General features: G+C 41.1%; 35 protein-coding genes (1 of these 35 running past the window's edge). 16 read left to right on the top strand and 19 right to left on the bottom strand.

What is annotated here, in order from left to right:
* The 4 genes in view from R2S57_RS16010 to R2S57_RS15995 are tightly spaced (at most 40 nt apart) and all read right to left on the bottom strand, a layout consistent with a single transcriptional unit that may run on beyond the window.
* A protein-coding gene (locus R2S57_RS16010) for a DUF4998 domain-containing protein (RefSeq protein ID WP_316845967.1) crosses the window boundary here: on the bottom strand, positions 1-92 show its beginning. 1,120 nt of this gene lie to the left of the window's left edge; the window shows 92 of its 1,212 coding nt (coding positions 1-92); it begins with the start codon at positions 90-92; the stop codon falls past the left edge of the window.
* A gap of 22 nt (positions 93-114) precedes the next feature.
* Positions 115-1,341 (bottom strand): DUF4959 domain-containing protein, encoded by a 1,227-nt coding sequence (locus R2S57_RS16005; protein WP_316845966.1) that lies wholly within the window; start codon positions 1,339-1,341, stop codon positions 115-117.
* A gap of 40 nt (positions 1,342-1,381) precedes the next feature.
* Positions 1,382-3,337, bottom strand: a complete 1,956-nt coding sequence (locus R2S57_RS16000; RefSeq protein WP_316845965.1) for a RagB/SusD family nutrient uptake outer membrane protein — start codon at positions 3,335-3,337, stop codon at positions 1,382-1,384.
* Positions 3,337-6,573 carry a TonB-dependent receptor gene (locus tag R2S57_RS15995; RefSeq protein WP_316845964.1) on the bottom strand — a complete coding sequence of 1,079 codons (3,237 nt, stop codon included), beginning with the start codon at positions 6,571-6,573 and terminating at the stop codon, positions 3,337-3,339. The genes R2S57_RS16000 and R2S57_RS15995 overlap by 1 nt, the downstream gene beginning before the upstream one ends.
* A 439-nt stretch (positions 6,574-7,012) precedes the next feature.
* On the opposite strand from R2S57_RS15995, the gene R2S57_RS15990 reads away from it, so the two are divergent.
* Positions 7,013-7,912: an AraC family transcriptional regulator gene (locus R2S57_RS15990; RefSeq protein ID WP_316845963.1), complete on the top strand. Its 900-nt coding sequence runs from the start codon at positions 7,013-7,015 to the stop codon at positions 7,910-7,912.
* Positions 7,913-7,915: 3 nt separating this feature from the next.
* Here R2S57_RS15990 and R2S57_RS15985 read toward each other — a convergent pair whose 3' ends face one another.
* From R2S57_RS15985 to R2S57_RS15975, 3 genes are all read right to left on the bottom strand, one after another.
* Complete coding sequence (locus R2S57_RS15985; protein ID WP_316845962.1) at positions 7,916-10,846, bottom strand: discoidin domain-containing protein; 2,931 nt, start codon at positions 10,844-10,846, stop codon at positions 7,916-7,918.
* A gap of 532 nt (positions 10,847-11,378) precedes the next feature.
* Positions 11,379-12,869, bottom strand: a complete 1,491-nt coding sequence (locus R2S57_RS15980) for a hypothetical protein (RefSeq protein ID WP_316845961.1) — start codon at positions 12,867-12,869, stop codon at positions 11,379-11,381.
* Positions 12,866-13,441 carry a sigma-70 family RNA polymerase sigma factor gene (locus tag R2S57_RS15975; protein WP_316845960.1) on the bottom strand — a complete coding sequence of 192 codons (576 nt, stop codon included), beginning with the start codon at positions 13,439-13,441 and terminating at the stop codon, positions 12,866-12,868. The genes R2S57_RS15980 and R2S57_RS15975 overlap by 4 nt, the downstream gene beginning before the upstream one ends.
* Before the next feature lie 161 nt (positions 13,442-13,602).
* Between R2S57_RS15975 and R2S57_RS15970 the strand changes: the two genes are divergently transcribed.
* Positions 13,603-14,505 carry a class I SAM-dependent methyltransferase gene (locus R2S57_RS15970; protein ID WP_316845959.1) on the top strand — a complete coding sequence of 301 codons (903 nt, stop codon included), beginning with the start codon at positions 13,603-13,605 and terminating at the stop codon, positions 14,503-14,505.
* Positions 14,506-14,538: 33 nt separating this feature from the next.
* A complete protein-coding gene (locus R2S57_RS15965) occupies positions 14,539-14,784 on the top strand; it encodes a hypothetical protein (protein ID WP_316845958.1) in 246 nt (81 codons plus the stop codon).
* Between the two features lie 62 nt (positions 14,785-14,846).
* On the opposite strand, the gene R2S57_RS15960 is transcribed toward R2S57_RS15965, so the two are convergent.
* The 5 genes from R2S57_RS15960 to R2S57_RS15940 all read right to left on the bottom strand — a co-directional run bounded on the left by R2S57_RS15960 (position 14,847) and on the right by R2S57_RS15940 (position 23,436).
* Entirely contained in the window at positions 14,847-15,905 is a 1,059-nt protein-coding gene (locus R2S57_RS15960) for a phosphatidylinositol-specific phospholipase C1-like protein (RefSeq protein WP_316845957.1), read from the bottom strand.
* Between the two features lie 7 nt (positions 15,906-15,912).
* Entirely contained in the window at positions 15,913-17,673 is a 1,761-nt protein-coding gene (locus tag R2S57_RS15955; protein WP_316845956.1) for a RagB/SusD family nutrient uptake outer membrane protein, read from the bottom strand.
* 4 nt (positions 17,674-17,677) lie between these two features.
* Positions 17,678-20,716, bottom strand: coding sequence for a TonB-dependent receptor (locus tag R2S57_RS15950; protein ID WP_316845955.1), 3,039 nt, complete (start codon positions 20,714-20,716; stop codon positions 17,678-17,680).
* A 172-nt stretch (positions 20,717-20,888) separates the two neighbouring features.
* Positions 20,889-21,761, bottom strand: a complete 873-nt coding sequence (locus tag R2S57_RS15945; protein WP_316845954.1) for an inositol oxygenase family protein — start codon at positions 21,759-21,761, stop codon at positions 20,889-20,891.
* Positions 21,762-21,807: 46 nt separating this feature from the next.
* Entirely contained in the window at positions 21,808-23,436 is a 1,629-nt protein-coding gene (locus tag R2S57_RS15940) for a sodium/sugar symporter (protein WP_316845953.1), read from the bottom strand.
* A 213-nt stretch (positions 23,437-23,649) separates the two neighbouring features.
* On the opposite strand from R2S57_RS15940, the gene R2S57_RS15935 reads away from it, so the two are divergent.
* Entirely contained in the window at positions 23,650-24,660 is a 1,011-nt protein-coding gene (locus R2S57_RS15935; protein WP_316845952.1) for a LacI family DNA-binding transcriptional regulator, read from the top strand.
* A 1,248-nt stretch (positions 24,661-25,908) separates the two neighbouring features.
* Here R2S57_RS15935 and R2S57_RS15930 read toward each other — a convergent pair.
* The 5 genes from R2S57_RS15930 to R2S57_RS15910 form a co-directional block, all read right to left on the bottom strand.
* On the bottom strand, positions 25,909-26,046 hold the full coding sequence (locus R2S57_RS15930) for a hypothetical protein (protein ID WP_316845951.1): 138 nt from the start codon (positions 26,044-26,046) through the stop codon (positions 25,909-25,911).
* Between the two features lie 161 nt (positions 26,047-26,207).
* Positions 26,208-27,809 (bottom strand): SusD/RagB family nutrient-binding outer membrane lipoprotein, encoded by a 1,602-nt coding sequence (locus R2S57_RS15925; RefSeq protein WP_316845950.1) that lies wholly within the window; start codon positions 27,807-27,809, stop codon positions 26,208-26,210.
* 1 nt (position 27,810) lies between these two features.
* Positions 27,811-30,912, bottom strand: coding sequence for a SusC/RagA family TonB-linked outer membrane protein (locus R2S57_RS15920; protein ID WP_316845949.1), 3,102 nt, complete (start codon positions 30,910-30,912; stop codon positions 27,811-27,813).
* 32 nt (positions 30,913-30,944) lie between these two features.
* The gene (locus R2S57_RS15915) at positions 30,945-31,949 is read right to left on the bottom strand and encodes a FecR domain-containing protein (protein WP_316845948.1); all 1,005 of its coding nucleotides are present in this window, start codon (positions 31,947-31,949) and stop codon (positions 30,945-30,947) included.
* Positions 31,950-31,996: 47 nt separating this feature from the next.
* Positions 31,997-32,644, bottom strand: a complete 648-nt coding sequence (locus R2S57_RS15910) for an RNA polymerase sigma-70 factor (RefSeq protein WP_316845947.1) — start codon at positions 32,642-32,644, stop codon at positions 31,997-31,999.
* An 84-nt stretch (positions 32,645-32,728) separates the two neighbouring features.
* Here R2S57_RS15910 and R2S57_RS15905 point away from each other — a divergent pair, with 84 nt between their 5' ends.
* Positions 32,729-33,691: an ROK family protein gene (locus R2S57_RS15905; RefSeq protein WP_316845946.1), complete on the top strand. Its 963-nt coding sequence runs from the start codon at positions 32,729-32,731 to the stop codon at positions 33,689-33,691.
* Between the two features lie 473 nt (positions 33,692-34,164).
* On the opposite strand, the gene R2S57_RS15900 is transcribed toward R2S57_RS15905, so the two are convergent.
* Entirely contained in the window at positions 34,165-34,896 is a 732-nt protein-coding gene (locus R2S57_RS15900) for a GntR family transcriptional regulator (protein ID WP_316845945.1), read from the bottom strand.
* A gap of 261 nt (positions 34,897-35,157) precedes the next feature.
* On the opposite strand from R2S57_RS15900, the gene R2S57_RS15895 reads away from it, so the two are divergent.
* The 3 genes from R2S57_RS15895 to R2S57_RS15885 all read left to right on the top strand — a co-directional run bounded on the left by R2S57_RS15895 (position 35,158) and on the right by R2S57_RS15885 (position 41,213).
* Positions 35,158-36,981 carry a hypothetical protein gene (locus R2S57_RS15895; RefSeq protein WP_316845944.1) on the top strand — a complete coding sequence of 608 codons (1,824 nt, stop codon included), beginning with the start codon at positions 35,158-35,160 and terminating at the stop codon, positions 36,979-36,981.
* Between the two features lie 463 nt (positions 36,982-37,444).
* A complete protein-coding gene (locus tag R2S57_RS15890) occupies positions 37,445-38,848 on the top strand; it encodes a sugar porter family MFS transporter (protein ID WP_316845943.1) in 1,404 nt (467 codons plus the stop codon).
* Positions 38,849-38,864: 16 nt separating this feature from the next.
* Positions 38,865-41,213, top strand: a complete 2,349-nt coding sequence (locus R2S57_RS15885) for a GH92 family glycosyl hydrolase (RefSeq protein WP_316845942.1) — start codon at positions 38,865-38,867, stop codon at positions 41,211-41,213.
* Between the two features lie 561 nt (positions 41,214-41,774).
* On the opposite strand, the gene R2S57_RS15880 is transcribed toward R2S57_RS15885, so the two are convergent.
* A complete protein-coding gene (locus R2S57_RS15880) occupies positions 41,775-43,067 on the bottom strand; it encodes a GH36-type glycosyl hydrolase domain-containing protein (protein WP_316845941.1) in 1,293 nt (430 codons plus the stop codon).
* A gap of 410 nt (positions 43,068-43,477) precedes the next feature.
* Between R2S57_RS15880 and R2S57_RS15875 the strand changes: the two genes are divergently transcribed.
* The 8 genes from R2S57_RS15875 to R2S57_RS15840 all read left to right on the top strand — a co-directional run bounded on the left by R2S57_RS15875 (position 43,478) and on the right by R2S57_RS15840 (position 57,529).
* On the top strand, positions 43,478-46,624 hold the full coding sequence (locus R2S57_RS15875) for a GH92 family glycosyl hydrolase (protein WP_316845940.1): 3,147 nt from the start codon (positions 43,478-43,480) through the stop codon (positions 46,622-46,624).
* A 647-nt stretch (positions 46,625-47,271) separates the two neighbouring features.
* On the top strand, positions 47,272-50,385 hold the full coding sequence (locus tag R2S57_RS15870; RefSeq protein ID WP_316845939.1) for a SusC/RagA family TonB-linked outer membrane protein: 3,114 nt from the start codon (positions 47,272-47,274) through the stop codon (positions 50,383-50,385).
* 17 nt (positions 50,386-50,402) lie between these two features.
* A complete protein-coding gene (locus R2S57_RS15865) occupies positions 50,403-52,031 on the top strand; it encodes a SusD/RagB family nutrient-binding outer membrane lipoprotein (protein WP_316845938.1) in 1,629 nt (542 codons plus the stop codon).
* Positions 52,032-52,324: 293 nt separating this feature from the next.
* On the top strand, positions 52,325-53,281 hold the full coding sequence (locus tag R2S57_RS15860; RefSeq protein ID WP_316845937.1) for an endo-beta-N-acetylglucosaminidase H: 957 nt from the start codon (positions 52,325-52,327) through the stop codon (positions 53,279-53,281).
* A 372-nt stretch (positions 53,282-53,653) separates the two neighbouring features.
* Positions 53,654-55,585, top strand: a complete 1,932-nt coding sequence (locus tag R2S57_RS15855; RefSeq protein WP_316845936.1) for an SPOR domain-containing protein — start codon at positions 53,654-53,656, stop codon at positions 55,583-55,585.
* Positions 55,585-56,289, top strand: a complete 705-nt coding sequence (locus tag R2S57_RS15850; protein ID WP_316845935.1) for a MotA/TolQ/ExbB proton channel family protein — start codon at positions 55,585-55,587, stop codon at positions 56,287-56,289. The genes R2S57_RS15855 and R2S57_RS15850 overlap by 1 nt, the downstream gene beginning before the upstream one ends.
* Complete coding sequence (locus tag R2S57_RS15845) at positions 56,289-56,690, top strand: biopolymer transporter ExbD (RefSeq protein ID WP_316845934.1); 402 nt, start codon at positions 56,289-56,291, stop codon at positions 56,688-56,690. The genes R2S57_RS15850 and R2S57_RS15845 overlap by 1 nt, the downstream gene beginning before the upstream one ends.
* Positions 56,690-57,529 carry an energy transducer TonB gene (locus R2S57_RS15840; RefSeq protein ID WP_316845933.1) on the top strand — a complete coding sequence of 280 codons (840 nt, stop codon included), beginning with the start codon at positions 56,690-56,692 and terminating at the stop codon, positions 57,527-57,529. Before R2S57_RS15845 ends, R2S57_RS15840 begins: the two co-directional genes overlap by 1 nt.
* Positions 57,530-57,671: the final 142 nt, after the last annotated feature.

Below are 57,671 nucleotides of genomic sequence, written 5' to 3'. Positions count from 1 at the left end.
AGAAAGGCCTTATAATCATCAGCATACTTTTTACAGCCAAAGAAAACAATGGACATGAAGCAGATGAAAGTAATATTATATATAGTTTTCATGATCTATTTCTTATTTATACTGTTACTGAACACTTCCGTACAGATTGATTTCCAGGGCATGCACATAATCCAAACCGCCCCAGGTTTGCGTAACCTCGTACCTTAGGTATTTAACTGGCTGTGCCGTGCGCGGCATCTTAAAGTTTACCCCTTTAGATACAAACTCCTTATCGGCAGCATTGGCCTGGTTAGGTGCCAAACCCGAAGGTGGATTTGGAAAAACAAAGTTGCCCAGGTTAACCCAGTCGCCTGCTACAGTACCTTCTGCCGAATTGGTTGGCAGTGGCGAATCGGCAGGGTTGTTTACCGTTGAACCCCAGAAAGTAAACTTGCGGGTATTCTGATAACCATAATAATCAGATGGCCGTTGCCAGATTACAAAACGGCTTATTTTTGCCGATACTCCCAAACTCATGGTACCAAAGGTACGTGGAGCGCTTAAGGTATGCCACCCTGGCTCTCCAAGGCTGCCATCAAAGAAATATTTAAAATCCCAGCCCGGATAAATAGGTGCATCACTTGGTAAACGGTAAGTAGCCATTTTCTTCTTATCCAGCAAGGATTCAAATAAAGGCGTAACGGTTTTGATCACCGTATCTGAAGTATTGCCAAAACGGTCTTTAGTGTACACCCCCACTTTGTAGGGTACCGGATTAAGGTTCCTGATCGATACATCGATGGTGTCCGAACTTACATATTCGGGCTCCTGCTCATCAAAGGATTTTGTTTTATCGTTGTACACCAAAAGATGTACGGAAAGTGAGGCCCTGTTTTTGTTCAGTCCGAAGAAACTTGCACCCCCAAAATCAGCTGTAATATTAAAACCCGTATTCACCGCAATGTAATTTGGGGTTTTAGGGTGTACTTTCACCACTATCGGGTCAGACAGCACATTGGCACGGCTTACCGCAAACAAGGTAACGTCGTAATCCTTTTCTCTCGCAAAACCATCTACCATAACCGTATCGGTGTAATAACTCGATTTGGTCTCCCTTACGCGGTTATCGTTTATCGAATAACGTGCTAAAACATATAACAGGTTTTTCGAATTGGGTAAAGTATAGGTAATCCTGGCGGCACCATCAATGTTCTCCACTTTGGCATTGCTCACCGGGCCTGGTTTTGTCATGTCGTCAGAAACGGCTTCGAAACTGTCTTCTGCTGTTTTACAAGAAGCAAAAAACACGGTGACCAAGGCCATTGCCAACATCAAAAACACAAGGCTTTTTCTGTAATTAATCTTTTTCATAATCTATAATTGAATATTCATCTGCAAAAATTGATTTCATCTACCAGAACGGGTTCTGTACTAGATTTTCGTTGATCACCACTTCCGAATTTTTGATCGGCCAGAAATAATCCTTTAAACCAAAAAACGGTACCGCAACAGTCCTTGGGCGATAATAATTTACCGCACTGCCTTCGTTTACATTCCATCCTTGCAATGGTCTGCTCAACACGCCTTGCAACTCTTTCCAACGGCGTAAATCCCAACCACTCTGACCTTCAAAACACAGTTCAATCCTTCTTTCCTGGTGGATAATCTCACGCCGGCCTTCTTTGGTATCTGGCTTCGTTGGATTTTTCGAATAGCTTTGCCAGGAGGTGGCAACACCCTCTAAACCTGCCCTGCTGCGTACTTTATCTACCCAGGATAGGATATCGGCTTTAGATGCCGTGCCTTCTTCGTTTAATGCCTCTGCATAAAGTAAGTACAGGCCCCCAAGACGCACTACTGGTAGATAAAAGGTTTCGAACTGAATACCATTGTTCATGATCGACAGGTATGGCACCAGTTTTTTAGGCCAATATCCGGTAATGTTGGTTGCAAACTGGCTTTTCGGTCCGCCGATGGCAAATGGACCTCTTGCCTGCACATAAAATGCATCACTTTCGTTCCGTTTATCATTTCCAAACCAAATGCCTCCATCGAAACCTAAATCGGCATAAAACCTCGGCTCGCGGTTAAAGTTTGCCTTTGCGGTTTCATAACCCAGTTTGATGTACGATTTGTTCGCATCATCGCCAAACTGCGAAGTATTGCGGTTGGCATAATCGAATGCACTGGTATTATCCTCATTGATAGGCACACCGTTTTTGGTATAAAACAGCTCGGTGGTAGAAAGCGGAACCGACCAGTTAGAAGGTTGCTCGTTACCAAAAGCAACGGCATCAGAAGTGAGTTTCGGAAACACATAACCTTGATAATCAAATCCATATTGCGCCCCCCAGATCAGCTCCGGATTTTGGTCGCGTTTTTCGGCAATTACCATTTGAATGGTGAGTACACGTTTCAATTGATCGGAAACATTTTCTACTTTATTGGTTGGTACCAGGTTGTACAAGGCACCACCCTGCGCTACAAATTCATCGATAGCTGCTTTGCAGGCTTTTGCAGCCAGGCTCCATTTCTGTGGATCAACAGCAGTAGAAAACAAGTTTTTTCCATCTTTATCTTTAAAACTTGCAAAATCGGGATTACCGTTAAACAGGGGACTTGCAGCTGTGGTTAGCGCCTCTGCTTTTAAGGCCAGGCCCATCGATTTGGTGGTACGGCCATACTCTAAAAGCGGATTTACCACAGCCGAAGGCAGGTCAGGAATAGCCTCGTTGAGCAACTGATCTACATAAGCAAATGATTCATCAACGGAGGAACGTTTGGCTTTTGTGTCTTCGATCGACCCATCAATCGGGCGGTTTTCTTTGATCAATACAATCGGGCCATATAACCTGATCAGGTAATAATGATAATAAGCCTTTAAAAATTTAATTTCGGCAATCCATCTTTTCTTTTCATCGTCTTTCAGATCAAAAGGCTTGTCGATGTTTTCGAGCATAATGTTGCATCTTCTCAGGGCTACATAAATGTTTTGGCCACCATTATTACCGGTCCAATGATCGATTACCGGGCTTGATACATTTTGTACCCCTCCCCTGATCAGTTTAAAACCCGGACCCGTAATTTTGTTGAAAGGGTTATCATCGAGATTAGGATATATAATTTCGGAAGAAGTAACAAAACCCACATTGTTTACCACTTCGCGGTTTAAGTTCTGAAAGGTATTGTAACAACCGAAAAGATAATTTTCAGCTTCATTCCTGTTCGAAAAAGCATAATCGAGTGTACCCACATTATTGGGAACAACATCGAGGTACTTTTTACATGATGTGCCCGCGATACAAAGCACAAGCAGACAGATCAGTTTATAATAGAATTTCATATCTTTTATTTTTTCTGTTTTCATTATAAATTCACGTTTACGCCGAAATTGAATACTTTCTGGATCGGATAAGCGAACCCATTGCCCCCCAGTTCAGGATCCCACATTTTAAATTTACTCCAGGTAACCAGGTTAAGGCCATTCAGGTAAAAGCGGCAATTCGAAAGTCTTATGCTTTTTAGGATGTTTTTTGGAAGGGTATAACCGATTTCTACCGATTTTAACCTGATAAAACTTCCATCCCTTAACCACCATGAACTGGGTTGCAGGTTGTTGGCTACAACGGCCGAACTGGTGCCCAAACGTGGATAAGTGGCAAATAAATCCTGGTTTTCTTCTGACCAGTGGCTATCTGCAAAAGTTTGTAATACCTGAGCCCTACCTTCTACATAAGCGACGTTGCGTTCAAGAAAAGGACTTGTTTTTGCTGGATCGATAAAAAACGATACCCTGGCCTGACCTTGAAAAAATGCAGAAAGATCGAATCCTTTATAGCCTGTTGAGAAACCAAAACCATATACAATTTCTGGCGTGCTTGGATAACCCATAAATGCCATATCGAGATCATCTATCCTGCCATCGTTATTTAAATCGCGGTATTTAATATCACCTCCCCTTGGTACAGCGCCGGTAATCACATTACCATAAGCATCACTGGTATTAAATTGCTGGGTGGGAGAGTTTTTTACTTCTGCATCATCTACAAACAAACGTTCGGCAATGTAGCCATAACCCCTGCTGATCGGCTGGCCGATAAAATGTCTCCAGGTTTCAGGATAATTAGGCTCTTCTATGTAAGAATATTTGTTGGTTGAAAACGTATAGTTTCCACGAACTGAAGTCCAAAGACCGTTATCGAAGGTTTTTTTGTAATCGAGCGATAAGTCGATTCCTTTTGAATCTACTTCACCCAGATTGGTTAACACATCGGTTTCGAAACCTTCGGTAGCCGGGATATTACGTTTACGTAAAATATCGTAGCGGTGGTTTTTATAAAACTCAGCAATAATGTTGAAGTTTTTTAACAGGGTAATTTCTCCTGCTAAGTTGGTCTGTCTTGAGGTTTCCCAGGTGATATTAGAGTTTGCATAACTCCTGATGGATACCCCGTTAAGCTGGTTCCCATTGTTGATACCGAACTGCGCAAAATTACCACCGTTCAGGTTTACATCCGAAAGGTAGAAAAAGCGTTGCGAGCCGATGGCATCGTTACCAACCAAACCATGACTAAAACGTATTTTTAAACGATTAACAATATCGTTCTTTGGCCAGAATGCCTCGTTGGTTGGCACCCATGCCCCACCAATAGTCGGAAAAAAACCATATCTATGCTCTGCTGAAAAACGTTCTGATCCGTTAAGGCCGAAGTTAAATTCTACAAAGTAGCGGTCTTTAAATGAATAGGTTGCCCTACCTGCCACCCCCATGTTGCGGAAGGGCAACGAATATGGCAATGTTGTGGTATTGGTTCTTGGGTCTTTCGCACTCGAATACAAAGTCTGTTGTGCGGTACCAATAATGGTTGAGCTTACAGTATGGTTTCCAAATTTACGGTTATAATCTAAAGCACCCTGAAAGTAGAAAAAAGAGTTGGCGTTAGGCTCGCTCCTGTTGTATACCAAATATTCTGTTGGAACATTGCTGCCCACATTATTTTTAGGGTTAAGCCAGCTTAAAGTGTACGTATTGGCTACTTTATCATAACTATCGGCACTGTAAAAATATGGAGAATATGCCAATTGCGAATCGAAATAAGAATACCTGTTGGTATTGAATACTGTTCTAAGCTTAAGTCCTTCGGTGATGAATTTAAAATCCTGGTTAAGTTCCAACTGTGCCGACATACGCGATTCGGAGGAGCTTTTATGCCCTTTTAAAAGCTGCGCATAAGGGTTTCCGTTGGGATAAAGGATACTGTTATTTTTGGTCCCATCGGGCCCGCCTACGTTACCGAACAAAATGTGGTTTGCACCGGCATTCGCTTCATCTGCAGGGTAATAGGCAGGGAACAATACCGGACTTGCATGAGAGGCAATGGCATATAAATCAGAAGCAAATGAACCATCTAAAGTAATCGGGCCATTATAATCACTAAAGGTACCCGAAAGCCTCACAATCAGTTCGGTTGTTTTGCTCAGGTTGATATTGATATTAGAACGCAACTGGTAGTTTTTAAAATTAACATTGTTTTCGTTATTGTTGCGGATATCTGTTTTTAAGATCCCATTATCAATATTATAGGAGCCCGAAATGTAATACTTGGCTACACCACCACCACCACTGATACTTAAATTATTACGTTGCGTGCTGGCCCTATCTTTAAATAACATATCGATCCAGTTTACTGCAGGATATACATATTGATTGCTTCCAGGGGCACCATTTATTGTAGCACGGGTATTGTCTATTTTCGTTTGGTTAAAGGGCAAGGGCAAAGATGGATTACGCGTTAAAGAAGCTTCGTTAAAAAGCTCCATGTACTGGATCGGATCTACCAGATTAAGGGTTTGGGTAGACTGTGATAAGGAATACTCTGAGCGGAAATTAATTTTGGCCTTCCCTTCCCTACCTTCTTTTGTACTAACCAAAATTACGCCATTGGCACCACGTGCGCCATAAAGCGCAGTAGCACTTGCATCTTTTAAGATCGAAAAACTGGCAATATCATCCGTCTGCAAACGCGCAAGATCATTCGGCGTTAACTCCACATTATCAATCAGAATCAATGGATCTTGTTTATACCCAAAGGTAGTTACCCCACGGATAAAGAAAGAGGCATTATCCTGCCCGGGTTGCCCACTACGCTGATAGGCAATAATACCAGCCGCCTGTCCGGCAAGTGCCGCGGTGAGGTTACTGGCAGGAATTTTTAAATCAGCAGGCTTAATGGTGGTTACCGAACCTACAACAGCTTCTTTCCGTTGCTTTTGGCCCATAGCGGTAATTACCACCTCATCGGCCATCATAACCACCGACTCTTTTAACACTACATTGTATACCGTACTTTCGGTTACCACGATGCGTTTTGCAGCGTAACCAACCAAGGCTACGCGGAGCGCGCCACCTTTAGCTACATCGATTACAAATTTACCGTTGTTATCGGTCTGCGTGCCTGTTTTAGTGTTCTCAACGGTTACGGTTACGCCCGGTAAAGCTACACCGGTGGTATCTCTAACCGTTCCGGTAACAGTTGTTTTGGTTTGCGCATTTACCTGCAGACCAATAAAAACAAAGAACAAAAACGGGATGCATTTACACATATTTAGAAAAACATGTTTTCGGCAGAGCCACCTAATGTCTGAATTAGTAAAAAATGACCTCATAAATTATTTGGTTAGGGATTTTTAGATATTATTTCGGGTATAAAGAACTATAGTTTAGCTAAAGGATATGAAACGGATAAAAAGATTTGCAGTTGTTTTCTTTGAGGGATGAAAATCATATGAGTTATATTTGGTTTAGTAAACTTAGGGTAGAAAGCTTCCTTTTAAAATGGATAAACCCAAAAAAAAGATGGACAATACGATCATTTCCAGAAATTTTTACAGGAATAAAAAAAATATCAATTTTTATACAAAAACACATCTATTTTAATCCATAAATACTTATATTGTTATGCCTATAGCATAAATCTGTCTCAGATATTTTTATTGCCATAATTAACCAAATAGCAGACATCCCATTTTTCTTAAAATTTTAATGGAGCAAAAAATCATTGAGCCTAGAAAAAAAATCAAAGAAGGCTTTATTGGCCAGAAACGAATTGTAATCCCGCCAAACATCAGGAAAAAGATTGTACTTAATCCTATTGTTAAAACTTTTTATTTAACGGCTATTGGCCACTACCCAAAAGCGGCCAACCATGATATCGAACGGAAATCGGGCAGTAAGGATTATATCTTCCTCTATTGTACAGAGGGCTTCGGTTATATTAATATTCTTGGCAAAAAATTACTTTTGAGTCCAAATTCTTATTATATCATTCCAAAAAATATCAGCCACCGCTACCAGAGTCACGAAACCAGCCCCTGGAGTATTCTTTGGGCCCATTTTAGTGGAGATATTGCCGAGAGCATTTATAACCGCTTTGCCGAAGGCAACTTAACCCAGATACAAGAAATACCATTTGTTGAAACCCGGATTAAACAGTTTAACTTAATTTACACCTTACTGGAGCAAAGTGTAGATGAAAAAGATATGGAAATCGTCAACATCAAACTGCTGAATTTTATGTCGTCGTTTATTTATTATAAAGAGGTAAACCCTGATATATATAACACCAACTCGATCAGTAAATCTATTCTTTATATGAAGAAAAACCTGAAGGAAAAGTTTACCGTTGAAGATTTAGCCGTTCAGCAAAATCTATCGGCTTCACATTACCTAAGGTCGTTTAAACAGAAAACTGGCAGCTCCCCCATTAATTATTTCAACCAGCTTAAAATACAGGAATCCTGTCAATACCTGTATTTTAGTGATATGAGCATTAAAGAAATCTGTGCCGAGCTGGGTTTTTCCGATCAGTATTATTTCTCCCGTTTATTTAAACTGATTACGGGCACATCGCCATCGCGTTATAAAAAACTGCACAAACGGTAGCCCCTAACGATTATAGGGTACTACCGATAGTTTCGCGGAATCATTTTTGATCAAATCGGACTTAAATTCTACACGGATACTCCTGCTTTCGCCGGGCATCAGTGTGAAATAACTGTCGTTAATTACATGTGGCAATATCTGTTCGCCAGTACTGGCTTTAACCGGCTGTACCCTAATGGCAAAAGCAACGGTTTTTGCCGATTTCGGATTTGTGATTTTTGCTTCAATAAAATGTTTAACACCTACCGTTTTTTCAGTTGAAGTCACTTCGAGTTTCGCTTTGGACAATTGGTTTAGCGCCGTAAAATCCTTACGGTTGTTACCTCTCCAATACAGGTTATCAGAAACCAGTTTTCCATTGGCATCGCTTAGTTTAAGTTTTAAAAAGTGTACGCTGCTTAAATCGGGGCTGGTTACATCGCCCGCAAATACTTCGAAATTCCATAACGAATAGCCCCAGTAAGAACCTCTTTCAACACCCAGTATCCGCACGTAACGCGCTTCTTTTTCTTCTGAGAAAATAATTTCCTGTAGCCCTTCTTTTCCGCTTACCTGCGCCATGGCATCGCTCCAGGTTTTGGCATCATCAGAAAGCTGGATTTTAAAAAGCTTTGCATAGGCCTGTTCCCAGTTTAACTTTACACCACTGATCAGCTCTTTTTTACCCAGATCTACATAAATCCACTCGTTATCGGTCGAATTACTCGCCCATCTGGTATCGTCTTTCCCATCGTTAACCGGCGATGTTTCGCCAGATGAAGCCAGCGTTGGTTTATTTAAGGCCAAATTAACCCGATCGCCACGGAATGGAAGTTTAAAAGCGGTAACCGCAGCATTCGACAATGAATTTATTTTAGCCGTCTGATTATATTTTACCACCTGCTTGCCATCCATATTATAGATGCTGGCTTCGGCCGTTAAACCATTTAAATCACCAGATGAGGTATTGATTACCTTGATTTCGTTGTTAACCGGATTCCATTGGATATGCACCGGTTCGCAACCTTTTTTCACCCCCCAATAAGCTCCGTTTAAATCATAAAAATAGTCGTAGGTCTGCCAGATGAAAGTGGGGTTAGAAGCATTACTTGTCCAGGTCATAATGCCCGAAGCATCTTCCCAAAGATGGTCTAACCAGCCTTCGTACATGGCTTTATTGGTCTCTATATTCAGCAATTGTGCTTTTCTACAAAAATCTTCAATTCCAACCGCTTTGCCATATCGGGTATTAATGCTTTGCTCATATTGATCGGCCCCGGCATTAAAGGCCCAGGTACCGAAAAAATGTTTGTCCCACATATCGTTCCTTGGCCACCAGTTTTCTTTAGGGATCATTTTTTTAAAACTTTCTACATTGGTGAACACCGCTGAACCCAATTCTGTACGAAAGCCCCAGCCATCGTTACCACCTAAACCGGTAGGGTATTGCGTAAAATAATAGCGGGGATCTTTATTCATCCACGGTCCACTTCCCGAAAGGTTGTCGGCATGCGAGTTCACCTGATAATAACGGTCGTTGCCATCAAAAGTGGAGATATCTTCTTTCAACCAGTTGTTTAAGGGTGCTTCAGGCCAGCCTTCGTTATCGCCACACCAAACAGCTATAGATGGGTGGTTTCTAAACCTTTTTATTTTCTCGATTACATTTGCATTGAAGTTATTAACATCGCGCGGAAGATTGGGATTCGAATTCAACCAAAAATCATCCCACACCATGATACCGTATTTATCGCAGGCTTCGTAAAATTCATCATCAGTGGTCGATCCGATCCAGTTACGTATCATATTGAAATTCATTTCCTGATGCAGTTTAACCTTGGTGTCGTATTCGTCGCCACGGCAACGCAACATATATTCAGACATCGCCCAGTTTCCTCCTTTTACGAAAATCTTTTTCCCGTTGATGGCAAGATGAAAAACAGCACCAATGGTATCGTAAGTGTACGACTTGATCCCGAAGTTAACCGTTTTTTCATCCGAAACCTGGTTATTCAGACTCACACTTAATTTGCAGCTATAAAGATTGGGCTCTCCATATCCGTTTGGCCACCAAAGTTTTGGATTATATACCGCTAACTGTTCAAATTCTCTTTTATCGAATAAAAACGAAGTTTCATCATTGGCCTCAAGTCTTACTTTTTTTGAAAATTCGATATTTCCCGGCATAATTACCCCTGTGATATAAGCAGTCTGCTCTTTATTTTCGGTATTCTTTATGGCTAAGGCAATACTCAGATCCGCACGCGCATTGGTGGGCAGTTTGCTCCGCACCCAGGGATCCTGAATGGTTAAACTACCCGAATTGGATAAAAACACCTTATCGGTAATACCGGAATTTAAACCGGGCACATAGGGCATCCAATCCCAACCACCACTAGAGATATAACTGGGGCTGGAAGCATTGGCCATTGGTCGCTGGGGAATATCGACCAAAACTGCCAGGATATTTTTTTTGCCTGTATGTATCAATGCTCCGATATCATATTTACCCCTTTCCATAAAGCCGTTCAAAGCACCAAGTTTTATTCCGTTTAAATACACATCAGCCTTGCGGTTTACGCCATTAAAGTTTAACCATATCTTTTCCTTGGTAAAGGATTTTGGCACTTCGAAACTGGTGATATACCAAAAGCTTTGATCAAATTTCGCTTTATCGGCCGTCCAGATGTGGTCGGCAAAGTTTGGATCTTTTTCCAGTCCGGCTTCTACATAAGCGGTATAAACCGTTCCGGGCACCACTGCTTTAACCCAATCTTGAGCTTTAAAATCAGCTTTCCAAAATGTAGCAATATCATTGACTTCTTTTTTGGGCTTAATACTCCACACTTGTGTAGCTGAACTGTTTAAAGAAACAAAATCCTGAGCGTGCAGGCCAGAGGTGAACAATAAGAAAAGCAGGAATAAGTTAATCGTTTTACTAAAATGATAAGGCATAAAGATGGGATCGTTCTAAAAATTATTTGGTTATATAGGAATGGCGAATATAGTAAAGGCTAATGCAATACAGGTATTTTAATGATTGCTTAGCATTTTAAAATTGGCATTTAATCTTATAGATAAAAATGGAGAATCAATAAAAAAAGATGGATAATACTATCTGTTCAAAGACAATAAAGCAGATGACTTATTACAATTGTTTTATTTACTATTTTATCTATAGCTTGTTTAACCACAGATGAAGATGATGAACACAGATTATATCTGCACATTTGCTTTCCCTGTGGCAGGGATAACAAATCTTCGACTCCGCTTTCATTGGCAGATTTCAAAATCGATTTTAAGCGTTTTTAACCACAGATGGACACCTTTTTATCTGTGGTTAATGATGTTTGCCTGTTACCAGGGCTTAACTAAACCATATTGGGTGATGCACCGACCAATAGAAAGGGGCTTTTTGAGCCGACAGCCGGTTCGAAAAACTGGGGATTCCTCGGTGTGCAATGGCAACCTTTCGTCAAGTTTGTGCCTATTTAAACCTATACCCTATCCCAATTCTAAACACCTGATTGCTTTGTTTAAAAGTGCCCAAACTGTTGCTTACCTTATATGGCGCTAACCATTGATAACTACCATTAATATCAAATTGTTTAATATGAATGCTGATGCCGCCTGTGAACCCGATGTGTACCTTATTGTTTACGGTATTCACTATTGTCGAGTCGATAGTCTTGCTGTGGTATAACGTATCGCGCGGATCGGCTATCGGGTTTAATTTGGTTATCATTTCAGACTGCTTGCCCACAAAACTAATTACCGGCCCCGCTTTAACACTGATGTGTTTTGAAAGTTTATAGGCGGCGGTTAACGGGATGTCCATGGTAATCACTTTTCGTGTTGCCGCAATGGTAAAGGGTGGCACCGAATCGGGACGATAATAACTCGGATGCGTAAATTCAGCAATAATTTTTTGATAACTATTGATATTCACACCTACAGCAAGCTGCCATTTATTACTTAAGGCGTAGGCACCAAAGATACCCCCATAAAAACTACTATTGCCTTTTTGTACATTCACTCCAGTTGTTATGCCATAAGTGAAGGTTGGATCGGCATGGTCTTGTTTAATTCTGGCCGTTTTAAATTTGGGCAACCTGATGTTCTTTACCTTCTGGTTTTTATCAAGTGTAATGCGACCTGCTCTTTTATTGTTTTGGTTACTCCTACTGTTACCCTTTACTGATGATGCGTAATGTAAGTCCTTATCCGTATACATCTGCAAAACTGCTTTTTGATCAAAAATAACAATAGCCGAAGGAAGAGCATCCGAGAATCCATTTCCTTGTTGAAATCCATTTGGCATCAACAATAAACTGTTAATGTTTGCAAATGAGCTATCGGTTTTTTGATCTGCATATCCATAAACATCGACTCCTGAGCCAGGTTTTGATGATCTTATACCTACATTTCCCGAAGCACTAACTGCATAAGACCTTTCTGTACCGGTCTGTTTGTTCCCTATTGATGGTGCCGCATGTGGAGGCTTGTTTGATGAAACGTTTATCGCATTTTCATTCGCTACTTGTACTCCATTGAGCGAATCTCTACCATGCTCTGCAGCATTATTTATTGCATTTTCATGCATACCCATACTATCCCTACTTAGGGTTGTATCAGCAATTTCATTGTAATTTAATACCTTGCTGCTATCAACAGGGATCGAATCTGAACGCACAGGCTTCACATTCTTGATGTTTTCTTTATGTTTATTTTTTGATTTCTGCACTGCAAAGTAGCCTACAGTCGAAACCGTAGCGGCTACAGATAAGGTATAACCAATCACTTTAAACAGTTTGGCTCCTGTAGATAAATTGGGGCCATGGCCACTGATCGGACTTACCGGCATCTGCTCATTGAGCAGTTTGTGCATGCCTGTCCATGAGGCATCCGAAATATCCTTAACTGGAAGACTATCGAATTTATTGCGCCAGAGTTTATGATACCATGCTGAATTTCTCATCTTCTTTTTATGTTTTCAGTAGGTCTATCAATTGCCGGGGAAGCTAACATTTTCCTCAACTGTTTTTTTGCTTCTGCAAGGTGCCACCTTGAGGTACTCTCGCTAATATTCAGATGTTCTCCGATTTCCTTATGTGAATAACCGTCTATAACCGATAGGTTAAAAACCAACTGTGTAGCTGTTGGCAACAGACGAATCAATTTCAGGAGATCTTCTACAAAAAGTTTGTCCAATACCGACGGCTGAATAAAAACTTCTTCTATTTCATCCTGACTGATGGTTTCGTTAAACTTCGCCTCTCTCCGGCCAATATCAATACACGACCTCACCATTACCGTTCTAATCCAGGCACCAAACTCTCCTTTTTTAGCATCGAAGGTTTGGATATGCTGAAAAATTTTCAAAAAACCAACGCTCAGCGCATCGTGCGCCAGGTCGTCTGATTTTAAATAACGAAAACATATACGCAGCATATCGGCATAGTAAAGTTTATAGAGACCTTCCTGCGCTTGCCGCTCATTGGCTTTGCAGCCTTTGATTAGTTTAGTATCCTGCTTAAAAAAAAGGTTCATCCATTTGGTTCGGTAAGCGGTTTTTCATCGTGTTGTAATAAGGTTACGCAACGGATAGGAAAAACGCTGGGTTAAAATTAATTTATTTTTTAACGATACATTTTATTTTTTCGACCAAGCGTTTTAAACACTGGGTTCGTAAGCAATATAAACCCTAGCCTATGCGCCATAACGAAAGCTATAACCGACACAATAAGTGGTATAATGAACATTTCCCATCCGAAAGTGCTAAAAGCGATCTTTATGAAAAGGCAAGGGCAACAGGGAAGAACAATGTTGCACACTGGCTTCAACAATTATTTTTCAGCTGTTTGGATCCACTTCTGGATAAAAAAGACAGGAACTGGCTTACTGTAGGAGATGCTTATGGATTTGACGCACAATACATCCTGAATTCAGGTAACCGTGCATTGGCAACCGATCTGAATACCGATTTTTTAAACATTGCACAAAAAGAAGGGATTATTAATGCTTGTGCGGCAGAGAATGCAGAAAAACTCACACAAGCAGACAATAGTTTCGATTTTGTGCTTTGCAAAGAGTCTTACCACCATTTCCCAAGGCCATATGCCGCCATGTACGAGATGATCAGGGTAGCCAGATCGGGTGTGGTAGTTATGGAACCGCAAGACCCCGTTTCTAAGATGCCACTCTTGCTGATGTTAAGCAATGTTTTTGCGCGGAACGGACGTTTTTTTAACAAACTATGGAAAAACCGATTTTCATTCGAACCCGTTGGGAATTTTGTATACAAGGTTTCGGAACGTGAATTCGAAAAAATGGCGGCAGGTTTGGGCCTGCCAATGGTTGGTTTTAAAAAGATTAATCCAAACTACTGGTTTAAAGGGGCAGATTCGATATCAACCGATCAGCACAACAGGCAGTTTTTCTTTATTAAAATGAAAAAATTGCTCCTTGATGCCCTCGTTAAGTTAAAAGCCATGCCTTCGCAGGTATTAACTACAGTTATTTTTAAACAGCTACCCGACGAGTACACCATTAACCTATTGAAGAAAAACGGTTACCATTTGGTTTATATCCCCGAAAACCCTTATCTAAATTAAACTTCATACTTATCCCCATCACATTAAACAATTATGAAAACCAACACCACACCCGGAACCCTTTATTTTTTTTCTGTCTTAACATTGCTTGGCTCTTTGATATTGACTTACATTTTTTATCCCCGTGTAAACTGGAATGAGTTTTTTGCCGCAGCAGGTATATTCCTGCCTATTATTATTGGCGTGGCCATTGCCGCCATTCTTTTATTTTTGGGCATATACCTGTTGATTAAAGCCATTAACCATGGAAAAGAGAAAAAACACGTCAGGTATTTATAGCTAAATTAAAAATGCCCCAAAAAGCATTAACTTTTTGAGGCATTATAGTAGGTTTTTTATCGTCAATTAAACAGTGGATTTTTCCGGAAATAAGTTGTTCCTTCAAAACTTACGGAGTAATCACTTTTAAAGTGTGTACTTTTTTGATAATAATCTGTGGTAATAATTTGTGCTCCAGATGCACACGCGGCTTCAAAATAAGACCTGTCGTTGGCTCTCGCCTGACGTGTATCCATATCCGCACGGGTTCTAATCATATATCCCTGTTTTACCAGAAGTGGAATATTCGGATCTTTTGCATCGTTTCTGAACATGATGGCAGCCTCCGGATTTCCAGGATCGACGTTTGCGAACAAAACACGTCCTTTTAAACTTGGGTGACCCTTGATGTACGTTGATCGCTTTTCACCCTGGGCATCAAGAATAAAGACAAACTTGCCCCTTGCTGATTTTAAAGTTGGCCAATTCCCCTTTAATACCGCTTCTTCGAGGGTTTTGTATTTACCTCTAACCTGATCCGGAACAATTAAATGTTTTGATCCCAGGCTATTGTTTATCGTTTTGTCCAGTTCGTCGAAAGTTTCGTTTACAAACTTTTCCGGTTGTGTAAAACCAGCACGTTTTATCGAATCATCTTTTGCTTCGAGGGTGATAAATACAGGTGTATGATCAGGGTGTGCCTCCGACCATTTCCTCAGTTCGAGCAATACCTCTTTAAGTGTAAAAGCGTTGCTGCGAAAATCAAGATCTGGTACATGGAGTATTTTAAAACCAGGTGCGTTCATTTTACCCTCAACGTCATAAGGTTTCTGGCCTTTTGCCCATTCCAAACCTTTTGGATGGCTGTATCTTCCACCCTTATTATCAGCATACACATCGATCTCCAGATTACGCAAACCTAAAGCAAGCTGCGCTGTATAAGCCGGATGTTCATAATCCAGTTTACTGGCAGATACCGAATCCTGCTGTTGAAATACTTTATACAGTAACGGATCAATAGCCTGTTTAAAACTATTGTGAGAACCGATCACCTGGATTTTGTTTATTGGCAATTCGTCTTCATTGGTCTTCACCAAAAACAAGAGCATCAGCAATAAAGTGGTGCAAAAAATACTTTTCATGCTGATATTAATATCCTTGATTTTGCTTAATTGTTTTGGTTACATCAAGTGTAGCCTGTGGGATCGGGAAAATCCTTCTAAATGGCTGCGTAATAGGTTTAGCACTAAACGCTTGCTCTAACTTACCAAAACGGATCATTTGTGGGCGTCTTAACAATTCCCAATAAGTTTCGTAAGCAATTTCTTTGTAAAGTGTAGCCTCGTTAAGAGAAGTGATTGGCGTACCTGGCGTACTGCCATAATAAGCCTCACGTTTTCTTGTGGTACGCAACTTGTTAATGTCGGCCATCGCCTCTGCTACCATCCCCTTGCGGAAATAAGCTTCTGCGCGCATGGTATATATTGCGCCTAAACGGATTAAAGGAATATCTACATTACTGCTTCCGTTACCCTCTTCAGGATCGAATTCATATTTAAAACAGCGTGCGCCACGGTTAATCTCGTTTTGTGCAAATACGGCCTGCGTAGGATTCGAAAAATTAAGCTCCGGTGTGAAGTCCATCTTGGTAGAGGTACTTTTCTCCATCACCAGTTCCGATACCTTGATCCTTCCATCGCTAGTTAGCTCCAATGCTCCCTGTGGGGTTAGCTTAGGGCCATATTGTTGACCAACCATGATACCCCTGTTAAAGTGGAACCAAGGCAGGTTGCTGCTCTTCGGCACAATATCCGTTGCCGGTACACTGCCCGGACCATCATTGGTAAACCAGGTACCATCAGCATATTGGTATTTCTGCGAGAAACGTGGATCATCATGGTTACCATCCCAGCTGGCATAAAACTGCGGACTGATACAGGCTGCATTGGTACCACGGTTAGCAGATGAAGGCTTCTGGTTACGCTCTACGCACACATAGGCAAAGGAGTTCGAGCCATTGCGCAGGTAATCGATCTTTTGTACCACCACAAAAATCAGCTCCTGTCCGCCAGAGTTTTTGATTGCAAAATTATCGAAGTAATTGGTTAACAAACTAAACCTGCTCGAATTGATCAATAATGAAGTATAACTGATTACCTTATCCATATCAGTTTCGGCCGTATTTACCGATTTTTCATTAAAATTGAAACTTGCCGCATAACGATCCTTAAAAACCGCACGGTTTAAGTACATGTTAGCCAACAAGCCATAAGCTGCCTCTTTGGTAAAGCGTCCATTATGTGTAGACTGTTGACCTAAAGTAGCCAGATCAGGGATCAGCGCCTCCACCTGTAAAATCAGCTCATCAATCGCCGTGGCCGACTGTTTCATTTCCAATGGTGCCTTTTCGTCCATCGGGTCGCGGTATGGTGCCTGCCCAAAAAGATCGAGCGTGGTATAGGTATAAAAAGCCAATAGCCCTTTTGCCTCTGCCAAATAAAGTGTTTTTTGTGAGATACTGCTGTTGGTTACCTCCTTTATCGCGGTTAACGAGCGGGTGATCCCATTTGTAAGCATGTTCCAGTTGTCTGTTACGATCGGGTTATTGGGTGCCCAGGTAAACTCGTGCATTGAGCGCCATTTGCCCCCGTCGCCCCAATCGCTTCCCCTCGTGGCCAGAATAGCTTCGTCTGTTGTGTATTCCTGTAGCGAGAAAACCGCGCCGTGATCTACAAAGGTACCTTCGCCCAAACGGCTGTAAGCCGCCGCCAGTGCGCCTGCAGGGTTGGAAGCACTGCTGCCCAGCACCTCATCAAGCACTTTTTCATCCAGTTTGGTACAGCCCGCAAAAACAAGTGCTGTAGCAAGAAACACCATGTTCCTAAGCTTTGATATATTATTGCTATTCATTACGTTATAATTTTAAAGTTGCTCCAAAAATAATTGTCCTTGCCGTTGGGTAGCTGGTATAATCGATACCTATCGACTGGTTTCCATTGGCTGCCTTCGGGCTATTGATCAATGGATCGTAACCGCTGTAATTGGTGATGGTGAACAGATTTTGTCCGGTAACATAAAGGCCCAGCCCCTGTAGCCAGCTCAACTGTTTTACTTTGATGTTGTAGCCCAGACGTACCGAGTTTAATCTGATGAAATCTGATTTCTCCAGGTATAGCGATGACAATTGTGGCGGGTTTGCCGGGTTGGCGCCCATATCGAAATAATGTCTGGACACGTTTCTGTCGGATGCCAGGTTATTGATGTTCAGCGCGTTCAATCCTGTATTATTCACCAGGTAACCACCCCTCTGCCCGATAAACGAGAACGAGAAGTCGAAGTTACCGTAAGTCATCTGGCTGTTCAATCCATAGGTAAAGGTTGGTATTGCACCTTGGAAAATCACTTTATCACTGTTATCGATCACCCCGTCGCCGTTCACGTCTCTGAAGGTATTGTTGCCTTTGCTGTCGAAACCGGTATGCTCTAACATGAAGAAAGAACCCGCTGCGTAGCCGTTCCTATAAATATTGGCCGTTACTCCCGAAAGGCCCGGTCCTGAAATGGTGCCCGAAAGGATCTCCGATATCGGAAGGTCTTTTATTTTGTTGTTCAGCGTGGCACCGTTCACATCAACATTCCAGTTAAATTTACCTTTGCTGATCAGTTTTGAGCCAAGCATAAACTCAAATCCCTTGTTCACGATCTTACCACCGTAATTTCCGTCGAGGTTTACCCATATATCATTTGTAGGGCTCAGTACCGGTGCAGGAATGTTAAGGATGGCATCGGTTGTAGTTTTGTTAAAATAGTCTAATGTTCCATAAAGTTTGCCTTTAAAAAGCTCAAAGTCTAACCCTACGTTATACTGGGTAACCACCTCCCATTTTAGATTAGGGTTCGGTGTCCGGATAACATTGATACCGTTTACTAATGTAAGATCGTTGTTGAGGTAGTAACCCTGATTAGGCGACAATGCATAACTGGCCTGAGTAAGTTTGTTCTGCACTTCCTGGTTACCCGTTTGGCCCCAGCTTGCCCTTAGCTTAAGCTCGTTTACTACTGGTATCTTTTTCAGGAAATCTTCTTGGGCGATGTTCCAGCCCAGTGCGAACGAAGGAAAATAACCATATTTATTGTTTTCGCCAAAACGGGTGGAACCATCTGCACGTACAGAGGCCGTAAATAGGTATTTGTTATCATAAGCATAGTTTACCCTTGAGAAGTAAGACTGTAGCTCGTTGATTTGTGCAAAGCCTGTTACACCATTCTGCGTACCGGCATAACCCGGGTTATTTTCAGGCAAAATACCTACCCCCTTATCTGCTATACCGATTATACTGAAACCAGTTCCTCCTCTTTCGAATTTTTGATAAGAGAAACCAGCAATGGCTTCGATCTTGTGTTTGCCTGTAAGCAAACTGTAGTTCAGGTAATGCTCCATCAAAGTACTCTTCGAATCGAGGTTGGTTTGTACATATCTTCCGCTCTGGCTCAGGTCGGTTATGTTAGGAAAAATAGTGGTATTTCTTTCGCCCACCGAGCGGTCTAAACCAAGGTTAAATTTGTATTCGAGCCCTTTTACAATCCTGAAAGATAAATCCATATTTCCCAATACCCTTAAAGTACGGGTACGATCGCGATAAATATCTAACAAATAGGCTGGGTTATAATGCGCGTTCGCATTGAAGTTGGTAAACTTTCCATTCTGATCGAATACCGAACGGGTTGGGTTCGACATTAAGGCCTGAATGATCAGCTGTCCGTTCGAACCGCCATCATCACTGGTTGGCACACCATCATCACGGGTTTCACTTCCCGTTAGGTTAATACCAATTTTCAAACGTTTATCATCCAGAAAAGATTCTGAAGCATTAATCCTTGCCGAGGTACGTTTAAACTCACTGTTCTTCACGATCCCTTCCTGATCCATCTGTGCTGCCGAAACATAATAGTTGCCTGTAGTGGTGGCCTTTGAGAAGGATACAGAATTGTTTAACGTTTTGGCCTGTCGGTAAATCACATCTTGCCAATCGGTATTGCCTCCATGATCGAAGGCTTTGTCTTTGATTGCGGCACGGTATTCATCGGCGCTGAGCAAGTCGAGTTTGTGGGCTACGTTAGAAAGGCCCAGGTAAGAATCGTAAGTAAAGCTCCCCTGCCCGGTTTTACCCTTTTTGGTGGTTACAATTACCACACCATTCGATCCACGCGCACCATAAATAGCTGCTGCAGAAGCATCTTTTAATACCGAAATGGATTCGATATCGCTTGTATTTAAAAAGTTTAACGGATTTTTAGCTTTTGATGAACCGAAACCAACATTCGTACCTGAAGGGCTCACATCATCATTAGTTAACGGCACACCATCTACCACGAAAAGCGGTGTACTTCCACTACGGATAGAACCAACCCCACGGATGGTTACATCTACACCTCCACCCGGTTCGCCACTACTGGCTACTACACGTACTCCGGCAATTTTACCCTGCAGTAAATTATCCGCCGAAGTAACCACGCCCTGCCTGAAGTTTTTCTCATCAAGCTGAGTAACGGCACCCGTTACATCTTTTTTCGTCTGTTTTCCATAACCCACAACCAAAACCTCATCCATCATGGATGCATCCGGTTCGAGTTTAATGTTCAGTACATCGGCATTGGCAGCCACCAGTTTTGTTTTGTAACCGATAAAGGATACCTCTAGTGTTTTACCTTTTACGGCATTAAGTTTAAATTCACCTTTGCTACCAGTAGAAACAGCATTCGAAGTGCCCTGTTCCTTTACCGTTGCGCCAATCAAAGGCAGGTCGGTTTCATCGGTAATCCGGCCAGAGATGGTTCTCCCCGGTTGCTGTGCAAATACAGCCATCGACACCATCAAGAGTACCGCCGAAAATATGATTTTCAGGGACTGAGGTGCCAATAATCGAAAATTAAGCGTATAAATTCCTTTCATGAGCATAATTAATAAATAGTAAGTGTTTGGTTTGGGATATTTGTAACTAAAGAAATCGCACAAAGATGTCTTTTTGATATAAGCAGTATTTACCTGTTAGATTATTAAATTGTTAAATCATAATCAGTTATAATGGTGGTATACAATAAATAAACAGCAGCAATTTAAGCCCCTAAAGCGCTACTGTAGCAGGAAGGTATTTCGCAATAAGGTCTTCATAATATGGCCTTAACTCACTCACAACGGGTGTTTTAGGACTCTTAGAATACAGGTCGTAAGGATTAAATTTATCTACCCATTTAAACATTTCCTGGTCGTGGGCATTGAGTATATGGTTATAAGCCTGTTCGCGGTGTTGCGAATAAAAAGAATGGTACCTGATCATATAAAGTGCAGGTTCGGGAAGATAATTTTTGGTCAGCTGGTACAGATATTCATCGTGGCCCCACGACATGTGGATATTATCCAATCCACACTGGTGGCTATATACCCCATATTTGGTATTGTAGCGTTCATCGTAGGTATCCGGATTATCGGCAAAAAATTCAGGAAAAACAATCTTGTCGGAGAACTTACAGCCTACCGGAAACGAATCTCCAACCACATTCCATTGCGGCTCGCCAAACAGGCAAAGCACTTTTCCCAGATCGTGGATAAAACCCGTAAGTACAAACCAATCGGGATGCCCGTCTGCACGGATCGCTTCGGCAGTTTGCAATAAGTGTTGTAACTGATCGAGTGAAATATCAGGATCAGAATCGTCAACCAAAGTATTCAGGTACTCCATGGCCTGCCACCAGGGCATTTCTTTTTTATCAAACTTTAAAAAATTGTCCTTTTTGGCCAGTACGTTATCATAAGTTTGATATTTGTGGTTTAAGCGGTAAAACTCCCGTACGGAATCAATTTCCGGACTGTCATAATTTCTAAATTCTTCTTTGGCCTTTTCCGGAACACCTGGCTCAGGATATCTTTTTAACACATCATCTTCCCAAACTTCTAAACTTGAAAGCGGGTTCATTTTTTCGTTTTTTTGTGTTTTCATAACGTTATATTTTTCATGGATATAAAATCGTGCTTAGGATTGTTCATTACCAGAATACCGTATATAAAGCGGCAAGAATACCGCAGATGAGTACCGAACAAACGATAAACGAAGGACTAACCTTAAACATTTTGCTGTCTATTTCGAGTCCCTGAGGATTGGTTTTACTTTTCGGATCAAAAACGGTAATCAGAAACATCAATGCCAGGATGATGCAGAATACCCAGCTCATGCGGTGTAAAAAAGGAATCGGCGAAATAAAACCCCTGGTAAGTTCGGGCAGAAATTTAAAAAGTGTGGATAATGGAATGGTTAACAATGCCGCTGTAAGTGCTGCAGTTGAGGTGGTTCTTTTCCAGAAGAAACCCAGCAGAAAGATGGCAAATACCCCTGGAGAAATAAAACCTACATATTCTTGTATAAACTGATAAACCTGATCGAAACTTCGCAAGGCGGGTGCAATTACAATGGCGATTAAGGAAGCTACAATGATCGACCAGCGGCCTACATTAACCAAATGTTTTTCGGAGGCATTCTTTTTAATGTACTTTTTATAAATATCGAGTGTAAATATAGTGGCGATACTGTTGCACTTACCCGCAAGCGAAGCCACGATAGCCGCCGTTAATGCCGCAAAAGCCAGCCCTTTAAGCCCCGTAGGCAAAAGGTTCATTAAAATGGGATAGGCATGATCCGGTTTTACATTTCCTGCGGCATCCACCATTTCTTTATGAAAAAAGCCCTGTTGCCAAAGTACATAAGCACATATGCCCGGAATCACTACAATTACAGGGATCAACAGTTTTAAAAACGCGGCAAAAATCAATCCTGCCCTACCGGTTTTTAAATCGGCTCCCAGTGCCCGCTGCACAATGTACTGGTTACAGCCCCAGTAGTTAAGGTTATTGATCCATAAACCGCCAGCCAGAACGGCCAGCCCTGGTAGTTCGTTATAAAACTTGTCGCCTTTTGAAAAGATCATATGGAAGTGATCATCCGCCTGGCTTTTTAAGATGGGCAATGCCTCCAGCACGGTACGCATATGAAAATGATCGTTCACCATATTAAGCGCCATATAACAGGTAACCAAACCGCCAACCACCAAAACCAATACCTGAATAACGTCGGTATAACCGATTACCTTCATGCCACCAAGTGTGATGATGACCGAAAATACGGCCAGGGCAATCAGGCAAACCGTAAAGGAAACTCCTGTAATGGTTTCAACAGCCAATGCACCAAGAAAAAATATGGAAGTAAGATTGACGAATACATAAACCAATAACCAAAAAACCGTCATTAATGTGCTTACCGTATTGTTGTACCGTTGCGACAAAAACTGAGGCATGGTGTAAATCTTGTTTTTAAGATAGATGGGCAAAAAGAATACGGCTACAATGATGAGGGTTGCAGCAGCCATCCACTCGTAACTGGCAATGGCCAAACCCATTGCAAAACCAGAGCCCGACATGCCGATAAAATGCTCGGCCGATATATTTGAGGCAATAATAGAGGCACCAATGGCCCACCAGGTTAAGGAACCTTCGGCCAAAAAATAATCTTTTGTATCGGTACTTGCTGCTTTTTTACTAGAATATACCCAATAACCATAAGTGGCTATGACAATAAAATAGATAAAAAAAACGACATAGTCGGTTGTTTCCAGATGATTCATGTTTCATTAGCCTAAATCAACCCGGGCACTTGATGGTGTCGGATTAATTGTTTTATATTTGGTTATAGGAGCAGCTACGAAAAAGAGCGGTTCTCCTGATCAAAGCTGTATATAAAAATATTAAATCGGGTGTTCAACTGAAATTTTATTTACGAATACGTTTTAGTAAAACACAGCATTACCCTAAATTAAAACTCAAATAAACCAGCATAAATGAGGCAAAACGTTACAGTAAAAACTTTAGCCAAAGAATTAAATATATCGATCGGAACCGTCTCAAAAGCCCTTAACGATAGTTATGAGATCAGTATCGATACCAAACAAAAGGTTTTAGAACTGGCCAAAAAGCTCAAATACGAGCGCAACCCGGCGGCGAGCAATCTCCGTAGTCAGAAAACAAAAACCATCGCTGTGATCATTCCCCAAATCGCCAATAACTTTTTTTCCCTGGCCATAAACGGAATTGAAGAAATTGCGAGAAAACGTGGCTATCATGTATTAATCTACCTTACACATGAGAACAGTGAAATTGAAATCGCCTTTACCGATAGCCTGCTCAGTGGACGTGTGGATGGCATATTGATCTCCGTTTCGAGCAGTACCGAAAACCTGGATCATTTTAGGGAACTGGTTAATAAAATCCCTGTTGTGTTTTTCGATCGCACCATTGAAGATATTGATGCCATTAAAATCACTGCCGACGATTATGAAAGCACTTACGATGCCACGGTACACCTGATTAATAACGGCTGTAAAAGAATAGCCTATCTTTATGCCTTGAGTTGTCTGAATACCGGTAAAAGAAGGATTGCAGGTTACCGCGATGCACTGAAAGATTATGATATGGAATCGGGCGAAAACCTGATTGTAAATCACCATAACGACGACGATCAAAATTACGAAAACATCAAAAACCTGATCATTAGTCAAAAACCCGATGGCATTATTTCGTCGATTGAAGAACTAGCCCTCCCTTGTTATTATGTATGTAACGAACTGGGGTTAAATATTCCCAACGACCTTAAAATCATTAGCTTTTCGAACCTAAGTACAGCACCTCTTTTAAATCCTTCGTTGAGTACCATTACACAACCCGCTTTCGAAATTGGCAGGGAAGCCGCTGGTTTTTTATTTAAAATATTGGATCAAAAACCGTTCGATGCAGATGAAATCCCTAAATTAAAATCGATATTAATTAAAAGGGATTCTACAGGGCCGTTGTAGTTGTTTCATTTAACCGCAAAGTGCGCCGAGTTGTTTTTTTACCACTGAGCACACAGAGAATTGCACAAAGCGCGCAAAGTTGGGTTATCTCCCTCTTATTGCTCTGCCTAAATCTTCTTAATCTGCGGGAAACCCTTTACTTTATAGCTTACGCTGATTTCACGGATCACCGCAGAATCAAGTCCCTTTTCCATCTTACATTTTCCATCGTTTTACCACTGAGGACACAAAGAAATACACTGAGGACACAGAGTTGGTTGTATAAAAGGTGTTAAATAAATGTGATCGTCATCCTGAACTTGTTTCAGGATCTATCCTGTTTTTTTTACCGTCAAGAATACAGCGTTAAAATACAATTCTCCGTGCTTTCCGTGCCTCTCTGCCCTGCCGTTCAGGCGGGCGTGGCTAACTGGCGTAACCAATTTTAACCGCAAAGTGCGCAGAGAAAAAAAGGCGCGAAGCGCGCAAAGTTGGGTTATCTCCCATTTATTGCTCTGCGTAAATCTTCTTAATTTTGCGGGAAACCCTTTGCCTTATAGCTCCCGCTGATTTCACGGATCACCGCAGAATCAAGTCCATTTTCCATCTTATATTTTCCATCGTTTAACCACTGAGGGCACAAAGAAATACCTTGAGCACACAGAGTTGGATATATAAAAGGTGTTAAAGATAGGCGATCGTCATCCTGAACTTGTTTCAGGATCTATCCTATTTTTTTACCGTCAAGAATACAGCGTTAAAATACAATTCTCCGTGCTTTCCGTGCCTCTCTGCCCTGCCGTTCAGGCGGGCGTGGCTAACTGGCGTAATCAGTTTTAACCGCAAAGTGCGCAGAGAAAAAAAGGCGCGAAGCGCGCAAAGTTGGGTTATCTCCCATTTATTGCTCTGCGTAAATCTTCTTAATTTTGCGGGAAACCATTTGCCTTATAGCTCCCGCTGATTTCACGGATCACCGCAGAATCAAGTCCATTTTCCATCTTACATTTTCCATCATTTTACCACTGAGGGCACAGAATTGGGTGTATAAAAGGTATTAAAGAAACGCGATCGTCATCCTGAACTTGTTTCAGGATCTATCCTGTTTTTTTTACCATCAAGAATACAGCGTTAGAATACAATTCTCCGTGCTTTCCGTGCCTCTCTGCCCTGCCGTTCAGGCGGGCGTGGCTAACTGGCGTAATCAGTTTTAACCGCAAAGTGCGCAGAGAAAAAAAAGCGCGAAGCGCGCAAAGTTGGGTTATCCCCCATTTATTGCTCTGCGTAAATCTTCTTAATCTGCGGGAAAAACCCTGCAATTATCAAAAACGCTCCTTCAATTAGCAATAACGCACCTTCAATATCCAAAGATGCCCCTTCAATTACCAAAAAAGCTACTTCAATCTCCAAACATGCCCCTGCAGTTTACAACAGAGCCACTTCAATTACCAAAAGAGCTCCTTCAATCTCCAAACATGCCCCTGCAGTTTACAACAAAGCACCCGCCTTTTACAACAAAGCCCCCGCTTTTATAAAAAGGCCTTATCTTCGCCTACACAGCTTATGTTCCATCATTTATCCCACCACACCCTCGCCGTAAGCACATCGCCACCAGCTATCCTGGCCACAGCATCTTTATAGTTTTGGGGGTTATTAAGAATTTCTGTTGAGAGGTAGATCATCCTGCGGGGAATAGTGCCATTGGTAACATTGCCTTTATAGTTTACCGGAATAAGTTTGGGGTAATCGCTCCTTTTCCAGTTTAACCAGGCTTCTATAAAATTAAAATTGGTACCAGTAGTTACCCAGTATTGCGTATTAATGGTTTCCACCGCTTTCTCGCTACTGCTTTCATCAAGCGGATTCTGGTTTACAAAGGCCGTAATCTTATTGGCATCAACCGCAGCCAAAGGATCAAGCTGGGCAAGAGACTGTATCGCTCCGGTTAATCCATTGGTATAATGCAGTTTTGCGGATCCATCAATATTCCATCCCCTCACCTTCGCTTCGGCAAGCAAAAATTCGGTTTCAGCATAAGTAAGGATAAAAATGGGACCACCTAATTTCAGGTACATAGCGGTTCGGGGCCTCGAGTATTTCCCCAGGGGCGCAAAATCGCTTCCGTTGCCCGTACCGCCAGGGTAATTTGGCGCATGGCTGATGTCTGTTGCCCCACCCTGTAGGTCGTATCCGTTAGGCATACCCAACTGAACGGTTGCATCGCTATTTCCACTTAGGTTTTGATCGGCATTTTTGGCCAGTCCATCTTTTGGAACCTCACCAATTAGTCCCAGCCTTGGATCGTTAGTATTTTTTAGCTGATCGATCAGCGTTTTGCTCCACCGCACTTCGAGGTAATCGGAATAGGTTCTTAAGGCAAGCGATGTTCCATTCTGGCTGTTAAAAGAGGAAGCATCCGTTAACAGGATTGCGTTATCGTTTATGCTGCCGAAGGTTTTACCTGCGGCTTTCTCTGTCCACAATCGGGCTTTTTCAGGATCTGCTTTGGTTAAGCGCATCGCGATCCTCAACATTAAAGAATATGCAAACTTCTTCCATTTGGCCATGTCGCCTTTGTAAAAAAGATCTGCACTCGGTCCCGGTTTTTCAGGATCGAGTTTAGCAGTAGCAGCGTCAAGATCGTTCAGCATCTGGGTATAAATATCTTCCTGACGGTCGTAAATGGGATATTTAATGCCCTGCATGGCTTTAACTGCTTGCGAATAGGGCACGTCGCCATACGTGTCTGTAATCCGTTGCAAAATCAATAAAAACATGATATCACCTATAGCAATCAGGTTCTGGTAAGCTGCAGGATCTTTCAACTTCGCCAGCCGCTGCATCTCCCTGATGTAGGAGGCATCGGTATAACCTTCATTGAAAATGCGGCCCTGGTAATCGGTAAAACTGCCAACGTTGATGTATTTATCGCCATTGTTGTAATAATAATAACTGGAGGCCAGCAATTGCATCATGGTACTCTGGTACAATAGCTGATAATAACCCAGATTGGCATATTTAAGTTGTGCCTGTGCCAGCAAACTGTTTGGATCATAATTATTTTCGGTAAGTTTGGTCGGATCGGTATTGATTTCGTCGAGTTTTGCTTTAGAACAACTGCCCGCTAAAAACAGCAAGAAAACACCAACAATATAACCCCTCATCCAACTCATCTTATTTAAATTTAAAGTTAAAATTAATCCCAAAACTGCGTGTAGCCGGCAATGAGGCGCCCTCTATGCCCGCATAGCCTAAGGTTGGTGAAAACTGCGATTCAGGATCTATGTTTTTGGTATATTTAAGCAGGGTAAACAAGTTACGTGCCACCAGATCAATCCCAATGCTGCTAAAAGGTGTTCTTCTTAAAAAGCTATTGCTGAAAGAATAACCCAGTGTAGCCTGCCGCAACTTGATAAAACTGCCATTGAGAACCGATAAGGCAGAAATATTGGTAGCCAGCTCAGGATAATAGGCATAAGCAGGAACATTAATCGTATTTTTTTGTCCATTCTCCAGCACGCCATCGGCAACAATACCGGTTTCTCTACCCACCAAAGTAGCTTTATTTAACCCAAGCACGTAACTATAATATTCTGTTGCCGACAAGATTTTATTGCCAAAACGGTAGTCGATCAGGAATGAAAAGTTAAACTGTTTATAACTAAAACTATTCGTAATACCACCGTATAAAGTGGGCATTGTGCCTCCCATGGGGACAAAATTGCCGCGTTTGGGTATACCATCCGACCCGATAATGATGTTTCCGCTGGCATCGCGCAGGTAATCGTAGGCCATAATCTGTGTAATCGGTTTACCTACTACCAATGCAGTATTGGCATTTAATGGCCTGTAAGTACCCGTAAGTGTATAATTGCTATTGCCATCAATAGAGCGGAGGGTATTTTTCACCTTGGTTATATTTAGGTTAATCTGCCATTTGCTGTTCGAAGTGAGCACAGGTGTATAACCCAGGGCCAGTTCTATCCCCGCATTTCGGGTTGCACCAAGATTAACGTAAGCTGAGCTAAAACCCGTGGTAACCGACTGCTTGGCATTGATGATTTCGTTATGGGTAAGGCGGTTGAAATAAGTAAAGTCTACATCCAACCGGCTGTTAAAAAATTTAAGATCGAGGCCAGCTTCTATTTCGTTCAACGTAAAAGGCTTTAAATTGTAATTGGGCAGATCGCCGGAAAAACCGCCAACGGGTACACCATTTACCTGGTTATCTACAGTATAATAGATTTGTGTGGTATAGGGAACGATGGGTTCGCCACTGGTTTTGGCAAAATCTATTCGCAGTTTGCCAAAGTCGAGTCCCTTCAATTTCAACAGATCTGAAAAAATAAAACTGCCCGATATACCCGGCACAAAAATGCCCCGGTTATTGGCTGGTAAGGTAGAATAGATATCGTAGCGGCCCGTAACCGATAAATTGAGAAAACGCTGATAACTCAGATCGGCGGTGTAATAAGCCGATTCCGTTACAATCCTCGAGATGGCCAAAGTTTTGGTACTGGTAATCAAATTCTCGGGAACATACAAATAAGGCACCTTAAACTGCGAGCCGCTTAACTTGTCGCCATTTCCTTTTCTTTCCCGGTAGTTGGCGCCCATGGAAAATTCGAGGTTCAGTTTATCTGTAAGGTTTTGAGTGGCACTGAACAGAATATCGCTGTTAAGCTCCGAAGTATGGTTGTGGTCGTAAGCATTGATACCGCCCTGCCTGTTGATGGAAAAAGCTATACCGGTGGGCAAAATACTCACCACTTCATCCTTACTCGAATCATACCCGATCCTCCCCTGAAGGGATGCCCAACTGGCCAATTGATACTTCAGCACTGCAGATGTGATATAGCGGTTTCTATTTGAATAATCGGCCTGTTTGTTCATCAGGAAATAGGGATTGGTTTTATATTCGTCGGCATTCCAGCGGCTTTCGAAACCTGTTTCTGCATCAAAACCCGGTGCAAGGATCGATTGATCCAAGCTGGTGGCCAATGCCGCAATCCCATAATTGGCATTTAACGGGCCATCACTAAGGTAACTTTTGTTTTTGTTTCGCTCGTAAATGTAATTTCCGGTGAGGCTTAACGATAGTTGCTTGCTTAAGGCAACCGTTCCATAAAAATTGAATGTTTTACGGTTCAGGGCACCATTGCTTAAAACAGAATTATAATCTAAGTTGGAAACCGAAACCCGGTAATTGTTCCTGGTATTTCCGCCTACAAGCGAAAGGGTATTGATAAAAGCAGGCGCGGTACGGTAAAAAGTCTGGATGTTATTTTGAACAGGCGAATAAGGCCGCATAGAACCATCTACCTGTGGTGTTAACTTACCGTCCATCACTTCGCCCCAGCTCAACAAACCAGTAGAAATGGCATTATACTGGTCGTTGGGCCGTTTATTCTGTGCTCCCTGACCATAGATATATTGAAAATCGGTAGAATTTACCGGAACATCAAAAGAGAGATTGGAATTATATTCCAGTTTTGCCCTGGTGTTTTCTCCCCCGCTTTTCAGGTTAATGAGGATTACCCCATTAGCGGCCCTTGCTCCATAAAGCGCAGATGCCGCGGAGCCTTTCAGTATGGTAATGGTTTCGATATCATCTGGATTAATGTTACTGATGCCATCGCCATAATCGGCACCACCATATTCGTTGGCACTTCCCCTGATGCTGTTATCGATGGGTATCCCGTTTACGATAAACAAAGGCGAGGCAGCCGTCATACTCGAAACCCCACGGATCAATACCCGCGCCGCAGATCCGGGACCACCGTTTACCCCGGTGATGTTTAGTCCGGCAACCCTGCCCTGCAGGGCCATAATCATATTACTTTCCCTGGCCTTCGCCAGGGAAGAACCTTTGATGGTGGTTAAAGCATAACCTACTTTTTCGTTGTCTTTTTCGATACCTAAAGCAGTAATCACCACCTCTTTTAAAAGGTGTACGCTGTCGGCAGTCGGTTTACCTTCAACATTTTTCCTGATTACAATCAGGTTATTGGGTAATACCGAATAGGTAAAGCCACTGTTAAGCAACAATTGTTCGATTACTTTTAAAGCTTCTTCGTCTTCTACCTTTACCGATACACGATGTTTCGGAATTTTGGATTCGCCATAGGCGAAACGATAAACAGTTTGTTGCTGTATACTTTCGATTACCTGTTCGAAATTGGCATCGCTAAAATTTAGGCTTACTTTGGTTTGCGCATGTACACATAGCGGAAAAATCAATCCAATTAACAATATGATCCGCTGTGCAAAATTCATGACTACAAATATACACGGCTTAACTGTTTGTGCTAACGATAGATGTACACATTTTTGCCTTTTATCGAATAATTGAAGTTTTCGATAAGTTTTAAAATATTTAGCGCTTCGTTGATACTTTCTTTCTCAAAGTATGAAGTAAACCGCATCTCTTTAAGTTCAGACTCTTTAAAGTTTACTTTAACACCATACCAACGTTCGAAAAGTTTAGCCACTTCACCAAAACGTTGATTTTTAAAGGTGAGTTCGTGCTTAAGCCATGCCGTTTCGATTACTTTATCTGTTCCTATTCCATTATAGATCGTCAACTGACTTATGCTTCCTTTGCCATTAGATAAAGTAAACTTATCACTAGGTTTTAAGGTAAAAGTTTGGTTGTTATTATTTTTAATTGAAACAGATACCTTTCCCCTGATTAAAGTAGCTTCGGTAAAGGCATCATTTGTATAGGCTTTTACATCAAATTCGGTTCCCAGTACTTTTACGGCTACTTGAGAAGTATGTACGATAAAGGGATGTTCAGGATCTTTTTTCACATCAAAAAAGGCTTCTCCGGAAAGGTAAACATTTCTGGTTTCGCCATCAAAATGTGCCGGGTATTTTAAACTGCTCTCCGAATTCATTTTAACAGTAGAACCATCGGCCAGGACAATGGTTTTAATTTCGCTAGCCCTGGTTTGTGCGTTTAGCAAAGCAGATGGTGTGGAGAAAATGTGCCCGCGGTTATACATCAGTACCACAGCCAAAGCAATTGCCACAACCGCGGCAATTTTTAACCAGAAACCATAAGATTTATTTTTACGCACCGTTAAAACGGGTTGTTCAGGAAATTTAATCTGCGCTTTGATCCGCTCGAAAACAGGATCGATATTTTCATTTTCAACAGTTTCGGCTTCAAAATAAGCCTGCAGCACATTATGTTCATTTTTCAGTGCCGGATTATCGGCTAAAATAGATTTCAGTTCAACAGATTCATCCGGCGAAAGTTCTCCGGCCAATTGTTTTCCAAGCAATTCTGTAAATCTTTGATCTGTCATTTTGTTTTCCGTCCTTTATTGTATGTTCCTTTTTATGAGAAAATTGCCTACAAAAAATATAAAAAAGATAAAGTACCCGCTAAGATAACCAGAGAGATGATTTTTCCAATCATTTTTTCATCTGTACCCTTGTCTTTAGTGTGTAAAGGCTGCAGGATCACGCGGAGTTTTGCAATAGCCCTGAATAGCTGCGTTTGCACCGTGCGTGGTGAAATACCCAACAGCTCAGCCACTTCCTTATATTTCATTCCGCTCTCTTTGATCAGTCTAAAAACAGTAGCCGCCTGTGGTGCCAAACCTGCAATTGCCCGGTCGAGCTGTTTGTGCAGTTCCTTGGTTTCCATAATATACTCGGGGGTATGCGTACTCACCTGAATATCATCTTCAACATCAACTAAATCGATAAACGTAACTGAAGAATTTTTTTTAAGGTATTTAAGCGATTGATTTTTTACCGCGATAAAGAAATAACTTTCGGGATTTAGCACGTGGGTACTTCCGTTGCGGTTCTCCCAACATTTAACGAAAACTTCGGTCACAATGTCTTCGGCCGCCTGTTTGTCGCTTACATAATAAACAGAGAATTTAAGCAACCTGCCGTACAGAAAGCGATAAAGCTGCTCAAAGGATGTGATATCATCTTCGAGACAAATCTTATTCCATAAAACGACTAGATCTAGCTTAGCTGCTTTCAACTTGGTTAGTTTTTGAATCAAATGTAAGGTAATAAAAAATATTTCATAAAAAAATCTGGCCGCTGTAGGCAATTTGACAAAAAAATGGGTTCTTATTCTAGTGCTATGTATATGGCACTGGCCATTTATAGATCTATTGAAGCTGAAACAATGAATAAAATCAATTATGTACTGGGCATTGATATTGGCGGTTCGCACATTACTGCGGCCGTAATCGATATGCAACAACGCAATATCCTTAAAAACTCTTATACCCGCGATCGTGTAAACTCTCATGGCACAACCGAACAGATTATAAAAACCTGGTGTACAACCATTAAAGCAGCTTATAAAAAGGTTGATATTCAAGTTGGCCGTTTAGGTATTGCCATGCCGGGCCCTTTCGATTACGAAAACGGGATCTCTTATATTGCCGGGAACGACAAGTATGCAGCCTTTTACGGCCTGAACGTGAAAGACATGCTGGCCAGCGAACTGCAGATCAGCAGGGACCAGATTTTAATGAGCAACGATGCTTCCTGCTTTTTGGCCGGAGAGGTATTTGCAGGCGAAGCCCGTGCCTATCAAAACCTGATCGGCATAACATTGGGTACCGGATTGGGAAGTGCTGTTGGCATTGAAGGAAAAATTACGGATGCCAATTTGTGGTGTTCGCCTTTTTTGGATGGTATTGCCGAAGACTACCTTTCTACCCGTTGGTTTTTAAAACGCTATTACGAACTCTCGGGAATAAACATCTTAAATGTCCGTGAACTTGCGATGCTTCATGATGAAAGTCAAACGGTACGCAAAATATTTACAGAGTTTAGCCAGAACCTGGGGCTTTTTCTGAAAGATTTCCAGCAAAACAATGATGCTGACGCCATTGTGATCGGCGGTAATATCGCCAATGCTTCAGGCCGTTTTCTTCCTGGTGTAACCAGATACCTGCAATCGATGGATATCAATTGTCCAATCCATATTTCTAAACTGAATGAAGATGCTGCCCTCGTTGGCGCTGCGGGCTGCTGGGCGGTACAGGTGGAAGAAAGTATTGGGAAGATATAATTGCCTGACGCGGTCGTTATGCTGATCCGATAGCTATCGGATCAGGGTGATGAATAGAATTAGTCAAGGCATTTCCAAAACATTATTTTAACTAAATATTAATCAAAGTTAAGGTTGAGATAGTTTACTTTTATTTGGAAATGAGCATACAGCGGTTCTTGGCAATTGCAGCCCTGCCATCCGCTTTATCCCTCTTGATCCCGATGTAAAATCGGGACGGGATGCCCGCTACTGTCAGGTTTATAATGAAAAGTCTGCTCCTGGCATATCCCCAAAGGCATTGAACCGCAGTTGCTAAACCCGTATTGAAGTGGAAGCCCGCAGCGTAGCGAGGACTTTGAACTGAAAGCGGGACTGAAAACCGCCAAAAGAGCAGAACCATTAATTTCCAAAAAAACTATTCTTAAAATCGAAAAACAGATTAATCTTCGCGTCAGATGGTAACATCTGATGCCACGAACAAACAAATAAACCTAAGCCTCCCGCCTGCTCTCTACCGTATATACAAAGCTATCGGCAAGGTAGTAACCTAAGTTATATTCGATAGGCCTGTCGCCCTGATCGAAAACGTAACGTTTTCTAAAAAGTAAAGGGCTCCCCACTTCTACATCCAGTTTTGAGGCTATAAATTTATCCGCAGCTTTGGCACTAATTTCTTCCTTTGATAAATCGGCAATAACCGAATGTTCTTTTTCCAGGATCTCATATAAAGGCCGTTTAAAATCCTCGTCACCAGTAAGCCCTATCCTGGGATGAAAATAAGAGATGAAATAAACAAAAGCACCTTCAGCTTTTCCTCGTAAACGCTCTAGTTTTAAAATCTTTTTATCGGTGCTGATATCAAAAAAATGTGCCAGTTTCTCGTCAGGCAACACCCAGCTGATGTGCAGTTCGAAATTCCTGATCGGAATGCCGCGTGCCTGCATTTCTTGCGAAAAACTTAACCAGTTGCTTGCTTTCGAACTCACCGACACCTCGGCAACTTTGGTACCTATGCCTTTTTTTCTGATCAGTAACCCTTCATAAACCAATTTATTTAATGCCTGCCTAAGCGTGGTTCTGGAGATCGCCAGCTGTTTGGCCATATCCACCTCATTAGGCAGAAATTTGGTGGCATATTGCGGATCCTTGATCAGGTTCCGTAATAATTCTTCAGCCTGAATGTGTAAGGGCACTGCGCTTTTATGATCAATAGAAAATTTCATTTTTTTAAAGTGCATCTCTTTAGACAAGGGGAAATGATCATGCATCTTCACAAAGATAAAAAAAGCACTTACAAACAGAAACATTATGTATGCATATGGATATTTTTAAATTCATCTGCATTTTAACATTACATCTACCAAACCACTACTATTCAACAAAATTAACACCGAATTTCATACAAAAAGAGATATTTATAAAAACATTAGGATATATGTACATACATATATACATTTGTTTTTATTTACGATTTTATCCGATCTATGGAAGTAAAAAACAACGTTGAGGAAACACCGGTCATTAAGAAATGGAGACAGAGTGGAGAGCAGATTTTACCTGCAAATATGAATGATTTTAACGTAGCGGCAGAAGGCTATAACCTATACCCTGTACACCCTTTAGGCAACAACAAAATATTTAACGGCTACCCATCATTGACGCGGTGGATTATAGAAAATAAAACGGTCATTATCGATGGTTATATCGGTGTATTTTGGCAGGAAATAGAATTTCTTTTACAACAGGAATTTACAAAAAGCAACATTCGGGTAAATTGGATCCGCTCCTCAGACAGCATGAAATCGCCAGAGGAGATATCGCAACTGGTAAATCCTTTCCTTGGTGAGCGCAAAAGTGTTTGGGGCAAAAAAACAACACTTCAGCTTGGCGACTTTTTTAATTCGGAATATACGCTGATCCAACCCAATAAGGCTTATGAAGTAAATATTCTCATTGGAATGGGCGCCGCATTGATAAGCTGGGATGCGCCAGTTATTTACCTCGACATCCCTAAAAATGAGATCCAGTACCGCATGCGTGCCAACTCAGTAAGCAATCTAGGTGCGGATAAAGCGGCAAGTGATTTTGAGATGTACAAAAGATTTTATTTTGTAGACTGGGTGGTACTTAATGCACACAAAGCTCAAGTTTTAGATCGCATCAGTGTGGTGGCCGATGTACAGCACAAATCGTCTTTAAACTGGATCCATACAAATGAGCTGAAGAAAGGATTAAAACACATCAGCCAATCACTATTCCGCGTTCGGCCATGGTTTGAAGCTGGTGCATGGGGCGGCCATTGGCTACAGGACAACATTGAAGGATTAAATAAAAACGAGGTAAATTATGCCTGGTCTTTTGAACTGATTGTACCCGAAAACGGCATCGTATTCGAAAGCAACGGCAACCTGCTGGAAGTGGCATTTGATTTTTTGATGATCAGCGAATATCAATCGGTATTGGGTAAACATGCACCTATATTCGGAATGGAATTTCCGATCAGGTTTGATTTTCTGGATACGATGGATGGTGGAAATCTTTCGGTCCAGTGCCATCCGTCATTAACATACATCCGGGAAGAATTTGGCGAAAACATCACCCAGGATGAAACTTACTACATTTTAGACTGTAAAAACGATGCTAAAGTATATTTGGGTTTCCAGGACGACATCAACCCTATCGAATTTAACCAGGCTTTAATTAACAGTCAGCAATTAGGTCAGGAAATAGACATAGAAAAATATGTGCAGGTACATGATGCCAAAAAGCACGATCTATTTTTAATTCCAAACAGCACGGTACACAGTGCCGGAGCAAATAACTTAGTACTCGAAATTAGCGCAACACCCTACATCTTTACCTTTAAAATGTACGATTGGCTCCGCCTGGGGTTAGATGGCAAACCGAGGCCCATTAATATTGAGCATGCCTTTAAAAATTTAGATTTCAACAGAAGAGGAAGTGCTGTTACCAACAAATTGATTTCGAAACCTTTGGTGATTGAAAAAGGAAAGGATTGGGAACTGATCCATCTTCCTACACATCAGGAACATTTTTACGATGTTCACCGCCTTGAATTTGATACGGAGATCACCGTTAAAACAAATAATACCTGCCACATACTGATGCTTGTAGAAGGCACGTCCATCAAAGTGAAAAATGCAGATGGTACTGTTACGGGGTTTAATTATGCCGAAACATTTGTTATTCCCGCAGCAGCTCAAAGTTATACACTAATTAACAAAGGAAAAGGCAGGGCCAGGGTAATTAAGGCATTTGTTAAAGATGAAGTGAATTTTGAGGGATAGTTATTAACCACAGATCAATAGGATGGACACAGATATTATACTTATGCTAAAACCTAATAAAAACATATATAAACCTAAACTCGATAATTATTTGATGAAAATAATGATTTATAAAGGCTTTGACTAGATCAATTCGTCATGCTGAATTTATTTCAGCATCTTTTTAGCATGAAAGACCCTGAAATAAATCGGATAGCTATCGGATCAGGGTGACGACCCGCTTATAAGAAAGCTTTTTAAACATCAGAAACAAAATTAATAATCGAACTCAGGTTCCTATCCGTGTTTATCCCCGCCTGAACGGCAGGGCAGGTGTGTGCATCCGTGGTTAAATTTGATGAAAACATGAAAATAGAAATGAGATCCGTGTTTATCCCCGCCTGAACGGCAGAGCAGGTGTGTTCATCCGTGGCCAAAAACCTTATAATAATATCGCAAATATTTTTAACCAAATCATAATTTTATGAGTAAGCAAAAAAGAAACAAAATACTTTTAATCACGCTTGTAGCATCGTTGGGAGGCTTTTTATTTGGCTTTGATATGGCGGTTATATCAGGCGTGCTACCCCTGGTACAAAAGCAATTTACCTTAAATGCATCTCAGGAAGGATGGTTCGTATCTTCTGCATTGGTAGGCTGTATTATTGGTGTGGCGATATCAGGCGAGCTGAGCGACAGGTACGGCAGAAAAAAGCCACTGATTTTAACCGCTTTTCTTTTTGTCGCATCGGCAATAGGCTGCGCACTATTTCCTAGCCTCTCTGGTGTAATTGCTTTTAGGGTTTTAGGTGGAATTGGTATCGGTATCGCTTCAAATGTGGTACCATTGTACATCTCCGAAATCGCACCAGCACAGATCAGAGGTAGATTGGTAACTTATTATCAATTTGCACTTACACTGGGTATTCTGGTGGCATATTTAAGTAATGCGGCCTTACTAAATGGGGTTTCAGCACAACAAGTTAGCAATACGGCTTGGAGTAGCATATTTAATCAACAAGTTTGGCGGGGCATGTTGGGCATGGGCGTGCTGCCAGCAGTTTTGTTCCTATTCGGTTTAATGCTCATCCCAGAGAGTCCGCGATGGCTGATACAGAAAGGCAAAACCGATGAAGCGAAGTTGATTATCAGTAAAATTACCGGACAAACATTGCCTGAGATGCATTCAGATCAGTTTACTACAGAAAACAGTAGTTCTAAAGGCTCTTATAAGGAATTATTTGCTCCATCTATGCGTAAGGCATTATTAATCGGCATTTTACTGCCTTTATTTTCGCAGTTCAGCGGCATCAATGCCATTATTTATTATGGTCCCCGGATACTTGGTAATGCAGGCGTATCATTAAGCAATTCATTAATCAGTCAGGTTATTTTTGGTCTGGCAAATATGCTTTTTACACTCTTCGCCATATGGAAGGTGGATAGCTGGGGCAGAAGGCCACTTTACCTGTATGGCACTGCCGGAGCGGCAATTTCATTAATCCTCACGGGCGTCTGTTTCTACTTTGATGCCACCTCAAGTATCTGGCTTTTAATTTGTGTATTGGCATTCCTGGCCTGTTTTGCCTGTTCAATAGGCCCTTTAAAGTTCGTAGTGGCCTCAGAAATATTCCCTGGCGCAATAAGGGGAAGGGCTTTAGCCATTAGCATTATGGTGATGTGGGTAGCCGATACCATTGTTGGCCAGATTACCCCAATTTTATTGAATAAAATTGGCAGTGCTGGTACTTTTTGGTTTTTTGCCTTTTTCTGTATCGTAGCCTTTATCGCCGTTTATAAGTTACTGCCCGAAACCAAGGGCAAATCACTCGAAGAGATCGAAAACGATTGGAAAGATGATACCGATAAACCAGTATTTTTTCATTAATAAATGGATTATAGATATGAATTTGAACATCAGAATTAAAGTTGCCATTTTATTACTGGTTACCCTATTTTGCAGTCGGGTGAAAGCACAGTCTGACCGCGATTTACTGGCTTATGCAGATCCACGTATTGGCACAGCACATAGCCGCTGGTTTTATTTTACTCCAGGGGCCCTACCTTTTGGAATGGCCAAACCAGCACCATCAACCAATGGTTCTTATGGCAATAAAAGTGGTTGGGAGGCTGTAGGTTACGATCAAAGACATACTTCTATCGAAGGTTTTGCAAATTTCCACGAATTTCAGATCGGGGGAATTGTTTTTGCTCCCTCTGTAGGAAAACTTCAAACATTGGCAGGAACCTTAGAACATCCTGAAACGGGTTACCGTTCTACTTTTGATCATCAGGACGAGACTGTTATGCCAGGTTATTACTCTGTTTTACTAAAAGATTATGGTATTAAAGCCGAATTAACCTCAACAAAACGGGTGGCTTTTCACCGTTATACCTTTCCAAAAACGACACAGGCAAATATTATTTTTGATATTGGGCACCAACAGGGTGAAAGTGGCAAGGTAACAGATGCAAAGGTATACCTCACTCCTGATGGAAAAATTGAAGGATATGTCATTACGCAGCCAGTATATGTGCAGAAATATCAACCCGGTGCAGATGTAAAAATGTTCTTTTCTGCCGTGATAAGTAAAAAACCGATTGCTTTTGGCACTTTTGTTGGCGAAAATATCACTAAAGGAAAACGAAGCACCAGTGGTAAAGGTGCAGGTTTGTACTTAACTTTCTCGACCAGTGATAAAGAAAGCATTAGCTTAAAAGCGGGACTTTCCTACACCTCAATTGAAAATGCCAGGTTAAACCTAAAGCAAGAAGCTAGGCAATTATCATTTGACCAGGCAAAGGAGCAAGCACTTAATACCTGGGCCAGCTACCTTGGAAGAATCAGGGTTACTTCAGAAAACAAAGAAGATCTTACGAAATTTTATACCGGATTATATCACGCTTTATCTGGCCGTGGTTTAGCCAGCGATGTAAATGGTGCTTATCCCAAAAACGATGGGGGAATTGGCAGGATCCCACTCGACAAAAACCATATTCCACTACATAACCACTATAATACTGATGCCATTTGGGGCGCTTTTTGGAATTTAACCCAGCTTTGGGCCATCGCCTATCCGGAGTATTATTCGGATTGGGTTAAAAGCCAGTTATTAGTGTATAAAGATTCTGGCTGGCTTTCTGATGGCATAGCCAATAGCCGTTATGTATCGGGTGTAGGCACCAATTTTGTTGGTTTGGCCATGGCATCCGCATATGCGGCAGGTATTAGGGATTTCGATGTAAAATTGGCTTACCAGGCCGCACTTAAAAATGAGCTGCAATTTAAAAACAGGCCATTCGGAGCAGGCAAACCGGACCTGGACAGATTTTTGAAATATGGTTATGTAAACCATTTAGATCATGGCACAGGTGCGGATGAAAACTGGAAATTTTCAGCTTCGCATACGCTCGAATATGCTTTTAGCTGTTATGCAGTTGATCAATGGGCAAAAGTTTTAGGTAAAACAGCAGATGATAACAAACTCACATCGCTTTCGAATGCCTGGAAAACCATTTTTGATCCTACATCAAAGTTTATCAGACCAAAAGATGAACATGGTAAATTTATATCCGATTTTAATCCAAAAGCAGCATGGCGGGGGTTTCAGGAAGGAAATGCATGGCAGTACACTTTTTATGTCCCCCAAAATCCAAAGGCTTTAATTTCTGCTATTGGTAAGGATGAATTCAACAACAGACTCGACAGTATTTTTACGGTATCCGAAAAGAATAAATTTGGTGGCGGCACTACTATCGATGCCTTTTCGGGATTAGAAAGCCTGTATAACCATGGCAATCAGCCAAACCTTCATATTTCATGGTTGTTCAACTTTGCAGGCAAACCGTCGCTTACACAAAAATGGGTCAGAAAAATTTTGGATGATTTTTATGGGACAGAAGGCATACATGGATACGGATATGGACAGGATGAAGACCAGGGCCAGCTGGGCGCCTGGTATGTGATGGCTTCGATGGGTATTTTTGATGTAAAAGGCTTTACCGATGCTTCGCCTGAAATAGGGCTATCGGCCCCGGTTTTTAATACCATCAGGATTAAAGGCAATAAAAAATATTTTAGCGGAAAGGATTTCGAAATTGAAACCACAGATCACAACAGACAAAATAACTATGTACAGTCATTTTCGCTTAACGGGAAACCGTTAAAAACTCCTTTTATGAAACTTAAGGACATTCAAAATGGCGGAAAATTATTGATCCAGATGGGAAAAACACCAAAAGATGTGTATTGAGTAGCAAAGTAATCGGGCGACTTTTCTATTTTATACTGTCATTCTGAGGGATAATTTATTAAATAAAAATCAATATGATTGACGTATAAATTATTTTTTTTGCCCTGCTGCTCCGTCTTGCCTCGGCTCGCCGCCGCCGAAGGGCTCTTTCTTTTTGGCATCAAAAAGAAACAAAAAATGCCGGCTGAAAATTTTTCTTTGGAAGCCAGTAGAGTGGCTTGGTCTGTGGGACCCGAAAAATTTGTTAGGCCGGGTTTTAGTTGAACGTGGACGAGGTGCTTTGGCCTAGCTGGGAGGAAATGCAAATACCTTTAAGTTACTCATTAAAAAATAATTACAAAACAACTTCAATAGTAGCGCAGCGAAGAATCTGCAAGAAGAAATAATGTCTTTAAAATTAGAAAGCAAGACCAACAAATCCTTCTCTTCGCACTTTAAAATTCTTCACTGCATTAAGAATGACAAATTCTATATAAAAAAAGGGTAATAAACGTATTTATTACCCTCTATTATTGTGTGTATGTGTGTAATCCGTAACTTAAAAACAGAATCGCTCCTCTCCTACTTCTTTTTCTCCAGCTCGGTTATAGCGGTCCATAATACGCCAGCTTCGCCCCTAAAACTTGACGAACCCATTGGCTTATTATCAGGAGTATACCATTCGTAAAATCCATTATTTTTGACTACCCTGGCCAACATGGGCTGTAGTGCTTCCCTGGCTTCAGCCAGTAAGTTGTATCGGATAAGCTGGCTAACCATCCTTCCTCCAAACCAGGTCCAGTCGCCCCCATTTTGATATGAATATGGCCCCATACCCTTATTCTCGAAGGTGCCCAAAGGATAAACAGGATAAATGGTAAGTCCGATTGTTGCGGCATGGGCATCAACCACGTTTTTTTGCATCTTTTGATAAGCTTCTTTTACCTGTTTTTTGGTTAGCAAACCAGCTTCAATGGCAACTGCAGTACCACCATGATAATAAATTTTAGATTCATCAAAGGAGGCGGGAAAAGGCGAACCGTTTAAATAAATATGCGGGATATACTTTTGTGCTTTGTTATCCCATAAATATTTGTTTATATTCTGGCGTACATTGCTATAAATTTTATTCCATTTACTAATCTGCCCTGCATTTAAATCACCAATCGCAATAAAATCTTTTATGGCAATTAAAAACATGGCGTTATCATAAATATCAATCGCGCGGTGTGTATTCTCATCGATTACCACACCCCAGCTATGTTCTGGCTGTACATCGCCCCAATCAACAGTGGTTGCGCCCCAAAGCAAACCATGCTTCTCGTCAAATCTTTTTTTCATCAGAAAATCAAGCGCATTTTCCATCTGGTTTTTAACCGTTAATCCTGCTACCTTATCTGTTAAAATCGTCTTGTCGCCCGTACTGCGGATATATTTTGCAACAGCCTGGATCAATGAGGTCTCCTGATCAGTTTCTACAGTGTTTTTATGACCAAGATATTCTGGTGCCAGTTCAGATTTGTAGAACTTCCCATATATCGTGGCTTTGCTCGCGGGGATGTAACCATCCAAAATGCCCCCATCCGGTTGCTGAAACTGAAAAAACGTAATCAGGTGTTTTCTGATCTGCGCTTTGTCGTTCACCTTGCAGCTCAGTTCGATAAAGGTATTTAAATCCCTGATCCAAACCTCGCCATAACCATCACCAGCAGTAAAACCTTTTTTGATCAGTTCTTCGGCCATGGTTTTAACCTTATTTGTTACTTCAGGCTGTACATTTTTCTGTTGGCCTTGTATGTTACCGGTTTCTTGTGCTAAAGATATATCAGGTAATGCAATCAGCAATAGCGCGGCTAATGCAATATTTTTATTCATGTTCATGTATGAGTTAAATCTAATCATTCGGTTTTTATATCTTTTATGATGTATTTAAAATTTGTTATGGATCACCAGACCTAAAAAACCCAGATCTCTTCTTTTAATGCGTTTTTTTGAGGAAAATATTTTGGTTAGCTTATATGTACAAACATATACACATTAATTTAAATTTCAAATAGCAAAATAAAAAAAATACAGCTAAATAATTGTGCATGCACATCCATCACAATCAAGTATACCACCAATATACTATTGAATAAAAGCATTTTAAAGACATCTTTAATCATATTTAAGCATTTAAATGCATTTTTAATTTTGATTATAAACTTTCACTATATATGTTTGTACATATTAAATTATACTTGATTATTCTTAACCGAACAGTTCAAAATATCATCCCGATCAATATGAAGAGATTTAAAGTCTTACTCACAAAATTTTTGTTCGCAGCATTTGCCTCCATATGTTTTCCTGCTTTAAGCATTGCACAAACGCACATCGTTTGGAAAATAGGCGAAAAAGACAACAAAACCGACGGTTTTGCTTTGTCTCCAGGCCATTATCAGCAATTTTTAGCACAGGATTTTGGTTGGGAAGACCGTTATTATCTGGTGGGGAAATCAAATCCAGCTACCGATTGGCCTTATGTGTTACCTGGTACAGCAGATGGCTGGGGCGGCACCGGACCAACTTCAGGCATCCGCTCGCACCAGTTAAATGTATTGTTCGACCTAAAACCACTTAAATCTGCCGAAAAATTTCAGTTGATTACCGATATATTGGCTTATAATGGAAAAAATCCGCCGTTATTTAAAGTAAGCATCAATGGAAAAGATTTTAAGTTCCGTCTGCCTGTAAACGAAAAAGATCAGGGAATTTATGGAGATACACATGATTTAAAAGCAGAAGCTTATAAAATCGACATTGCCCCAGGCCTACTACATCAGGGAGGTAATGCCATTACATTAACGATACTAGAAGGTTCCTGGTTAATATTTGATGACCTAAGATTGGAAGGAAAGGCAGAATTACATCCACTGGCGTCGAAAGATTTATATGTTAGAAATGTAAAAGCTGCAGATTATACCATCTCCAAAAATGGAATCATCATGCAGCCCTTGCTTGTGGATATTGAACATCTGGACAACAAACCATCAATTGCCATAAAAATTAATGGAAAAAGTGTGTTAAGTACTCAGATAGATACCGGCCGATATGTACTGGAAGCACCTATGCCTGTTTCTAAACAGCCTAAAAAAACAGAGTGGCAAGTATTATCGGCAGGCAGAATTATTGCTGAGGGTACCGTATTGGCTGCTGAGCAACCGCTTAAAACAAGTGCAGGATATGCCGACACTAAAATCGGTACCGCACATTCAAGGTGGATGATTGCACCAGGTCCATGGATGCCATTTAGCATGGTTAAACTAAGTCCAGACAACCAAAATCCTGGCTGGATGGCGGGTTACGACCCCACGGTAGAGAGTGTAGGTACTTTTAGCCACATCCACGAGTGGACAATGGCCGGCTTAGGTATGATGCCTGTAAATGGAGAAATTAAATACAAGATAGGATCGCAGGACAAGAAAAATGATGGCTATCGCTCTGATATTGATAAAAGCACGGAGAAAGCACCCATTGGATATTATTCAGTGATACTTAAAAAGTATGGCATTAAAGCAGAATTGACTTCCACCACCAGATGTGGCTTTCAACGTTATACTTTCCCCAAAACAAAAGATGGCAGGGTGATGATCGACCTTAAGGTACCTGCCGAATACGATTATCAGATTAAAAGCTTTCAAATTACTCAGGTGAATAAACGCCGGATCGAGGGCTATAGCGTGCAGCAAACCGCAAATGCATGGTCAGGAGGAGTTGATCAGGATTATACCGTAAATTTCGTGATCGAATTTGATCAGGATATCAAAAAAGTCGGCGGATGGATTAATGGCAAACCTCAACACGGATTAAGTATAACCGGCAAAAATGTTCATGATGCCGGTATGTATGCCGAATTTGATACCCAAAGCAAAAATGTGATACAGGCACGCTCGGGTATCTCGCTGGTAAGCATTGCAGGCGCAGCGAATAACCTTAAAGAAGAAGTAGAAACACCTTTCGGCTGGAATTTTGAAGCCGTACGTGCCGCGCATGTGGCTACCTGGAATAAGTTAATGGATCGGGTGGCGGTATCTTCAGACGATAGCCGCGAGAAAACCAGATTTTATAGTAATATGTACCGTGCGCTTTGCAGCCGGAATACCTGGAGCGATACCGATGGATCATGGATTGATGCTACTGAGCAAAAAAGAAAGTTTGCCAATTCGAATGATGTGGCTTTAGGATGCGACGCCTTCTGGAACACCTTCTGGAATTTGAACCAGTTTTGGAACCTGGTGACGCCTGAGTGGTCGTCTAAATGGGTTAAATCACAATTGGCCATGTACGATGCCAATGGTTATCTGGCAAAGGGACCAGCGGGTATGGAATATATCCCTGTGATGGTTGCCGAGCACGAAATTCCGCTAATTGTGGGCGCGTATCAAATGGGAATTCGTGATTATGATGCCCAAAAAGCCTTTTCTGCCGTTTACAAAATGCAAACCGAACCTGCTGCTAAGGTGGGCAAAGGAATGGCCGGTAATGAAGATTTATCGCCCTATCTCGAACATAAGTATGTCCCCTACGATAAAGGCAGGTTTAGCAATAGCCTGGAATATGCTTATGATGACTGGACTGTAAGTCAGTTTGCCAAAACCCTGGGCAAAAAAAAGGAATACACCGAATTTGCTGATCGGGGCAACTGGTGGAAAAACGTGATTGATACCGCTTCGGGCTTCGCACGTATGAAAAAATCAGACGGCACCTGGTTTCCGGATTTTGATCCCTTTAAGTCTGGTGCAAACGAACATTACGTGGAAGGAAACGCCTGGCAGCTTACTTTTTTTGTTCCTCAGGATATCCGGGGACTGGCGAATCTTATCGGAAAGAAAAAATTTACCGACAGGTTGGAATGGGGTTTTAATGAAAGTTACAAATGGCGTTTTAATGCGCCAAACGATGCCTATTGGGACTATCCAATTATGCAGGGAAACCAACAATCGATGCACTTTGCTTTCCTCTTCAACTTTGTACAGAAACCCTGGTTAACCCAAAAATGGAGCAGGGCCATTATCGACAGATATTATGGTTTCGATATTGCCAATGCTTATCTGGGCGATGAAGACCAGGGACAGATGAGTGCCTGGTTTATTATGACCTCTTTAGGCCTCTTTCAAACAGACGGTGGCTGCAATACTAATCCACAATACGAAATTGGGAGTCCTTTATTCAGCAAAGTGGTTATAGATCTTGGCAATCAATACGGGAGAGGTAAATCGTTTACCATAGAGGCTAAAAATAGCTCAAGAGTGAATAAATATGTACAAAGCGCAAGCCTTAATGGCAAAATATTAAATAGCTTTTCTTTCCCCAGTTCCGAACTATTAAAAGGTGGGAAACTGACTCTGGTTATGGGAAGCGAGCCCAATTACAAGTGGGGGATTAATTAGTTTTAGTGGCGCGGCTATTTAAAGTTGTCATCCTGAACACAGTGAAGGATCCTTTCCTTGGTGTCAGATGTTACCATCTGACACTATTTCTCCATTCCAAGATACTTTTCTCTATTGTAGCAAAACATATATAGGTTATCATCGCATAGCTTAACAACCATTTTATCCACCTAAGCCACCTTAGCGCAGCTAAGCGAATTGCTATTCTGAAAGTTTTTTCTTTTCAGTGGTGTCAGATGTTACCATCTGACACTACTTCTAAATTTCGAATCGCAATATAGAGCGCTATTGTGCTATAGTTTAAGCCTCATTTTTTATTTTACCACCTAAGTCACCTTAGAACAGCTAAGCAAATTGCTACTCTGGCATCAGTGCTCATCGCCAACAGATCCTTCGCTACGCTCAGCATGGCAAATTTCTCCTAAAAACATACCGTGTTTTCAGTACTCTCGTGACAAAAACCCTCCCATATTTTCGGTGTCCATAAGACTCAATTCAGCGGAACGAAAAAAAATAAAAATAATTTCATTTTCCTTGTAGGCAATTTATGCGGGCAAAATGCTCTTCACTATAAAACCTGAAGGATGGAAATCCTGAAGGCGGCAAACAATTAACCAAATACTTATTCAAATTTATTCATAATGAATATGAAAAAATCTCTACAGCTCACATGCTTATTGCTTTACGCATCGGCAGGCCTGTACGCAGCAACACCAGCAGATCATTTTAATCGGGCAATTTCTTACCATTCGGTTTATCAGGATGTGATTAAAGGAACAGTAAAAGATGAAACGGGTAGCCCAGTGCCAGGTGTTACAATTACCATTAAAGGTGCACAAGGTGGAACACAGACCAATACTTCCGGACAATACAGCATTGCAGCCAAAACTGGTGATGTATTGGTATTCTCGTTTATCGGTTACCAGAGCAAAGAAGTTACCGTAGGCACACAAAGCACACTGGATGTATCGTTAAGCCCAGATTCTAAAAACCTTGAAACCGTAGTGGTAACAGCACTGGGGATCAAAAGATCAGAGAAATCGTTAACCTACAATACACAGCAAGTTTCGGGTGATGAACTGTCGAAGGTTAAAAGCCCTAACTTGATGAACTCCCTAAATGGAAAGGTTGCAGGTTTAACGATTAGCCCAAGTGCTTCAGGTGTGGGTGGTTCGGCCAAGGTAATTCTAAGGGGAAGCCGTTCAGTAAGCGGTAACAATCAACCTTTATATGTAATTGATGGTGTGCCCATCAGCAACAATGGTAATGCCAACGGTCAGCAGAACAGCGTGTTTGGTGGCGGTCAGGATGGAGGTGATGGTATTTCTAACCTAAACCCCGACGATATTGAAAGCATTACTGTTTTAGAAGGCGCTTCAGCTGCAGCATTATACGGTAGCCAGGCACAAAATGGTGTAATTTTAATTACCACCAAACAAGGTAAAGCTGGCAAGACTGAAATTGGATTTTCTTCGGGCATCAGTATCGACAATATTGCTTACGAGCCTAAATTCCAAAACAGCTACGGACCAGCCTCTACAATTATAAGAGATAGCTGGGGTAAAGAAATCAGCAATACCACCGATAACTTAAAAGAATTTTTCAAAACAGGTATCAATACCTCGAACGCGATCAATCTTTCTGGCGGTTCGGAAATTGCACAGACGTATTTTTCTTATTCCAATACTTATGCCAGTGGTATACAACCAGGCAATAAGTTAAACAGGAACAATTTAAACCTGCGTGAAACAGCCAAGTTTTTGAATAACAAATTAACGGTTGATGGAAGTGTGAACTACATCAATCAGAAGATCAATAACAGTCCTTCTCTAGGTCTTTACCTCAATCCTTTATTGGGTTTATACCTTTTTCCAAGAGGCGTAGATATTACACCATATAAGGATCAGTATTTACTGGCCGGGAACGAAGGTGGCGCTCGCCAGAACTGGTTGGGTGGTTCGACAGATATTAACCAGAACCCATGGTTTTTAACCAACCTTAATCCAAATACTTCTACCCGTAACCGTTTTTTATTAAGTGGTAGCCTAAAATACGATGTTGCACCTTGGTTAAATATCCAGGTTAGGGGAAACATCGACCGCACTACCGACGATTATGAAAACCGCAGATATTCTGGAATTGCAACCAATTTCAATTCGACCGGAACAGGTTATTTTGCACAGAGTAACCAAACCTATGTACAGAAGTATGCTGATGCGATTGCCAACTTTACCGTTCCAATGACGGGTTCTGATTTTAAAATTAATGGATTGATCGGCGGAAGTGTAAACGACCAGAAAACAACAGGTTTATCTTTAGCAGGTAACCTTTCGGCAACCGATTTCTTCTCGCCTGCCAATACTATCGTTGCTCAACCAGGAACATTCCCTGGAAATACCTTAACCAATGTTGTGCCTATTATTCCAAACCATAGTCAATTACAAGCGGTATTTGGTAATGCGAATATCTCCTATAAAGATTGGGCATTCTTAACAGTAACAGGCAGAAATGATTGGTCTTCTAATTTGTCGTACACACCAAACGATTCTTATTTCTATCCTTCAGTGGGTTTATCATTTATCGTATCCCAAATGTTTAAACTTCCTGAGGCCATTACTTATGCCAAAGTTAGGGGAACTTATGCCGAAGTTGGAAATACAGTACCTCCTTATCTTACTTTTATTCAAAACACCTTAAAATCAGACGGTGCATTAAATTTTAATACCAATGCTGCTTTTAGAGAATTAATGCCAGAGCGCACAAAATCATTTGAAATTGGAACGGATTTACGTTTTCTTTCAAACCGCATCAATTTTAGCTTTACCTATTACAAAACCAATACCAGAAATCAATATATTCCGGTAGTGGCTCCACCATCATCATTGGTATCAACAGGATATCTTAATGCAGGTAATGTAGAAAACAAAGGTTTTCAGTTTATTTTGGGTGCAGATGTGGTTAAAGGCGATGGATTAAACTGGAACACATCGATAAACGGTTCTTTAAATAGAAATAAGATTATCGATATTGCATCTGCAGATAAAATCAACAGTATAGATTTAACTGGGGCTGGTAATACTTCTTATATCTCGAGGTTACAAGTTGGTGGATCATATGGTGATATTTATGGCTATACTTTACAGCGTGATGCACAAAACCGCATTATTTTAGGTGGCGATGGCTCAACGGCTTCTCCTTATACTCCACTTAAAAGCACTGATTTTAACTATATCGGCAATCCAAATCCAAAATTCCAATTGGGCTGGAACAACAGTTTTAGCTATAAAGACTTCAGTTTAAGTTTCCTTGTTGATGGAAAATTTGGCGGTCAGGTATTGTCATTAACCGAAGCCTTAATGGACGAAGCTGGCGCATCTGAAGCTACTGGTATTGCCAGAAATCAGGGCGGTGTTAAAATAGATGGCGTAGATACCAAAGGAAATGCAGTATCCACAACAATCAACCCTCAAAGCTACTATTCATTTGTTGGTGGTAGAGCGGGCGTATCAGGCGAATATATTTACAGTGCAACTGTGGTACGTTTAAGAGAAGCGGCCTTAGGTTACACTCTTCCGCTAACAGGCAAAACGTTTAAAAGTGTTAAATTTTCTGTTACCGGCAGAAACCTGTTTTATTTTTATAAAAAGGCACCTTTTGATCCCGAACTTACCCTGTCGACCGGAAACGGTTTATCTGGTGTAGATGTTTTTAACCAGCCTGCTACACGCAGCTTAGGTTTCAATCTAAATGTATCATTTTAATTCTATTCAAAAACGACATGAAAACTATATATCATAAATCCAACAGGATTAAAGGATTATCAGCCATCTTGATGGCATCCTTGATGGCCCTCAATGTTGGATGTACAAAAAACTTTGAAGATTTTAACACCAATCCAAATTCACTATCTCCTGCGCAAAGCGATGCACTTTTAAAATCGGCAATCGGCCCGATCGAGCAGGAAATCTTTCATAACTACCAGATTGCTCAGAACCTGAGTGCTGATGCTTTTAGTGGTTATATGATGGCTCCAAATCCATTCGGAGGGATCAACAACATGAACTATTCGCTTAATAACGGATGGAACAGCGCGGGCTTTAACGATCAGTATAATTATGTGATGGCGCCCATTTCTAAAATTGGCCAAAGTGTGGTAAAAACAAAGTCGCCAGAGGCATGGGGAATTTCACTGCTGGTACAGGTGATGGCCATGAGTAGGGTAACGGATAAATTTGGTCCAATCCCTTATACTACCGCAGGTTCATCATTAGTATCAACACCGTACAACGATCAAAAAACTGTGTACGATGCCTTTTTTAAACAGATTGATACGGCAGCCAACAACTTACAGGCATACATTACCGCGAATCCAGGCAAAACTGCCTTTTTTGATAAAGGTGATTTAGTTTATGCTGGCGATCCGGTAAAATGGTTGAAACTGGCCAACTCTTTACGTTTGCGTTTAGCGATGCGTATTGTTAAAGCCGACGCTGTTACAGCCAAGCTACAGGGTGAAAAAGCATTAAATGCTCCAGGTGGCCTGTTAACCACAGTTGCTGATAATGCTGCTGTGGCACAATCGGGAACAAGAGATAATGACGTATGGGTGGTAACGGTTGCTTATGATGGAGATAACGGACTTGGTGCAGCCTTGCAAACCTATTTAGCAGGTTATAAGGATCCACGCTTATCTATTTATGCTACACCAGCTAAAGACCCTTTATTTGCTGGGCAATATATCGGTATCAGATCGGGAGCGAATACATCCTTTAATGGTTTAGGTAAACCAGGTTATAAAACCTATTCGAGCATAAATTCTTCTGATATGGCCAAATCTCCTGCCGGACAAAAAGCCCCACAGATTTTAATGACTGCTGCTGAAGTTTGGTTTTTAAAGGCCGAAGCGGCTTTACGAGGCTGGACAAATGCCGGAGCTGCTCAAACCAATTACGAAACAGGGATTACGACTTCGTTACAGCAGTGGAACGTATCTGCCGGCAACTACCTGGCTGATGCAACAAGCAAACAGACGGACTATGTAGATCCTAAAAACCCTGCCAACAACGCTTCAGCAGTAAGTACAATTACCATCAAATGGGATCCTACAGCTAGCAATGAACAAAAACTAGAGCGTATTATTACCCAAAAATGGCTGGCTATATTTCCTGATGGACAGGAAGCCTGGAGCGAATACAGACGTACCGGTTACCCTAAACTATTCACAGTAGCCAACAATAACAGTGCGGGAACCATCAATACCCAAACACAGATCAGAAGATTGCCATATCCAACCACCGAGTACGGAAATGGTAATAAAGATGAGGTACCTAAAGCAGTAAGCTTGCTTGGCGGCCCAGATAACGGCGGCACCAGATTATGGTGGGATATCGATAAAGCGAATTTCTAACACACAAACAATACCGGGTAGGATAACGAAAGTTGTCCTACCTTTTTTATATTAAACCCATTTCTAACCAAAATTTTAAACCTATGAGAAAACCTTCTGTTTTCGGCTTTCTGCCGTTAACAGCTTCCCCCCTTATTTACATCATAAAAAATCAGTTCAGAAAAAGAAGAACCACCCCTTTCCCTAAAACCTGAATTTATGGATAGGCCGGAGCTAAAATGTCAATATCTATGATATAAAAAACCTATTTGTAGCGATTACAATCAATTTCTAACCAATTTAAAACAAAAATTATGACAACTACCAAATTGTTAACATGCAAAAATGCCGCATTAATTGTGGCCCTCTTTTTTACCGTTGCCATCAGCGGCTGTAAGAAAAAAGACATCACCCAGGACGAAACCTTAACCGGGCCGGCTAAAAAAGCATCTACTGCAGCTATCGGTGTACCCGGTCCAAAAGGCGTATGTTATGTAGAAGTGAACAGCTTTGATATCCGGAATGTAGGAAAGTATAAACTTTCTTCAGGAGAACAACTGTTCGACATCGCCATTATTTTCGCGGCGAATATCAATTACAATACCTCAACCCAAAAAGCGGTACTGGGCTTTAACCCAAACGTAACCAATGTGCTGAATAACAGAACAACCTATATCAAACCTTTACAGGATAAAGGCATAAAGGTTCTACTTTCTATTTTGGGTAATCACCAGGGGGCGGGTTTTTGTAATTTCACCTCCCAGGCATCTGCAACTGCTTTCGCACAACAACTGGCTAATGCAGTTACTACTTATGGCCTGGATGGTATCGATTTCGACGACGAATATGCCGAATATGGTGTTAATGGTACAGGTCAGCCAAATGCCAGCTCATTTGTATACCTGGTAACGGCGTTGAGACAATTGATGCCAAATAAGATTATTTCATTTTATTTTTTCGGCCCGGCAGCTTCCAGATTATCTTTTAATGGTGTTACCGTAGGATCTAAAGTAAATTATAGCTGGAATGCCATTTATGGTAGCTTTTCGCCACCAAATGTACCAGGATTAACCAAAGCAAATCTTGGACCTGCGGCAGTTGATATACAAGCAACAAGTTCATCTACAGCGGCATCATTGGCTACCCAAACCATTAACAATGCTTATGGCATTTATTTATACTACAATCTACCAAATAACGATGTGCATACTTATTTATCAAGCATATCGAGTAACTTATATGGTGGCAAAACCACTACCTATACACCCTAACCGTTAAAACAGGGAAATACTTATATTTTATAAAAGATATAAGTCAATAAATCTGCAATCGCTGCGAATATGATTAGTAGGGCGGCATCAGCTGTCCTACTTTTTTTATCCCAGCCCCTACACCAAACTATGCCGTTTCGGCATTATATCGATTTAGCCATTTGCTTACTAACATACCATTTCTATCTTTGTAACCGTTATCTTTGCGCGGATACAGATATAGGTTATAAAAAGTGTGAAAATTTCATGATTAAAATAACAAAACTGTAGCCGTTTTTGTCCCCTTTTTGGAATAGGATGCATAATACACCTATTGACACTATTTGAAGGTAGAATATATTTTTTAATTTTAAAACGCTTAATTTTACCCGAATGGATATCTTATCATACCTGTTAGAACTCTTGCAGCAACGCAAAGAAGTTGGTATTACCGGCTTGGGCACCTTTTATAAAAAGAAATACCCAGGAAGATACGATAAGGAAAAACAAACGTTTTTACCTCCTGGATATACCCTGCAGTTTTCTGCCGACTTAACTGAAGAGACAGCTTTGGCTGATTTCATTTCCGCTAAAAGAAATATCTCTAACGAGAGTGCCAAATACGATATTGAACAGTTCGTTGAAGAAGTAAACCAAAAACTGGAGTTAAACCACGAGGCCGAGCTTGAAAATACCGGTCGTTTATTTTTTACCGAACAAGGAATAGGTTTCGAACCGGTTAAAAACATAAACTATGGTTCAGAGTTTTATGGCCTGCCATCATTAGCTGAGACGGCCATTGAGGAAGAAAAACCTGCTTTACCAAAAGAAGAGGAAGAAATTTACGACGAAATTGCCGAAGCACCTGTTGCCCATTCACCATTCGAAAACAAATCGTACCAGGCCCCGGTAATCGAAAATGTAGAACTGGATGAAGTTAAGGATGATCTTAAAAACACTTTAAAACATGCAGAAAATGCTTCAGAAGATGTTGTTGAGGCACCAGCATTTATCAAAGAGCAACACGAAGAAAATCCTGAGCGTTTTGGCCATACTCCAGAATCGGAAGTAGAAAATATTGCAGCAGAACAGCAGGCCATTGAAACGCCAGCATCTATTGATGAACAAGATAAAACTGACGCTGTTGAAAATAAACCAGAAATAGATATTACTGAAGAAGAAATTGTCGAGGCTCCTGAATTTATTAAAGAGCAACACGAGGAACACCCTGACCGTTTTGGCCATACACCAGAATCGGAAGCAGAAAACATTGCTGCAGAACACCAGGCCATTGAAACTCCTGAATCTGAAGAAATAATCGACGAAGCCAACACTGTTGAAAATACACCTGAAGAGACCCCTACTATTGAAGAAGTAGAGGTGCCAGAATCAATTGTAACCCAACACGAGGAACACCCTAACCGTTTTGGCCATACACCCGAATCGGAAGTAGAAAACATTGCTGCAGAGCACCAGGCCATTGAAACTCCTGAATCTGAGGAAATAATCGATCCAATTGAAAATACTTCCGCGCCAGAAACTGTTATTGTACCGCAACAGGAACAATCAAGCCGTTTTTCATTAAGATCGGAAATAGATGAACCAAAAACGTACATTAATTTAGAAGATAGCGAAAAACAAGAGGAGTCTGTAATCGAAGCACCTGAATTTATTAAGGAGCAGCATGCCGAGCACCCTAACCGTTTTGGTCACGATCCAATTGAACACAACCAGGAAAGCCCGCAGGGCATGTCTACCTGGCTGATGATTACCATCGCCATTTTAGCTTTGGTTATTATTGCTGCGATAACCTATCTGATTAAACCAGAACTGTTTACTGGCCAAACAACAGAAGCTATTAAACCAGCACAAACTGTTGTCGATTCGCCAAAAGTTGCCATTGATACTTTAAAAGCAAAACAGGATTCGATCGCAAAAACAGATAGCATTTTAAAAGCAAATCAGGTTCAGAAAAAGGCAGATACTGTTAAAAAGACAATTGTTAAAACAGTAGAAAAACCTGTAGCTGCCCCACCTGTTGAAACACCAAAAGAAAAGAAAATTGTACCAAACCCTGGTCCTTCTACGTTCTACGTTATTGCGGCATCTTTCCAATCAGAGAAAAAAGCACTCGTATTTATTAAGCAAATGGAAAAAATCGGTTTAAAAGCCGAAATTGCAAAAGTACCAGGACGCTTAAAAAAAGTAAGTATAGCGCGCTTTACCACTGAAAAAGAAGCTAAAGAGCAGAAAGATATTTTACAGAAAAAACTTAAAGGAAAAGGATATTTCGTACAACAAGAATCTAACAACACACAACCATAATGATAACTTTATTAATTCAGGACACCACACAAGCATTACAAGACACGGCAAATGCGGTTAACCAAGCCGTAACACAGCCACAACCAGAACTACATTTTATCGATCTGCTTTTTAAAGGCGGTTGGGTAATGGTTCCATTGATTTTTTTAGCATTGTTAGCTTTAGTTATTTTCTTTGAACGTTATTTAACTATTAAAAAAGCAACTAAAGACGAATCAAACCTCATGGGTCAGATCAGATCTTATATCCAGTCGGGAAATTTAGATGGAGCCATGTCGCTTTTAAGAAATAACAACTCTCCCCTTTCGCGCATGTTGCAAAAAGGTTTAAAACGGATTGGCCGCCCCATTAAAGATATTGAAGGCGCTATCGAAAACGTTGGTAAATTAGAGGTTTCCAAATTAGAAAAGAACATTAGCATATTGGGTATTGTGGCAGGTATTGCACCAATGCTTGGTTTCGTAGGAACAATTGTTGGGGTAATTACCATTTTCCACCAGGTATCAATTAAAGGTGCGATCGAAATCGGCACCATCTCTGGTGGTTTATATACCAAAATGATTACTTCTGCGACAGGATTAATTATCGGTATTATCGCTTACGTACTGTATCACATTTTAAACATCATGGTCGAAAAGATCATTCTTAAAATGGAAACCGATGCAATTGATTTTATTGATTTACTAGAAGAACCAGGCAAATAATGAATTTACGCAAAAGAACAAAAGGATCGGTAGAAGTACATACTTCAGCGTTGAACGATATTATGTTCTTCCTGATGCTGTTTTTCCTATTGGCCTCTGCCGTGGTAAATCCTACCGTGGTTAAACTGTTATTACCACAATCATCAAGCGGACAGCAATCTACCGCCAAGAAAGCAGTTACAGTTACGATAGACGAAAACCTAAAATATTTCGTTGAAAAAAAACCGGTGAGTATAGACGAATTAGAACCAACATTGGCATCGTACCAAAAACTGGCACCAGATATGACCATTCTTTTATACGTATCGCGAAATGTGACTTATCAGGATGGATTTGTGGTAAACGATATTGCCAACAAATTAAAATTAAAACTTGTTGTAGCCGTTGAGCCTAAAAAATAATGAACTACAAAGCACAAATACCTAACGAGGAAAATAATTACCCTAAGGCCATTGCCATAGCAAGTGGAATTATGGGCTTTTTATTGTTGATCAGCTTTTTTATCGTGATTGGTTCGTTCCAGCCACCTGAAGAAGTGGGTATGGGTGGCATGGTTGTAAATTATGGAACTTCTGCAGAAGGCATGGGAGATGATTATACCAGTATCGAAGAACCATCGGCAGATCCAAATGCAAATGGCAAACCACCTGAAAAAGTAACACCAGAAGAAAAAGTTACACCAACTACCACTACTGAAAGCAGTGATAAAGAAGTGCAAACGCAAAATACGGAGGATGCCATTGCGGTAAATACCAAACCCACAAAACAACCCACTAAAGCTGCACCCACTCCGGTAACAGAAGACAAACCTGCTAAACCGGTAATTAATCAAAATGCACTTTACAAAGGCAAAAAGAATACTGGTCAGGGACAGGGTGATGGAACCGGAAAAACACCAGGAAACCAGGGTGATAAGGATGGCGATCCACTCGCTTCCAATTATGGAGAAGGTGGTTCTGGAAACGGAAATGTTCAACTTTCACTAGCCAGCAGAAAATTTATCGATATCCCAAGGATACAGGATGATGGACAAAGTGCAGGAAAAATTGCCGTTCAAATCCGTGTAGATAAAAATGGCAAAGTGGTTCAGGCCCGCGCCGGAGCAAAAGGCACTACCCTATCAGATTTAGCCCTCTGGCGAAAATGTGAACAGGCTGTATTGGGCGCCAGCTTAAATAAACTGGAATCTGCCCCTGATGTACAAACCGGGATCGTGATGTTTAACTTCAAAGTGAAATAAAAAAATATTAAAAATGGTCTGTGTCCTCACAGACCATTTTTTATTGGCGTTTTTTGTGCTATCAGATATTATTATCTGACCGAAGATTTATTCCTGATCGAGTAATCCAGACACCAAACGCTTTGATAAAATATTTACAATA

Source organism: Pedobacter psychrodurus, from assembly GCF_032678585.1.
GTDB classification, from domain to species: Bacteria; Bacteroidota; Bacteroidia; order Sphingobacteriales; family Sphingobacteriaceae; genus Pedobacter; species Pedobacter psychrodurus_A.
This window is presented reverse-complemented; position numbering and strand designations above follow the sequence as displayed.

What these genes read in the sequence shown, in the direction of transcription:
- R2S57_RS15900 (WP_316845945.1), bottom strand. Translation starts at nt 34,896, where the DNA reads ATGAAATTTTCTATTGATCATAAAAGCGCAGTGCCCTTACACATTCAG.
- R2S57_RS15920 (WP_316845949.1), bottom strand. Translation starts at nt 30,912, where the DNA reads ATGAATTTTGCACAGCGGATCATATTGTTAATTGGATTGATTTTTCCG.
- R2S57_RS15990 (WP_316845963.1), top strand. Translation starts at nt 7,013, where the DNA reads ATGGAGCAAAAAATCATTGAGCCTAGAAAAAAAATCAAAGAAGGCTTT.
- R2S57_RS15870 (WP_316845939.1), top strand. Translation starts at nt 47,272, where the DNA reads ATGAAAAAATCTCTACAGCTCACATGCTTATTGCTTTACGCATCGGCA.
- R2S57_RS15840 (WP_316845933.1), top strand. Translation starts at nt 56,690, where the DNA reads ATGAACTACAAAGCACAAATACCTAACGAGGAAAATAATTACCCTAAG.
- R2S57_RS15935 (WP_316845952.1), top strand. Translation starts at nt 23,650, where the DNA reads ATGAGGCAAAACGTTACAGTAAAAACTTTAGCCAAAGAATTAAATATA.
- R2S57_RS15965 (WP_316845958.1), top strand. Translation starts at nt 14,539, where the DNA reads ATGAAAACCAACACCACACCCGGAACCCTTTATTTTTTTTCTGTCTTA.
- R2S57_RS15860 (WP_316845937.1), top strand. Translation starts at nt 52,325, where the DNA reads ATGACAACTACCAAATTGTTAACATGCAAAAATGCCGCATTAATTGTG.
- R2S57_RS15845 (WP_316845934.1), top strand. Translation starts at nt 56,289, where the DNA reads ATGAATTTACGCAAAAGAACAAAAGGATCGGTAGAAGTACATACTTCA.
- R2S57_RS15995 (WP_316845964.1), bottom strand. Translation starts at nt 6,573, where the DNA reads ATGTGTAAATGCATCCCGTTTTTGTTCTTTGTTTTTATTGGTCTGCAG.
- R2S57_RS15925 (WP_316845950.1), bottom strand. Translation starts at nt 27,809, where the DNA reads ATGAGTTGGATGAGGGGTTATATTGTTGGTGTTTTCTTGCTGTTTTTA.
- R2S57_RS15915 (WP_316845948.1), bottom strand. Translation starts at nt 31,949, where the DNA reads ATGACAGATCAAAGATTTACAGAATTGCTTGGAAAACAATTGGCCGGA.
- R2S57_RS15945 (WP_316845954.1), bottom strand. Translation starts at nt 21,761, where the DNA reads ATGAAAACACAAAAAAACGAAAAAATGAACCCGCTTTCAAGTTTAGAA.
- R2S57_RS15905 (WP_316845946.1), top strand. Translation starts at nt 32,729, where the DNA reads ATGGGTTCTTATTCTAGTGCTATGTATATGGCACTGGCCATTTATAGA.
- R2S57_RS15980 (WP_316845961.1), bottom strand. Translation starts at nt 12,869, where the DNA reads ATGAGAAATTCAGCATGGTATCATAAACTCTGGCGCAATAAATTCGAT.
- R2S57_RS15895 (WP_316845944.1), top strand. Translation starts at nt 35,158, where the DNA reads ATGGAAGTAAAAAACAACGTTGAGGAAACACCGGTCATTAAGAAATGG.
- R2S57_RS15940 (WP_316845953.1), bottom strand. Translation starts at nt 23,436, where the DNA reads ATGAATCATCTGGAAACAACCGACTATGTCGTTTTTTTTATCTATTTT.
- R2S57_RS15960 (WP_316845957.1), bottom strand. Translation starts at nt 15,905, where the DNA reads ATGAAAAGTATTTTTTGCACCACTTTATTGCTGATGCTCTTGTTTTTG.
- R2S57_RS15850 (WP_316845935.1), top strand. Translation starts at nt 55,585, where the DNA reads ATGATAACTTTATTAATTCAGGACACCACACAAGCATTACAAGACACG.
- R2S57_RS15970 (WP_316845959.1), top strand. Translation starts at nt 13,603, where the DNA reads ATGCGCCATAACGAAAGCTATAACCGACACAATAAGTGGTATAATGAA.
- R2S57_RS15880 (WP_316845941.1), bottom strand. Translation starts at nt 43,067, where the DNA reads ATGAATAAAAATATTGCATTAGCCGCGCTATTGCTGATTGCATTACCT.
- R2S57_RS15855 (WP_316845936.1), top strand. Translation starts at nt 53,654, where the DNA reads ATGGATATCTTATCATACCTGTTAGAACTCTTGCAGCAACGCAAAGAA.
- R2S57_RS15985 (WP_316845962.1), bottom strand. Translation starts at nt 10,846, where the DNA reads ATGCCTTATCATTTTAGTAAAACGATTAACTTATTCCTGCTTTTCTTA.
- R2S57_RS15885 (WP_316845942.1), top strand. Translation starts at nt 38,865, where the DNA reads ATGAATTTGAACATCAGAATTAAAGTTGCCATTTTATTACTGGTTACC.
- R2S57_RS15950 (WP_316845955.1), bottom strand. Translation starts at nt 20,716, where the DNA reads ATGAAAGGAATTTATACGCTTAATTTTCGATTATTGGCACCTCAGTCC.
- R2S57_RS15955 (WP_316845956.1), bottom strand. Translation starts at nt 17,673, where the DNA reads ATGAATAGCAATAATATATCAAAGCTTAGGAACATGGTGTTTCTTGCT.
- R2S57_RS15975 (WP_316845960.1), bottom strand. Translation starts at nt 13,441, where the DNA reads ATGAACCTTTTTTTTAAGCAGGATACTAAACTAATCAAAGGCTGCAAA.
- R2S57_RS16000 (WP_316845965.1), bottom strand. Translation starts at nt 3,337, where the DNA reads ATGAAAACAGAAAAAATAAAAGATATGAAATTCTATTATAAACTGATC.
- R2S57_RS15865 (WP_316845938.1), top strand. Translation starts at nt 50,403, where the DNA reads ATGAAAACTATATATCATAAATCCAACAGGATTAAAGGATTATCAGCC.
- R2S57_RS15890 (WP_316845943.1), top strand. Translation starts at nt 37,445, where the DNA reads ATGAGTAAGCAAAAAAGAAACAAAATACTTTTAATCACGCTTGTAGCA.
- R2S57_RS15875 (WP_316845940.1), top strand. Translation starts at nt 43,478, where the DNA reads ATGAAGAGATTTAAAGTCTTACTCACAAAATTTTTGTTCGCAGCATTT.
- R2S57_RS16005 (WP_316845966.1), bottom strand. Translation starts at nt 1,341, where the DNA reads ATGAAAAAGATTAATTACAGAAAAAGCCTTGTGTTTTTGATGTTGGCA.